Here is a 54,235-nt window from a genome sequence, read left to right on the forward strand (position 1 = left end):
TTGTTTTATTGATTGCATTAAATCGCTTTAAAGTTACCGCACTTTGTGCTTATATGGTGGTGGGGGCTATTTTATGGGCATCCGTATTAAAATCCGGTGTACACGCTACCCTCGCCGGGGTGATTATCGGTTTTTGTATTCCACTGAAAGGGGAAAAAGGTGAAACACCATTAGACGATTTTGAGCATTTACTTGCGCCTTGGACTTCATTCCTTATTTTACCTTTATTTGCCTTTGCTAATGCGGGAGTGAGTTTTGAAGGGTTAGATTTCTCTATGATAACATCACCATTATTACTTGCGATTGCTTTAGGCTTGATTATCGGCAAACCGGTCGGTGTATTTGGTTTCAGTTATCTTTCGGTGAAGTTAGGTATCGCCAAATTACCGGAGAACATTAATTTTAAACAAATTTTTGCCGTTGCTATTTTATGTGGTATCGGATTTACGATGTCTATGTTCCTCGCAAGCCTCGCCTTTGATGCGAATGCCGGTGAAAGTGTCAATAGCTTGTCTCGTTTAGGCATTTTACTCGGCTCGACATTTTCCGCCATTGTGGGGTATTTTTTCCTAAAACAAACTACAAAAACCTCGTCTTTCCTAAAAAAATAATCGGTACCTATTTGGTTTAAACAACATATAAATTAGCCTAAATATTGAGCCCTGTAGTGAACAGGGCTCAAATTTTTAATAATTGCACGATATATGATTATTCAGTGGCTCATACTTTAAATGAAATATCATTTAATTTTTAGATAGAATCTGAGTTGGTATCTATTTCCTAATACGAGTATCAGTAGCCGTTATAAAAATGCGATGCTATTGATTACCCATTCCAAAAGTAGCGAATAATATGAAAGAAAATAGGCGCTGAGAAACAAACAGAGTCCATTCTATCAAGCATTCCACCGTGTCCGTTTATCATCTTCCCCCAGTCTTTTACACCGTGGTCTCGTTTAATCGCAGACATCACCAAACCACCTAAAAAACCCATTACGCAAATCATAAAACCAATCAATCCGGCTTGCCAGTAGGTGAAGGGGGTGATAGGTGCCATAAGCGTTGCAATCACCGTGGCAGAAAGAACCCCGCCTAGGGTGCCTGAAATGGTTTTGGAAGGCGAAAGACCGGGCATAATTTTTGCCCCACCAATGAGTTTTCCCCAAATATATTGCAATACATCACTAGACTGCACTGTGGCAATCATAAAAATCACCAGCAAAATATTGTTTTCTTGATTGAAATCGTCCAAATTCAAAAAGAGCAAGGCTGGAACATGAGAAATGCAGAAAATACAAATCATCGTCATCCATTGGGTTTTGGCTGTACGAGCAAGAAATTGTTCGGTATTCCCACTCAAACTACTCACAATAGGCAACAATAAAAAGCCATAAACAGGAATAAAGATCGAAAACATCCCATACCATTGCATCAATACAAAGCAATATTGAATCGGCAATAGTAAGTAAAAACAAGCCACCATACTGTAATAGTCACAACGTTTGCGATAAATCACCGTCATAAATTCACGTAAGGCGACAAAAGAGATGAGGAAAAAAAGAAGGGTTGCACCGATATGCCCAAACAGAAAGGCGATAAACAGTATGCCGGTCATCACCCACCAGGCATTAATGCGTGCGACTAAATTGGTAATAGTGCTGTTTTCTTCACCATATTTTAGTGTGAGTAACCGTCCAATAGCACTTGCCACAATCAGCAAACCAAACACGATGGCAAAAATAACATTCGCTTGTGCTAACATCACTATTTCTCCTCTGTTTGATTTGGATTTAAGGCTAACAGAGCATTCGTTGTGCGTTCTAGAAAAGCCTGTTTCGATTCATTTTCAGATAACCTCAATGGTTTACCAATATACACATCACATAAAAGTGGAATCGGCAACCATTTACCTTTGGGTAATACACGACTAATGTTATCAATCCAAATCGGTACAAATTCTATATGTGGATTTTTTTGTGCGAGATAATAAATCCCCGATTTAAAGGACTGAAGTGGTTGGTTTTCATTCGTGTTTCTTGTTCCTTCCGGAAAAAGAATCAGAGAATGATGCTGCAAGGCTTCGCTCATTTGTATCATTGCCGCTTCCGGATGTTCGCTTTGACGATCAATCAATACCCCATTAAAAACTTGTTGAATAATAAAACGGCGTAAACGGTTTTTTTGCCAATACTCAGCCGCAGCAACAGGGCGGGTTTCCATTCTCCATGTCTGGGGTAGCGATACCCACACCAGCATAAAATCACCGTGACTGGTATGGTTGGCATAATAGACTTTTTGTTTAGGATTGAAGGTAAATTGCTTTTCCGATTGCGGACGAATACCTGTAACAAAGGAAACAAAATGACATAAACAGCTATCAATAAAACGCGCTAATAAATGAGAAAAAAATTGCATAATTCCTCCTAAATCAACCATAACACCAGTTGTGCCAATGTGAGTGATAACGCGGTATACCATAGTCGTATCGCCCCTTTGCCCCGCTGAAAAATATCTCTTGTAACCGTTTGTTTTACCAAACCTAACATAAATAAAGTGCGGTCAAAATCAGTGAAGTTTGTCGTGTGCATAAAAATACGTTGGTCAAATTCAAGGCGAATATGGAGATAGAGTAATCCTGCCGCTAATACCGTATTCAATCCAATATAATGTGTCGTGATGAAACTGATTGCCAATAACACGATATTGAGTACCGCCAAATAACGAGCGGTAATGAGAAAATGTGCGATGGTTTTAGCAACAGTGTCTCTTTGTTCATTTGTCATTTGATTTTCTCTTGATATAGTTTCGCAGCTTGTAGAATTGATTGGCGCAGTACGTTGGATATAACTATTTGTGGACGGGCTTGTTTTACAAGCATAATGGCTTGGTTCAAATTCGCGACTTTATGAGTCGCCACTAACCAAGTTAGCACGACGGCAACGCTGCGTCCATAACCCAAAGCACAGCAAACCAATACCGAAGAATGAATCTGTTGCAACGTCGCTAATTTTTCTGCGGCTTTGCAAAGTGTTGTTGAACTTGGCGGGATTAAATCCAACATTAACACCTGTCTGTAAGATTTGGGCGGATTATAGCAACTCAATTCAGCACAACAATCGAGCACGGCATCAAACCCTTTGGTTGCGGTGATTGAACCAACGGAAACATTCTCAAAAATGACCGCACTTTTCGCTTTTCCCCATAGCCAATAGAGAATGTTAAGGCGTGCGCCAAAGAAATAAGGGAGACCTAATACATAAGCAGCTGCGGAAAGTTTACCATTGGGTTGCTTTTGAAAAATAGCCTCCCCTCTCCCATAAGCAAGCACAACCAAACAAAGAGCAACCGCCCCCCATAACATCCATAACCACGCGCCACCTAAGTATGCTAATAGTATGCAAACTATTGCACCTAAACCATAATAGATCATTAAGCGATGGTGGGAAGCGGTCAAATTTTGAGAGGAGGTGAGAAAATTTAGATGGATATCATACTCAGGTAACAACCACAGTACCGAAAATCCGACCAATGCCCCTGTGGGCAAATCTAAAAAATGGTGCTGGTAGGTCGTGAGAATTGAGACGGCAATAAGTCCAAACCATAAGTACAAAGGGAGGCGCCATTTCGGGAATCGTCTCCAATAAAATGCACCAACCACGATAGTTAGAATAATATGCAAAGAGGGGGCTTGGTTATATGGCTGATCAAAGCCTGCCAAAGATTCAAATAAAAATCCGGAAATTCCTGTTGTTTCAGGTTTTTGCCAGCTAATCTGGAGTGGAAAAAGTAAAAAACCAAGAACAGCAATACCTTGGGCAAGTACTAAACGTGCCGCATAATGACGCAACTGCACATCATTTCGGCAGAGAAAAAATGCTAATGCATAAAGTAAATTGAGTGACCAATAAGGCACAATTGTCCACGCCAAAAAAGGGATGTGCTGTTCCCAACCAAATATGATTTCAGGTATATTTTCCCGCTGTGCCGTTAAAAAGTTAGTGAAACCATAGCTGACGTAGAAAATGACGCCTACGCCAAGCAAATAACCCAAGCGGGTTTTAAAATTAATCATTTGATCTTAATCGCAAGGCTTACCGTAAAAATGCCGTCTTCATCAATCCATTGATGAACTTTTTGAAAGCCTGCTTGTTCCACAAGTTGATCCATTTCTTGCTGGCTACGACGGCGCATTACCCAGTTTGGACGACCGTCTTTGTGGCTGGTTAAACAACGGGCAATCAGTTCTAATTGAGGATGCCAAGGTTGTCCGGTATAAATCAAGTAACCGCCTTGTTCAATGGCTTTACCAAAGCCATTGAGCGAGTGCATAATCAAATCATTATCGGCAAAAAGTTCATGTAAACCTGAAACGATACCCAAGGTTGGGGGCGGAGAAAGATCCTGATAATTCTCAGGATCAAAAGCATTGATTTCATTAAAAGTTGCAATATCTTGCAAACCTCGTTCAGCAATTAATTGGCGTCCTGCTTTCACATTAATTGGGCTGTAATCACGCAAACGTACAGAATCAGGGTGATTTTGTGCGGTTAATGCATCAAGTACGTAGCGTCCATGTCCGGAGGCAATATCTAACACGTGAACCGGTTTCCCTACTGTCCGTAATTTTTCTATAGCAAGGTTAATTGCCTTGGCAATATTGGCTTTGCGTTGGCGAATACCTCGCCAACCAATCGCATTCAAATAGTTTTTATCGATGAAACGTCCAAAAGTATTAGCACCTTGTGGCTGATTTTGATAAACATAATCTAAGGTGCTACCTGAGTCATAGCCCGTTTCTTTACCTATGCGTAAGCCTTCACTCCAACGAGCCCCTAATTTCATTAAAGTACGATAGCCCGCCCAAAATAAACCTCGAGGGGAATAAGGTGATAATGGCGTGGCAAGTTCATCGGATTCAATGCGACTTGCACCGGCAATATGGGCTTGTTTGCAATCCACCATTTGGAATGGTTCATCAAAACGGGCGCAAATAAAACGGCGTATAGGTGCGAAAACCAAGTGATTATTTTCCTCACCTAATGTGTCGTGATAGAACCCATCCATTACGTAACGTTCTTTAATATGGCTACCTAAATGATTGTAAAAATCGTGCTGTGGCTTGTGATGCACGACCCAATCGGCACCGGAAATAAAAAGCTGAATTGGCGTAGTAATAGCCTGCGCATCAGCCACTACACGCTCTGCCGCTTCATACAAACCAAGTAAAATACGGGCTGAAATAGCACGAGTAATCAGCGGATCTTGATTAAAACTATTTTGGCGGGCTTTATTATGGGTTAAATAATGGGCTTTCACGTAGCTATTCACAAAGAAATTACCCCGCAATTTTGACCACAATGCCAAGCCGGTGCGAGCAAATGGAACATAAAGTTTCACCTTAAATGCCGGTGATGTCAGCACGGCACAACGAATTTTAGGTGCGTAATCGTGTAGCCAAGTAGCAACTAATACCGCTCCAACACTTTGTGCAATAACACAAATATTTTCAGGCGCAATCTGATATTCCTGTTCAATATGTTGCATAAACGCTTGGATATCCGAAACTGAGGTTCCAAAACTTGGACTATCACCACGTTCACCAGGACTGTTACCGTGTCCACGCGCATCCCAGGCAAAATAGGCGAAATCATCAAAACCTAGTTCATCAGCGACAAACATCATTCTCCCGGAGTGTTCGTGCCCTCGGTGAAACAGTACAATTGCCTTATCTTTACTGCCATTTTTCGCAGGTCTATAACGATAAAATAATTCAGTATTGTCTGCTGTTTTGAAAAACTTTTCTTGTTCAATCATTGTTATTTCCCTTATTTAGAAAGATTTAATCCGTTTTTTACCCGACGATAACAGGTAAGCATCAGAAGTAAATTGGCAAACCAAAATAAACTACTCAAATAAGCGGGGATACTACCAAAATAAGCATAAGCTAAACCTAATGTTCCAATTAAGAAAGCACGATCGCTTTTACCTAAAGGACCATCATAATGTCGACCATTGCCATGAATATGCCCTAACACGCCACAAAATTCCGTCATTATGGCAAAGAAAATAAAACCCATCACGGATGTTGCTGAAAATGGCACAATAAAGGCAAAAGGTAAATAAAGCGCAGTATCAGAGACAACATCGGTGATTTCATTTAAATAACCACCTAAATGGGATTTCTGATTAAATTCCCGGGCTAACATTCCATCAATCGCATTTAATGCCATTCGTAGGAAAAGCCAAATCGGTAATAGATAAAATAGACCGGATACAGAGGGTAAAAGAGTGAGAAGCATCCCCAAAAACAGCGAAAGCACACAGGCGAATAGGGTTACTGAATTAGCCGTGACCCCCCATTGTGCAAGTTGTCTGACCAAGGGGCGTAATAAATTTTGAAATGCCGGTTTGAGTTGATAAATACTCATCGTTGTTCCAAGAATGAACGTTTTTCGTAATATACGCCAAGGATTTTAAGAAAGCAAATAGCTACGCTACGCTGTCCCAGACCACTCCTATTTTTCTTTAATTCACTTCTTTGATTCGTAATTCTTTAGGCACTTCAAAGAACATATTTTCTTCAAGTCCTTGAAGTTCTTCCAATTCACTCGCCCCCAATTCTTTTAAACGGGCAATAATGGATTGCACCAATTCTTCCGGTGCAGATGCGCCTGCGGTAATGCCAATGGTTTCGACTTCATCAAACCACTGATCTTGAATATCGGCAGGATCATCAAGGAGTTGTGATGGCACGCCCATACGGGAGGCTAATTCCGCTAAACGGTTAGAATTAGAGGAGTTTTTCGAACCTACGACTAAAACGAGATCTGACAACTTTGCTAATTCACGCACCGCTTCTTGGCGGTTTGTGGTGGCATAGCAAATGTCATTCTTGTGTGGGCCTTGGATTGAGGGGTATTTTTCTTTTAATGCTGAAATAGTTTCCGCAGTATCATCCAAAGAAAGGGTGGTTTGTGTCATAAAGGTCAGTTCATCATTTTCTTTTACCGGTAAACGGGCGATGTCTTCCACACTTTCAATGAGATAAATTCCGCCCTCTTCATTGCTATATTGCCCCATTGTGCCTTCTACTTCCGGGTGACCTTTATGTCCGATAAGAATGGCTTTTGTTCCCTTACGGCTTGCCCGTGCAACTTGCATATGCACTTTTGTCACTAACGGACAGGTGGCATCAAAGACCTTTAATTGACGATCTTTGGCTTCTTGGCGAACTGCTTGAGAAACGCCGTGGGCGGAGAAAATCACAATAGCACCGTCCGGCACTTCACTTAATTCTTCTACAAAAATCGCACCACGTTCACGCAATCCATTGACGACAAAACGATTATGCACCACCTCATGACGCACATAAATTGGCGCACCGTGAATTTCAAGGGCGAGTTCGACAATACTGATAGCTCGGTCAACACCGGCACAAAATCCCCGTGGGTTAGCTAAAATTATCTTCATTTTTGACCGCTCTTTTCTGCTTGTTTATCTTGGATTTTTTTCTTTTCGCTTTTAAAGGCATCGATCATCAGTAAACCAGCCCCAATACAAATCGCCACATCAGCGATATTAAACACGGGGTAATGATAAATATCCCAGTAAAAATCTAAAAAATCCACCACAAATCCGTGATAAGTGCGATCCACCATATTGGCTAATGCGCCACCAATGATGAGGGCATAGGCACTATTTTGGAGCTTTTGATCGGCGGTATTTTTCTTTAAGAAATACATCAACATCAAAGAAATACCGATAGCTAATACAATAAAAAAGTATTTTTGCCAGCCATCGTGATCCGCTAAAAAGCTAAATGCCGCACCGTAATTACGCACATAAGTGAGATTAAATATCGGCAAAATATTCACGCTCTCGTAGAGTTCAAATTTTTGAACTACAAGATATTTGGTGAATAGATCAAGGGCGAAAGCCAGCACACTGAGCCAAAGAAAGGAAAGTCCGGATTTTGTTTTAGCCATAAAAATTCCTAAATAAATGAAAAGTGCGGTCAAAATCAACCGCACTTTGAAGATGATAAATCACATTATGCGAAATGGCGAATTTCACCACTTCCTACTACATTTTCCACACAACGTGGGCATAATGCCGGATGTTGAGGATTAACGCCGATTTTGTCGGAATAATGCCAGCAACGTGGACATTTTTCACCGCTTGAACGTACCACGCTTACCGCAATGCCCTCAAGTTCGCCTTCTGCGACCTCAGCCGGTTTTTCCGCAAGTGGTTTGACGATGGTTTTTGAGGTGATTAACACAAAACGCAATTCATCCCCCAGTTGGCTGAGTAAGGTGCGGTATTCGTCATTGGCATAAAGGGTCACTTCCGCTTCTAATCCGCCACCAATGACTTTCTCATTACGGGCGATTTCTAGCACTCGGTTCACTTCAGAACGCACAGTGATGAGTTTTTGCCAATAGGCATCGTCTAATTTTTCGTTTTCACCTAATCCGAACAAGCCGGTGTAAAATTCTTCAGTGAAGACAAATTCCGCACGCTCATTTTCGGTTTTTGGTAAATATTGCCAAATTTCATCCGCGGTGAAAGATAAAATCGGTGCCATCCAACGTACTAAGGCTTCTGAAATATGCCATAAAGCGCTTTGACAACTACGACGGGCAAGGCTATCCGCTTTGGTAGTGTATTGGCGGTCTTTGATGATATCTAAATAGAATGATCCCATTTCTATGGAACAGAAACGCATTAAGCGTTGCACCACCGCATGGAATTGATAGTTATCATAAGCCTCAATAATTTCTTTTTGTGCTTCTAAGGCACAAGCCACCGCCCAACGGTCTAAGCTAATCATTTCTTCCGGTTTGACTAAATCACGTTTTGGATCAAAACCATTAAGGTTCGCCAACAGGAAGCGGGCAGTGTTGCGGATACGGCGATAACTGTCTGCCGCACGTTTTAGGATTTCGTCTGAAACCGTCATTTCGCCGGTGTAATCTGTTGATGCTACCCATAAGCGTAAAATATCGCCGCCGAATTTATCCATCACTTCTTGTGGTGTGACAATATTTCCGATGGATTTCGACATTTTGCGTCCTTGACCGTCCACCGTAAACCCATGGGTAAGCACTTGTTTATAAGGGGCTTTATTATCCGTTGCAGTGGAAAGCATTAAAGAGGACATAAACCAACCACGGTGTTGGTCTGAACCTTCCAAATACATATCCGCACTGTGTCCTGCAAATTCCGGGCGATTAGCCACTACAGAAGAATAGGTCGAGCCGGAATCAAACCACACATCTAAGGTATCCGGCACTTTGCGATAATGCTCTGCATCGGCACCGAGTAATTCTTTTTCGTCTAAATCCCACCAAGCCTGAATACCGGCTTTTTCTACCCGTTTTGCCACTTCTTCAAGTAATTCTAAGGTGCGAGGGTGTAATTCTTCCGTTTCTTTATGGACGAACATCGTCATCGGCACGCCCCAAGTACGTTGACGGGAAATACACCAATCCGGACGATTTTCCACCATTTTTTCAATGCGTGCTTGTCCCCAACTTGGGATCCAACGCACTTGTTTGATTTCTCCAAGGGCTTGTGGGCGTAATCCTTTCACTTCCATACCGATAAACCATTGCGGTGTGGCACGGAAGATAATCGGGGTTTTATGACGCCAACAATGGGGGTAACTGTGCGTAATTTTTTCTACTTTTAATAAATTACCGGTTTCTTGCAATTTTTCCACCACAAGCGGATTGGCTTCAAAGACGCCTTTGCCGGCAAAATATGGTGTTGTGGAAATAAATTTACCATCATTTGCCACAAGGCAAGCCATCGGCAAATCATATTTTTGCCCCACAATAAAGTCGTCTAAACCGTGATCCGGTGCAGTATGTACTAAACCGGTACCGCCATCAGTGGTGACGTGATCCCCTAAAACCACCGGTACACTGTAATCATTAAAAGGATGACGGAATTTAACCAATTCAAGGGCTTGACCTTTTACCGAACCCAATATTTCTACCTTTTCAACGCCTGCCGCTTTCGCTACCGATTCCACAAGATCCGCCGCTAAAATGACACGTTCATCGCCGAACTGAACGAGTTGATAGTCTAATTCTGCATTGAGCGCAATAGCACGGTTAGAAGGCAAGGTCCAAGGGGTAGTAGTCCAAATTACCGCAGAAAGTTTGCCATGGCCTTTGCCTTTGGCATTAAATTTCGATTCAATTTCATCCGCACTTTCTGCCGGAAAACGCACATAGATAGAAGGTGAGACTTTATCTTCATATTCCACTTCCGCTTCTGCTAAGGAAGAGGCACAATCCAAACACCAATGTACCGGTTTTGAACCTTTATAGAGATGACCGTTTTCAATGACTTTGCCGAGGGTTCGGATAATATTGGCTTCCGTATCGAAGTTCATAGTGAGATAAGGATTGTCCCAATCACCCAATACCCCTAAACGAATAAAATCTTTCTTCTGCTCTTCCACTTGCTCGGCGGCATATTCACGACATTTTTGACGAAATTCGGCAGCTGAAATTTTTTCGTTAGGTTTTCCTACTAACCCTTCTACTTTCAGCTCAATTGGTAAACCGTGACAGTCCCAACCCGGAATATAAGGGGAATCAAAACCCAATGCGGTTTTGGATTTAATAATCATATCTTTTAAGATTTTATTCACCGCATGACCGATATGAATGCTCCCGTTAGCATAAGGAGGGCCATCGTGCAAAATAAAGGATTTTTTCCCTTTTGAGGCCTCACGAATTTTTTGGTAAAGATTTTTCTCATACCAATTTTTCAACATCACAGGCTCACGCTTGGCTAAATCACCACGCATTGGAAAACCGGTTTCCGGTAAGTTAAGGGTGTTTTTGTAATCGACTGTCATTTTATCTTCCAATTTTTAGAGTAAATTTAAGCAACTTTTAAAGGGTGATGTGTTACATCACCACGTCCGGCAAGTAAGCCATCCACAGAAATATCTTCATCTAAACAATCCCAATGGATTCCCCGACGGCTTAATTCATAACTTTCTAATTCGCTTTTACTTGCATGTAATAATTTGGGGAAACCATGCTAAAGGTACACCTAAAATACGAGCATCATCCAGTTCAACCCACATCGTGTTTTCATCAAAGCGAATTGTTTTAGCTGAAATAGTCATATCTTTTTCCCAAAAAATTACTTTGCTCCCTCTTTTTACGGGGGATCCCCCCCTTCCGTCGCTTTGCGACACCTTCCCCCGCAAGCAGGGGAAGGCAAAAAATCATTTAAGAAAATACTTTTTTGCTGTTTCTGCATCCTGTTTAATCTGGGCTTTTAGTGCCTCGAAAGAGGGAAATTTCATTTCTTCTCTGATCTTATGGCAGAACTCTACTTCAACCAATTCGCCATAAATTGTTTTGGCAAAATCAAATAAATGCACTTCTAACAATTGCATTATGCCGTTAATTGTCGGGCGTTTTCCCATATTGGCGACACCGCTGAAAATCTCGCCGGATTTTAACCGCACTTTTACCGCATACACCCCTTTAATGGGATTCACTTGGCGATGTAAACGGATATTGGCGGTGGGAAATCCCAATGTTCTGCCCAACTTATTGCCGTGAATAACACGACCAAAAATGCGATAAGGTTTGCCTAATAAACTTTCTGCAAGGGATAATTCATCTTTTGCTAAGGCTTCCCGAATGGTGGTGCTGCTAATGCGTTGTTCATCTAAGCAGAAACTGCGATTATCTTCCACCGTAAAGCCAAAGCGCTCTCCCGCTTGTTTTAGCATCGCAAAATTGCCTTGACGGTTAGCACCGAATTGGAAATCATCGCCAATACTTAAAAAATTTACATAGAGCTGATTAACTAACGTCTGTTCAATGAACTGCTGTGCCGATTGTTCGGCAAAGGTGCGGTCAAATTTCGCCACAATTACCACATCCACGCGGGCTTGTTGTAAATAATAAAGCTTATCACGCAAACGCATCAAACGGGCCGGTGCATTTTCCCCCATAAAATATTCCCGTGGCTGGGGTTCGAATAACAATACCGCCATGGGTAAATGCAATTCATCCGCTTTTTGGCGAAGGTGGCGCAACACCGCTTGATGCCCTAAATGCACACCGTCAAAGTTGCCGATAGTGAGCGCACAATCTTGTAAAACCCGGCTTGCATGATGTAGCCCACGAATTAATTGCATGACCTTATCCACGAAAATTTCAGAATTTCGGCATTATAGCGGGTAGTTAGTTTTTTGTCAGCAAATGGTGCGGGCGAATGCCTAACAAAACCAACATCGCACCATAAACGAATGCCGCTAATGTGATTAACCAAGCCAACCAATGAACCCGTTTTATAAAACTCATCAGCGCCCATTCATTGATCGCAGGGGTGTAATACCACACCGCAACGCCCATAAAAAAGGCGGCTAATAAAACTTTCACAAAAAAGACCGCACTTTGGCGTGAGAAATGGTACACATCAGACTTCGCCAAACCACGATAAAGTAAGTAAGCATTAAGGGTTGCGGACATCGCCGAGGCCATGGCTAAGCCCACATAGCTAAAGGGAATGGCCAACAGATTAAATCCCATATTGCTTACCATTGCGATAATGCCGATTTTTACCGGCGTTTTGGTATCTTGCCGTGCGTAATAGCCATTAGCGAGAATTTTAATCAGCATAAAGCTTAACAAGCCGGCATTAAACGCCCATAAGGAATAAGAGGCGGCGTGCACATCGTTGAAGGTGAAACTTCCCCGCATAAAAAGGGTGAGGAGCATGGGTTGTGCTAGTACGGCAATCCCTATTGCCGCCGGTACGCCCAGTAATAAAATCATCCGTACGCCCCAATCCATGGTGTGGCGAAAATTGAGGGCACTTTGTTCGGAATTTTCTTCTCGATTGACGTGATGACGTGCGAGGGTAGGCAAAATCACCGTGGAAATGGCGATGCCGAATAATCCCAGAGGGAACTCCAACAATCGGTCGGAATAATAAAGCCAACTAATGGAACCGGTCATTAAAAAACTGGCGATGACGGTATCCAGTAATAAATTGATCTGGCTGACGGATACACCAAAGAGCGCCGGAATCATCAATTTACGAATTTTTACCACCCCTTCATCACGCCACGCCCATCTCGGTTTCACCAAAAGTCCGGCTTTTTTCATAAAAGGAATTTGGAATAAAAATTGCAATAACCCACCCAGAAAAATACCAATGGCAAGGGCAAGATCGGGATTATCTATTCTCGGCGCTAAGAAAAGGGCGGTGGCAATCATCGCAATATTTAATAATACCGGTGAAAAAGACATCACCCCAAATTTGCCTAGCGTATTTAACACTGCGCCTGAAAGCGCCACAAAGGTGACAAACCATAAATAGGGAAAGGTAATTTTTAATAATAAAGAGGCTTGTTCAAATTTATGGGCATCAGGGCCGTCATTCAGCCAATCGGTGAACCATCCCATACCAAATAATGCGGCAACAACAGGTGAACCGACCATCGCCAACAAGGTCACAATACTCACTAAACCGCCTAATGTGCCAGACACTTTTCCGATAAATTCTCGGGTTTTATCCAAATCACCGCTTTTACGATATTCGGCTAATACCGGCACGAAAGCTTGGGAAAATGCCCCTTCAGCAAATAAACGACGGAGAAAATTCGGAATACGGTTGGCAAATAAAAAAACATCCGCCGCCGCGCCTGCCCCAATCAAATGGGCGATGACAACATCACGCACCAAACCTAATATGCGCGATAATAGCGTCATACTGCTGACAATCACGCCTGATTTTAAAAGTCGTTTACTCAAAACATTGTTCTCTTGGCTAAAATTTTTGCTTAATTGTATAGAAATTTTGTTTTTACGCTATATTCCACGTAAAAAAACTGATAAAATCCGCCCACATCGTTTGTGTGAGCCCCTATTGAAAGCGCTTGTAAAAATAACGATGCTTACTTTCGGTTGTGTCTCACCGAAATCAACACAAATTTTCCATTGACAAAGGTATAAAATATCGTCATATTGACGCCCTTTATTTTGTCACACTAATTAACAGAAATTTTAGGAGTTTGACCTTGGCTAATATCAAGTCAGCAAAAAAACGTGCGGTACAATCTGAAAAACGCCGCCAACACAACGCAAGCCAACGCTCTATGATGCGTACTTATATCAAAAAAGTTTATGCTCAAGTAGCAGCGGGTGAGAAAGCAGCAGCTGAAGCCGCATTCGTTGAAATGCAAAAAGTTGTTGACCGTATGGCTTCAAAAGGCTTAATCCACGCTAACAAAGCAGCGAACCACAAATCTAAATTAGCTGCACAAATCAAAAAATTAGCGTAATGAAAAAAGCTTAAAAAAAACGCACTTTGATCTGCACCCCAAAAGTTGGAGAGATTGACCAACCGATTAAGGTGCAGATTTTTATGGGTAAACACTATTCGACCTCATTAAGTATCAAGTTATCCCACTTGTATTGAATGGCAATATGGAATTGAGAAATCGTAGAGCATTTTCCTATTCCCTACACTTTTCTGTAGTACCCTTGTTGAAGCATATTTGAAAAATACGGTATTAATGGCCCAATCAATATCCCAACCACAAAAAGACGATAAAAAAATTCAAAAAACACAAAAGGTATCAATGCATTATTGAAACCTATTGAATAGCTTGAAGCCGAGAATGCCTGTCTAAAAAACTCAAGGAATAGGACGAAAGAAAACACTGGTGGAAAAGAATATAGCCCATACATTGAAGTTAGCTCATAAACACCCTTTATTGCTAAACATAAGTAAGATTACCCCATTCGACCTTTTATTATTCACCAATAGCATAAACCTCAAGATGAAATTAGAAAGAGGATTTTGCTACTTTATCAAGATGTGGATATCAAATCATTCGAGTTAATTACAGTCCGAAGGGATTTTTACCAGAGGGAAAGCAGTGTTTTCACATAGGCAAACATTAAATATTCGCTCTTGTGTTAGGACAAAAGACCGTGAGAAATATGGTAAAACAAGCCATATTACGTTCATAGCTGATAGGCTCAAACAAAAACTTGTTACGAATGTCACCGAATTCCTAGGGGGAAATGAAAAACGGTATCTCTCATCCAGGATGGATTTAGCTAATTAGGATATTATCACCATCGCCTATCAAATTGGTTATGCCCGAATTTTGCGTTCGTTAAATGAGGTGTCAAAAAACTTTATCAGCTAAAACAAGATGGTTTTACCGATAATTCATCACGACCAAGATTGTCTATATGGGCTTTAGTGTGGGAGAAAAATGCTAACACGTTCAGATGGTTGACCTTACAGCAGAACAGAAGATTGAGCAAAATAATAGTGTGAAAAGTGCGGTGGGATTTTGAGAAGATTTTTCGAATTTCACAATTTTATAGTTAGCTATCCATAAAAACCTTGAGATCGATCTGTTTTCTTATGGGTATAACCATAAAAAATGCAAAAGAAAGAACCCTTTATTTAATAAAAGGGCTCTCTTGAATATTAAGACTGATATTTTTTACATATTATAAAATATATAGGCGCTAAAACGGAATATCATCATCAAAACCGTCCATTGGGGGTTCGGCCTGTGGTCTTGGTTGCTGTTGGGCCGGGCGGGATGATTGATAGCTGTTGTTAGCATTCGCTTGGTAGCTTGGTTGTGGGCTGCTTTGTGCCATATCCGAAGCGCCATATCCCCCTGCATTTGCGTTACGGCTACCTAACATTTGCATGACATCGCCTTGAATTTCTGTGGTGTAGCGATCTTGCCCATTTTGATCTTGCCATTTGCGGGTACGCAGGCGACCTTCTACATACACTTGCGAACCTTTGCGCAAATATTCGCCACAAATTTCTGCTTGACGGCGATAAAATACGATTCGGTGCCATTCTGTGATTTCACGGCGTTCACCGGTGTTACGATCATTCCAGCTTTCACTGGTTGCGACACTAATATTGGCAACGGCATCACCATTTGGCATGGTACGAACTTCAGGATCATTACCTAAATGACCCACAATAATTACCTTATTAACTCCTGCCATTGAAAAATCCTCATTTTTTATATTAAAAAAGTGCGGTTATTTTGCCTGAAATTTTGCAAAAGATCTATAAGATTTAACTGGATATTTGCACAGATATTGAAATATGCGATAATGCTCGCAATTTTGCAAAAATAATTACCAGTACGAATGATTTATGGAAAATATCGACATTCGTGGGGCAAGAACCCACAATCTTAAAAATATCAATTTAACCATTCCTCGCGATAAACTCATTGTTATCACCGGTCTTTCCGGTTCCGGCAAATCCTCATTAGCGTTTGACACCCTTTATGCGGAAGGGCAACGCCGCTATGTAGAATCCCTTTCTGCCTATGCCCGTCAATTTCTTTCTTTAATGGAAAAACCGGATGTGGATTCCATTGAAGGCTTGTCGCCTGCTATTTCTATCGAACAAAAATCCACCTCCCATAACCCTCGTTCTACGGTGGGGACGATCACGGAAATTTACGATTATCTCCGTCTTCTTTTTGCCCGTGTGGGAGAACCTCGCTGCCCAAATCACGATGTACCGCTAACAGCTCAAACCATCAGCCAAATGGTAGACAAAGTATTAAGTTTGCCTGAAGAATCGAAGATGATGTTGCTTGCGCCGGTGGTGAAAAACCGTAAAGGGGAGCACGTTAAAATCTTAGAAAATATTGCGGCGCAAGGCTATATTCGTGCAAGGATTGATGGCGAGATTTGTGATTTGTCTGATCCACCAAAACTGGAATTACAGAAAAAACATACCATTGAAGTGGTGGTGGATCGTTTCAAAGTGCGGTCAGATTTGAGCTCTCGTTTAGCGGAATCCTTTGAAACGGCATTAGAGCTTTCCGGTGGTACAGCCATTGTGGCGGAAATGGATAATCCAAAAGCGGAAGAACTGGTTTTTTCGGCAAATTTTGCTTGTCCGCACTGTGGGTACTCTGTGCCGGAATTAGAACCTCGTTTGTTTTCGTTTAACAACCCCGCAGGTGCTTGTCCGACCTGTGATGGCTTGGGCGTTCAGCAATATTTCGATGAAACACGCGTGGTGCAAAATCCAAGCATTTCCCTTTCCGGTGGTGCGGTGAAAGGCTGGGATCGCCGTAATTTTTATTATCATCAAATGCTCACTTCCCTTGCAAAACATTATGATTTTGATGTGGATGCACCTTATGAAAGCTTACCGAAAAAAATCCAACACATCATTATGCACGGTTCAGGTAAGGAAGAGATTGAATTTCAATATATGAATGATCGTGGTGATGTGGTTATTCGTAAACATCCTTTTGAAGGCATTTTGAATAATATGGCCCGCCGCTATAAAGAGACGGAGTCTATGTCAGTGCGTGAAGAATTAGCCAAAAACATCAGCAACCGTCCTTGTGCGGATTGTGGCGGTTCACGTTTACGCCCAGAAGCACGAAATGTGTATATCGGGCCGACTAATTTACCCATGATTTCAGAAAAAAGCATTGGTGAAACCCTCGAATTTTTCACCGCCCTTTCATTAACCGGGCAAAAGGCACAGATTGCTGAGAAAATTCTGAAAGAAATTCGAGAGCGTTTACAGTTCTTAGTTAATGTAGGGCTGAATTATCTTTCCCTTTCCCGCTCTGCCGAAACCCTTTCAGGCGGTGAGGCGCAACGAATTCGTCTAGCCAGCCAAATTGGGGCAGGTTTAGTGGGTGTGATGTATGTGTTAGATGAGCCGTCTATCGGGTTGCATCAGCGTGATAATGAACGGCTACTCAATACACTCATCCATTTACGCAATTTGGGTAACACCGTTATTGTGGTGGAACATGATGAAGATGCCATTCGTGCCGCTGATCATATTATTGATATCGGCCCGGGTGCTGGCGTGCACGGCGGACAAGTGATCGCCCAAGGCAATGCACAAGAAATTATGGAAAATACGAATTCTATCACCGGTAAATTCCTATCCGGTGTGGAACAAATTGAAATTCCGAAAAAACGAACCGCACTTGATAAGAAAAAATGGCTAAAACTAAAAGGTGCATCGGGGAATAATTTAAAAAATGTGAATTTAGATATTCCTGTCGGATTGTTCACTTGTATTACCGGCGTATCGGGTTCGGGCAAATCCACGTTGATTAACGACACCCTCTTCCCGCTTGCTCAAAATGCTTTGAACCGTGCCGACAAAACCGACTATGCCCCTTATAAATCCATTGAAGGGCTGGAGCATTTCGATAAAGTCATCGATATTAACCAAAGCCCAATTGGGCGTACGCCACGTTCAAACCCGGCGACCTATACGGGGTTATTCACCCCAATTCGTGAACTTTTTGCCGGTGTACCGGAAGCGCGGGCGAGAGGCTATAACCCAGGGCGTTTTAGTTTTAACGTGCGTGGCGGACGCTGTGAGGCATGCCAAGGCGATGGCGTTATTAAAGTGGAAATGCACTTTTTACCGGATGTGTATGTACCTTGCGATCAATGTAAAGGGAAACGTTATAACCGTGAAACCTTGGAAATTCGCTATAAAGGCAAAACCATCCATCAAGTCTTGGATATGACGGTGGAAGAGGCTCGAGCGTTTTTTGATGCCATTCCAATGATTGCCCGGAAACTGCAAACCCTTATGGATGTGGGGTTATCCTATATCCGTTTGGGGCAATCTTCGACTACTCTTTCCGGCGGGGAGGCGCAACGTGTTAAATTAGCAACCGAGCTTTCCAAACGGGATACGGGGAAAACCCTTTATATTTTAGATGAACCCACCACCGGTTTGCATTTTGCTGATATAAAACAATTGCTTGCCGTGCTTCACCGACTAAGAGATCAAGGCAATACCATTGTGGTGATTGAGCATAATTTAGATGTCATCAAAACCGCCGATTGGATTGTGGATCTCGGCCCTGAAGGGGGAAGCGGAGGCGGACAAATTATCGCCACCGGCACCCCTGAAGAAGTGGCAAAAGTAGAGGGTTCTCACACGGCAAGATTCTTAAAACCCATCTTAGAAAAACGTTAAAAAAACTGACCGCACTTTATTTGCCAAACATCGCTCATTCATTGCTTTTTCCGGCTAAAGTGCGGTTATTTTTATCTCTGTTTTTAATCAAACCATTTCCTCCTAACAAAATCAAACTTGCCCAAATAGGAATATAAGTCAAATAATCAGCCGGGGAAACGGCAGTATCAAGCCAAACTAGGGCGATCAAAAAAAGTAATGCCGGTTCAATATAACTGAGTACCGCAAATAAACTTACCGGAATTTGTTGGCTGGATTTTAAATTTGCAGATAAACCTATCGCACTCACCATACCTAATGCGGGGAGAAGATACCAATAGCGCCATTCATCAGCAATAAGCTGAAAACTATTTCCTTGGTAAATCAAATAGATAGCGCAAGGAATTGAAATCAAGAAAATATCTAAAGCAATACCTTGTAATGCAGGAATCTGCATTTTCTTACGACTGAGATAATAAAACGGATAGACTAAGCAAACCCAGAGGCTTGTCCAAGAAAAACTTTGCGTATGCCAAAGTTCATGAGCAACCCCACAGGCGGCCAGACAAAGGGCTAATTTTTGAATATGGCTCAATGGTTCTTTTAACCATATTCGTCCCAAAATCTCCATCACGAGTGGAAATAGAAAATATCCCATTGCGATATTTACTCCTTCATTATTCACCGGTGCCCACATAAATAACTAAAACTGACTGCCAGCATTGATAGTGCCCAGTAAAAATATCGCCCAACGAGAGAAATGATACCCTAAATTTTCTTTCATCAAACGCAAAATAGCACGATAGCCCACCGTAGGAAAAATGATTAAAGCAAGACAAAATAACATTGCCACCATTCGCCAAGCAAAAACATCTGTACCATTAAGGGGTTGTAGCCACAAACTGAATAAATAAAGCACACCAAATAAACATTGGGAAAGCAAGCAAAGCAGTACACCTTGAGTCATTAATTTCATAGTAAGGATATTCATAATATACGGTATTGAAATTATAGTCAGGTTGCGTGATAAAAATTCTCAATATATGTTGATTTTTGAAAATATTTCTCTTATAAGACTCTAAATGGAAATTTTTTATTATAGGTGAATGATGCCATTAGATAAACTTGATCGTGATTTACTCAATTTATTACAACAAGACTCAACCCTGCCGTTAAAAGAAATTGCGGATAAGGTGAACAGTTCGGTTGCCACTTGCCAACGCCGTATTCAGCTTTTAACCGAAAAAGGGATCATTGCTAAGCAAGTCGCTGTGGTGTCACCTAAAGCAGTAGGCAAAGCGATTTCTGTTTTTGTGATGGTGGAAATGGACAATCAGCACTCTTATTATCAAGAACAATTTGAACGAAAAATGCGTGAAGAATCCGATGTGATGAGTTGTTATGAAATTTCCGGTGACTATGATTTTATGCTGCTTATTCATACATCGGATATGGAAAGCTACCACGCTTTTACTCGTCGTGTACTGACCGGTGAATACCATGTTCGCACCTATAAAAGTTTATTTGTGATGAATTTTACCAAAGCGGAAAGTGGAATTTTATTGTAAAAAGTGCGGTAGTTTTTTCCTGTTTTTTATATGCTCAATTTTGCCTTTAATTCTTGCAAGGCACGGGCTCGGTGAGAGATTTTTTTCTTTTCGCTGGTTTCTAGTTCTGCAAAGGTACAGCCTTGTTCCGGGCTGAAAAATAAGCTGTCGTAACCAAAGCCATTTTCCCCTTTTTCCTCAAAACCAATCATACCTTGGCATTCGCCTTCTGCAATAATCGGGGAGGGATCGGTAGGGTGTTGTAATAACACAATGCAACTGACAAATTTTGCTTGGCGTTTTTCTTGGGGGATAGGAGCGAGTTCTGCCAACAATTTTTGGCGATTTTGGGCATCATTGCCTTCTTCACCGGCATAACGGGCGGAATATAAACCCGGGGCGCCATTTAGCGCATTGACGACTAAACCGGAATCGTCCGCAATGGCCGGTAAACCGGATTTTTCTGCCGCATAACGAGCCTTCAATAAAGCATTTTCTACAAAGGTCAGCCCGGTTTCTTCTGGGCTTTCAATGCCTAAATCTGTTTGGGCGATAACTTCAAATCCGAATGTCGCCAACACATCCGCCATTTCTTTTACTTTTCCTTGGTTGCCGGTGGCAAGTACAATTTTTTGCATTATGGTTTATCCTTTTGGTTGAAATGTTGATGATAACCGAACATAAGCTCTGTCCAGTTTTGTTCTGTAAATTGGATTTTCATTCTTTCGGTTTCTTTCATAAAAGAGCGGTGTAAACGGTTTAAGTTTTCCGCTTTCCAAAAATCGCCCGATTTTTCACCGCACTTATCAAAATCCAACAGCCAACATTTTTGTGCTTGTTCCGTATTTTGAACAAGAATGTTGTGAGCGTTAAGATCCGTATGGCAGATTTGTAGATCGTGTAGCTGGCGAATCAACCCACCGATTTGTTGCCAGGTTTTATCAGAAAGAGATTGGTTTTGTAGAAGTGCGGTTAAATCCTGCGCATTTTCAATTTTTTCGGTGAGGATATCGGCTTGATAGCAAACGCCGATTTTGCCTTTTTTTATGTGTGCTCCAATCGGTTTAGGCACCGGCAAGCCTGCTTCATACAAGCGTTGTAATAAGGAAAATTCTGCGAAACTGCGTGTTTGGGAAAGGGTTGAAAACGTGTAACGATCTTTATTAAATTTTCCCCATAATCCGCCCCGATAATAATGACGCAGTGCACAATTTACGCCAAACCAATCCTGTGTTGCCAAAAAATAAGTGGTTCCCCGCCCTTTTGCTGAACCAAGGATACGCTGCTGTGCTTGCCAAAATGAGGGATCAAAAAACTGATGTTGTTGCTTAAAAGTGCGGTCAAAATTAAAGATAAAAAATTGGTTATCTTGTTGGAACTCAAGCATTTTAGATGGATTGAATGATAGAAAATGCCCTCATTCTACTTTAAAATAACGGCAATTTAAACGAGAAAGGAACCGCTATGCCGCTTTTTACTGAAGCGCCAACCTCACTTTGTATTCTTCGTCTTTCAGCCGTGGGAGATGTGTGCCATGCCCTTGCCGTGGTGCAACATATTCAGGCGTACTATCCACAGACCAAAATCACTTGGATTGTGGGAAAAACAGAAGCAGCCTTGTTAGAAGGCATACCGAACGTGAAGTTGCTTCCTTATGATAAAAAAACGGGCTGGAGGGGCATTTTTTCCTTATGGAAACAGCTTAAACATACTCATTTTGATGCCCTTTTGAATATGCAAACCGCATTTCGTGCTTCTATGCTTTCTTTAGGGATTAAAGCCAAATATAAAATTGGGTTTGGGCAAAAACGTTCTCGTGAGGGGCAATGGCTTTTTGTCAATCGGCGAGTGAGGGATCCTAAATCACCTCATGTGTTAGATGGTTTTATGGCATTTGCTGAATATATTGGTGTGCCGCAATCCATCGCCTCTTGGCATTTGGCTATTTCACAGCAAGATCGACAATTTGCAGAGCAATTTATTGATCCGACCCGTAAGAATTTATTAATTTCCCCTTGTTCCAGTAAAGCAGAAAAAGATTGGTTAGTTGAACGTTATGCGGAAGTAGCCAATATCGCTAATCAACATAATGTGAATGTGATTTTTTGTAGTTCTCCAGCAAAAAGGGAGTTGGAAATGGTGGAAAAAATAACCGCACTTTGCGATTTTACGCCAGCCAATGCTGCAGGAAAAACGAACTTAAAACAACTGGCGGCATTGATTGCGAAAGTGGATCTTGTTCTTTCACCGGATTCCGGTCCTGCTCATATTGCCACCACACAAGGCACACCGGTGATAGGGTTGTATGCCTATCACAATCCATTGCGTACCGCTCCCTATAATAATAGGGAAAATGTGGTATCAGTCTATGAAGAAAATGTACAAAAAGAATTTGGCAAACCTTCTTCTGAATTGCCTTGGGCAACAAAATTGAAAGGGAAGAATTTGATGGCGGAAATTCAAGTGGAAGAGGTGATTACACAGATGGAAAAATTGCATTTGTGGTAATTAAAACTGGCGTTTAATGAACGCCAGTGGAGGAAAAGGGGAAAATTTATTCCCCTTTTTGTACATTGAAAGCTTCTAATGCGCGTAAAGAGTAGGTATAAGCCGCACCGGCATTGAGTGCAATAGACATGGCTAATGCAGCAGACACTTCTTCTTCCGTCGCACCGGCTTTTACCGCTTCTTCGGCATGAACGCTAATACAGCTTTCGCAGCGGGTTGTCACCGCCACAGCCAATGCAATGAGTTCACGGGTTTTGGCATCCAGTACATTTTCTTCAGCCGCTGCTGCACCTAATGCTTGATAGGCTTGCAACATTTTCGGGTGTTTTTTGCCAAGCTCGCCAAATGATTTTTTAACGTGTGAAGTGTGTTCTTTCCAATCGGTAAACATGATATTTTCTCCTAGAATATAAGGGGATGATGAATTGGGGAAAACCATTGTCTAATAATAGGCAGGCTGATATTTCCCATGGTTATAGCCAACGTATAATGGACGATTTAATGTCATTGTGCAATGTAAATTGCGTTTTTTTTACGCTATAATGTAACGGTTTTGAAGGCAACCTATGTTGCCTTTTGTTTTTAAGGAAATCTTATGTTCGATAAAATTTTTTCATGGTTTGAAAACCGTTTAAATCCTTATCCGGAAAGCAATCCGACAACACCGGAAAAAGGCTTATTCCGTTTTATTTGGTCGAGTATTGACGGGATGAAAGGCTGGATTTTCCTGCTGGCGATTTTAACGGTTGGTACCGGTATTATGGAAGCATTGCTCTTCCAATTTATGGGCTTGTTGGTCGATTGGCTTGGCGCTTATAGCCCGGCGACCTTATGGCAAGAAAAAGGGCATTTGCTGATCGGAATGGCGGCACTCCTGTTACTCAGCATTGTGTGGTCTTTTATTGGCGTGAATGTTCGACTGCAAACCTTGCAAGGGGTTTTCCCAATGCGATTGCGTTGGAATTTCCACCGTTTAATGCTTGGGCAAAGTTTGAGTTTCTATCAAGATGAGTTTGCCGGCCGGGTTTCTGCCAAAGTGATGCAAACCGCCCTGGCTGTGCGGGATACGGTGATGACAATTGCCGATATGTTGGTTTATGTGGCGGTATATTTTATTACCTCAGGGTTGGTTTTAGCGGCGTTAGATATTTGGTTCTTATTGCCTTTTGCGATTTGGATTGTTCTGTTTATCACGATCTTGAAATTGCTTATTCCTCGTTTGGCAAAAACCGCCGAGCGTCAAGCGGATGCCCGCTCTTTGATGACAGGGCGTGTCACCGATGCTTATTCTAATATTGCCACGGTAAAATTGTTCTCTCATGGCTCTCGTGAAGCGGCTTATGCGAAACGATCAATGGAAGAGTTTATGGTGACAGTGCATGCACAAATGCGTCTTGCCAGTTCTCTTGATACCTTAACTTATGCCAGCAACATTTTCTTAACCCTTAGCACGGCAATATTAGGGGTGATTTTATGGCAGAATGGGCAGGTAGGCGTAGGCGCTATTGCCACTGCTACCGCTATGGCATTGCGAGTGAATGGGCTATCCCGTTGGATTATGTGGGAATCGGCACGGCTATTTGAAAATATCGGTACAGTAAATGACGGCATGGCGACACTGACAAAACCACACACTATTGTGGATAAACCAAATTGTCCGCCACTGCAGGTTAAACAAGGGGAAATCAAATTTAATGATATTACCTTTGCTTATGATCCGACAAAACCGCTCTTAAATCATTTTAATCTCACCATTAAACCGGGAGAAAAAGTAGGGTTAATTGGGCGTTCCGGTGCGGGTAAATCCACCATTGTGAACCTCTTACTACGTTTTTATGAGGCTCAGCAAGGAACGATTACGATTGATGGACAAAATGTACTGGATGTGCAGCAAGAAAGTTTGCGTAGCCAGATTGGTTTGGTGACACAGGATACTTCGTTACTCCACCGTTCTGTGCGTGACAATATTATTTATGGTCGCCCAAATGCAACGGATGAAGAAATGAAATGGGCAGCAGAGCGTGCCGAAGCAGCGGATTTCATTCCATTTTTGACTGATGCTCAAGGCAGAACCGGCTATGATGCTCATGTGGGTGAACGTGGTGTTAAACTCTCCGGCGGTCAACGTCAGCGTATAGCCATTGCCCGAGTGATGTTGAAAGATGCCCCGATTTTGTTGCTTGATGAGGCGACCAGTGCATTGGATTCAGAAGTGGAAGTGGCAATCCAAGAAAGCCTTGATAAGATGATGGAAAATAAAACGGTGATTGCCATTGCCCATCGTTTATCTACCATTGCTGCAATGGACCGTCTCATTGTGTTAGACAAAGGGCAAATTGTGGAGCAAGGCACACACAGTGAATTGCTTGAACAAAATGGCTTGTATGCCAAACTTTGGAAACACCAAAGTGGTGGCTTTTTAAGTAGCCATGAACATTTGGATTAAGGGCTAAAACAAAAAGAAAAACGACCGCACTTGGAGCAAAGTGCGGTCGTTTTTTTATCGTGTTTTTTCTGGTTAGTTCAGCCAGAAGAAATAGCCGAATGTAGCAATCACAAAGACACAGATGACATTTAATACGAAACCGGCTCGTACCATCTCACTTTGTTTAACTTGACCGCTGCCAAATACAATTGCATTAGGTGGGGTTGCCACCGGCAACATAAATGCACAAGAAGCCCCTAAACCGATAATTAATGCAAGACCAATTTCAGGTATACCGAGGGATTGGGCGATAGAAATAAAGATCGGAACAAGCAAGGCTGCACTGGCGGTATTGGAAGTAAATTCCGTTAAGAAAATAATAAATGTGGCGACCAATAAACCAATTAAATAGTAATGTTGCCCTTGAACGAGGAAAACAATACCGTCTGCGAGAATTTTGCTGGCACCAGAATCTTTTAATACGGCACTTAATGTTAAACCACCACCAAAGAGCATTAATACGCCCCAATCGGTATTGTCTTGAATTTGTTTCCAACTCGCCACACCGGTTGCACAGATAACAATCGCAGCAAGTAAAGCGACAACACTGTCAAAACTGGCAATTTTTTTAGGCAGACCTAATAGTTCGGAAATGAGTGGATTAATTTTACCGCTAAATACCCAACATAAAGCGATAAATACGAAAATTACCAAGGTTAAAATCCGCTGTGAATTCATTTCAATTTTTTCAAAAGATTGTTCAAAACGGTAGTTAAGTTTCGGTTTGAATACAATGAAAAGCGTGCCGATCATTAAAGGTAGTGAGATCAACACTATGGGTAAGCCGTACCAAAGCCAATCTGAGAAAGTGAGATGTAAATTACTGGCGACAATCGCATTTGGCGGGCTACCTACCAGGGTTCCCATTCCACCAATACTCGCACTATAGGCAATCCCTAATAAAACGAAAACATAAGTATTATGTTCTTTTTCACGATCCATATTACTTAAAATACCCATTGCTAGCGGTAACATCATCGCAGCAGTTGCGGTATTACTCATCCACATTGAAAGGAAGGCGGTGATGAGAAAAAGGTAAATCACTGCAATAAAAAGATTTCCTTTCGCAAGCGCCATAATTTTATTGGCAATCATTCTATCCAGTTTTTGCATATGTAATGCTGTTGCCAATGCAAATCCACCAAAGAACAAGAATATTGTCGGGTCAGCAAAGGCAGACAACGCTTGTTTTGTCGTCACCAAGTCTAATGAAATTGCGAGCAACGGTACGAGTAATGCGGTAATGGTGACGTGTAATGCTTCGCTTAGCCAAAGCACTGCAATAAAGGCTAATAATGCAAGTCCTGCATTTTCCTTTGGTGCAAAAGGTAGGAATTTTAATAGAACAAAAAAGAGAAGAATGTCTGCGAGGAATATCATTCCGTTTTTATGATTTTTAAGTGAAGATGCTGCGTTCATAAAACCCTCTACGTTTTTTAATCAAATGAACAGAAGTTTATGTTAAATGAATGTTATTAACTTGCAATGAGTAAAATTCAAAAATGTGATCGAGTGCAAAGATTTTGATAAAAAAACTGTGGTTAAAGAGAACCGGATCAAAAATGTTATTGACGATTTAACTTTGGTACATCAAAAACACAGTGAAAATAGAATAAAAGTGGTATGGAATTCGGATTAGAAACCATATCTTTCTGTGTTTTGCAATTGATTGATGAATTATTCAAATTTAAAGTGCGGTCAAATTTGTCCCTATTTTTGTTTGCTATTTATTCTCCAATCCCTACCGGCGGATAGATGGTATAAAGAAGGTATTCCCCTTTACGATGCAAACAATAAATGGGCTAAATGTACTTATGATGTCGATATGAATAAAGTGGATGTTACAGAAAGAAATTCTCTTATCGTAAGCTGTATAAAAGGCTGACGGTTACTACTATCGTTCCAAGCCTGGAAAGAGAAAGTGAAAAACCTGCAAGATAAAGGATGATATATTAAACAATAGTTAAAGAACAAACCCCGATACATCAAGTATCGGGGTTTAGAGATTAAACCACTTGCGCTAATTTTAGCCGTAAATCTTCAGCGGTTTGACAGGTTTTAATTTTTTCAAAAATGACATTTGCCTCGTCGTATTCTTTATTCAAATAACGTAACCATTGTTTAATGCGTGCCACATGGTAAAAACCGGAATCGTGAAAGTTTTCCATTTCGGCGTATTTTTGTAATAATTTTTGAATATCTACCCAAGGCATTTTGGTGGTGTTTGATTTGAGTACATGGCTTAAATTTGGAATGTTTAATGCACCACGTCCCACCATTAAAGCTTGGCAGCCGGTGATGGCAAGGCAATGTTGTCCGTCTTGCCAATGCCAGATTTCTCCGTTTGCAATCACCGGAATGGAAAGATGTTTACGGATTTCTCCAATTTTTTCCCAATTGATGCGATCCGCACGATAGCCATCAGCTTTGGTGCGACCATGCACGGTGATCTCTGTTGCCCCGCCTTGTTGAACGGCATCGGCAATTTCCATTGCTTGGGAAACATCATCCCAGCCCAACCGCACTTTTACACTCACCGGAGAGGATAGGGGGATGGCTTTCCGTAAAGCCTGTGTTGCACGATAAATTAATTCCGGTTGTTTGAGTAAGGCAGCTCCGCCGTGGCTACCATTTACGGTTTTAGAAGGACAACCACAATTAAAATCAATACCGTGCGAACCTAGGTTAATAGCTCGGAGGGCATTTTCGGCTAAGTAATCGGGATGCTGCCCGAGTAATTGCACCCGAACCGCAGTTCCTGAGGGGGTGAAACCTCGATTTTTGAGTTCAGGGCATAAACGATGAAACACCTTTTCAGGCAGGCATTGATCAACCACACGGATAAATTCCGTAATACATAAATCGTAATCGTTAATTTCAGTGAGAAGCTGGCGTACGAACGGATCCAGTACGCCTTGCATAGGGGCGAGAATGACACGCACGTTTTATTTCCAGCCTTTTGATTTGCAAATCAAATCATAAGCGGCTTGGATTTGTTGTGCTTTTTCTTTTGCCATTTCCATCATTTCAGGCGGTAGCCCTTTCGCCACAAGTTTATCAGGGTGGTGTTCATTCATTAAGCGGCGATAGGCTCGTTTGACGGTATTACGATCATCGGATTCACTCACACCGAGTACGTTATAAGCATCGTTTAAAGTCGGACCGGAAGTGTGTTGGTGTGTCCCATGATTTTGTTGATATTCATAGTTGCCACGTTGTTGATAAGCACCTTGTTGATATTGCCGATAAAAACCGCCTTGAGTAAACGCTCGTGCAGCCATTTCCATCGCGATCATTTGCTCAAATTGCATACGTGAAAGTCCGAGTTCTTCCGCAATTACATAAAGCACTTCTTTTTCTCCTTCGTGTAATTGTGCATCTAAAAACGCGGCTTGCACCTGCACATGTAAGAACATCCGCAATAAATCGGTGCGTTGTCCGCAACCAATGCGGAATTCACGAATGACTTGGCGAATAGGGAAATCCGTTTCTTTACCTCGGCGGAAAGCATCTTGAGCAAGACGACGACCTTGATCGTCTAATTTCATCTGTGCCATTAATTGGTTAGCCAGTTGAATATCTTCTTCCGTTACTCGGCCTTTGGCTTTACTCAAATGCCCCAATACGGCAAAGGTGGTTTGCATAAAAAGGGCTTGGCGTGTGGTTTTTCGATTGAAAAAGCTCGAATTGACTGCCCCTAGCTCATAGAGTTTTTTATCTGCAATTGAGCCTAAAATCAGTCCGGCAATCGCCCCAAAGAATCCCCCGATTTTCCAGCCAATCAATACGCCTAAAATTTTTCCAATAAAATTCATACTTTCCCTCTAAAAAGTGCGGTTGTTTTTTGCCGTGTTTTTTTAAATAGCGACAAAGATCGATTTATCCAGTTTTATACGCCAAACTCTGCTCGGTAAGCGTGCATTGCGCTCAAATGAGAGCGATAGTTTGGATCTTGCTCAATAAACTGCATTAAATCGTCTAAATCAATAATGGATAAGACACGGCATTGGTAATCTCGTTCCACTTCTTGGATAGCGGAAAGTTCGCCTTTGCCACGTTCTTTACGATTTAAGGCAATGAATACGGCAGCAAGTTCGGCATAATTAGCGTTGATGAGTTCCATGGATTCACGAATCGCTGTGCCTGCGGTGATCACATCATCGACTAATAAAATTTTGCCTTGCAGTGGGCTACCGATTAAATTGCCACCTTCACCGTGATCTTTGGCTTCTTTGCGATTAAAGCAGACCGGTTTATCCAGGTTGTAACGGTTAAACAATGCCACAGAAACGGTGGTGCCAATAGGGATCCCTTTGTAAGCCGGGCCAAAAATGACATCAAAATCGACCGCACTTGCTTGAATCGCAGCCGCATAAAATTCGCCCAAACGGGCTAAATCTGCGCCGGTATTGAATAATCCGGCATTAAAGAAATACGGACTTTTACGTCCTGATTTCAAGGTGAACTCGCCAAATTTCAATACCTGACGGCTTAAGGCAAATTCAATAAAATCACGTTTATATTGTTCCATGTTTTATCCTTATAAGCCTAGGGCTTCACGTTGTGCGACAAAAATTTGTTGGCAACCTTGTTTGGCTAATGCTAATAAAATGAGTAATTCTTCATGGCTGAAAGGTTCACCCTCTGCCGTGCCTTGGACTTCGATCATTCTGCCGTCTTCCATCATCACCACATTCATATCTGTTTCGGCGGCTGAATCTTCAATATATTCTAAATCACACACTGCTTCTCCCTCCACAATTCCCACGGAAATGGCTGAAACCAAGGCTTTTATCGGATTGGTTTTTAAACTCCCGTTTTCCATTAATCCGTTAATAGCATCACATAAAGCGACTGCTGCACCGGTAATTGAAGCGGTGCGAGTGCCGCCATCGGCTTGAATGACATCACAGTCTAAGGTGATGGTGCGTTCACCCAGTGCGTTTAAATCGACCATGGCACGCAAAGAACGGGCGATTAAACGTTGAATCTCTAAGGTTCTCCCCCCTTGTTTGCCTTTTGCCGCCTCTCGTGGCATACGGCTGTGGGTAGAGCGTGGCAACATACCGTATTCAGCTGTTACCCAACCTTGATTTTGACCTTTCAGGAAACGGGGGACTGTTTCTTCCACACTGGCGGTGCAAAGCACTTTGGTTTCGCCAAATTCGACCAAAACCGAACCTTCCGCATGTTTCGTATAATGGCGGGTAATTTTAATTGGGCGGGGTTGATGATTCTCTCGATTATTCGGGCGCATTGAAAATTCCTTTGTTTGTTAATAAAAAAGCGCACTATTCTAGCACGCTTTTGTTTTTCATTATGAGTTAACACGCTGAAAATCACGAATTTTATTAAAAGTTTCTTTTAAATCCGTAGCAAAATTAATTTTTTGTATTTCCGGTGTGGTGTTTGATTTCACTAACATTCTCAAAGGTTGAAATTGCATATTGCATAAGTAAAGTTGCTGATGGGGCAGCATATGTTGCACAAAACGGGTGAGGGCGTGAATTCCGCCTGTATCTAACACGGTCACCGCATCGCACTGTAAGACAATATGCTTGATTTCGTGATCTGTATGCACGGTTTTATTATGTAAATCTGCAAATAATTTATCTGCGGCTGCAAAAAATAAAGGTCCACTGATGCGATAAACCAATACATCATTCAGATCTTCCGGTGCGTTATGCTCAATGGCTTTCGTCATTTCGGCTATGGTGCGGATAAAAAGTAGGCTGGCGAGCAATACACCCACACTGATTGCAATCACCATATCAAACAATACAGTCAAAATTAAACAGGTGAATAATACTGCGATTTCATTTTTGCTGGAGCGGCGGGCAAGGGTAATGATTTCCTGTACACTTGCCATATTCCATGCCACCACTAAAAGCAGGGCGGCCATTGATGAAAGCGGTAAATAAGAAAGGGCTTGAGCAAAAAGTAATAAGGCAAATAACACTAAAAGGGCGTGTACCACACTGGCAATGGGCGAAACCGCACCGGATTTAACATTGGCGGTGGAGCGGGCAATCGCTGCGGTTGCGGTAATACCACCAAAAAAGGGCGAAACGATATTGCCTAAACCTTGAGCCAATAATTCATTATTGGAATGGTGTTTGGTGTCTGTCATATTGTCTAGCACCACAGCACAAAGGAGGGATTCTATCGCCCCCAATACTGCCATCGAAAATGCCGCAGGCAACAAGGCCTGCAAGCTATCAAAATTCCATTGAACCACTTCCCCTTGTGCATTGGGCACATTCCACGGCAAGACAAAATCGGGCAATACATTGGGAATACCTTGTCCTATCGTGCCATCCGGTAAGGTATATTGGAAAGCAGAGCCGATGGTTTGAACATGAAAACCAAAATACTGTAAAACTAATGCAATAAGGGTTCCAATTATCACCGCAGGTAAATGCCCCGGTATGGCGAGGCGTAATTTATACCATTGGGTCAAAACCAACAACGTGGTGAGGCCTACCAACGTATCAGACCAATTTATTGTGGGAAGTGCGGTCAAAATCGCTTGAATTTTTTCCAAATAATGAGCCGGCATTTGTTCAATCGTCAAACCGAGAAAATCTTTAATTTGAAGTGTTCCAATTGTAATACCAATACCACAGGTAAAACCGAGGGTAACCGGCAGAGGGATATATTCAATGAGGCGACCGAGACGGAATAATGCCATTAAAATTAAGATCACACCGGAAAGTAGGGTTGCCATCAGCAAACCACTTAAACCAAATTGCTGGGTAACGGGATATAAAATCACCACAAAAGCCGCAGTGGGGCCGGAAACATTAAAACGTGAGCCACCGGTTAGGGCGATGATTATGCCTGCAATAATGGCGGTGTAAAGCCCATGTTGTGGTGGCACACCGCTGGCAATCGCTAATGCCATGGAAAGCGGAATCGCAATCACGCCCACGGTTAAACCCGCAATAATATCCCGAATCAATGATTTTTTCGTATAACCAAGGCGAAATGAATCCTTCAATGCGCTGAAAGGCTTGACAGCTAAAAACACATTTTTGGAAAACAATGATTTAATGTGCATAAAAAAACGACAGAAAGTGAATAAAATGTCACTATTTTAGCGAAAATTTAAGAAGATTTTTATGTTCTAGCTCAAAAAACTTGACTAAGGCGGTTCAAATCTTTATAGTTTGCCCACCTCAACACGGTGAGATGTCCGAGTGGTTGAAGGAGCACGCCTGGAAAGCGTGTATGTGCGAAAGTGCATCGGGGGTTCGAATCCCCCTCTCACCGCCAGAACCCAATTCATCAACGTTCACCAACGTTCATTTCAGATAAAAATTCATTAATATTTCAATGAGTTACTATTCATTAATGTTTATTTCTGCCTGATTGCTCATAGTCACTTGGATCCCTTACTGTTTAATGCTTTTTAGCTAGGAGCGAAAAATGCGACTCATTATTTGTTATGTGATTAGTTCTTAACTTTTAAAGAAGGCGTTATGTTCCCATGTGCTCATTTTTTGATTTCATTCGACTTGACCTAACTTAAAAATACACGATAGTTGTTGTGTATTTCCAATTCTAGAAATTCCTTAATTTATTGGAATAAAGCACTAAACAGAGTGCAATCACCATAATCAATATTGCACCGGCAAATAGAAGTGTATCTACTGCATTCTCATGACTGACGATAATTAAACGGAGCATCGCCGTTATACCGGCATAAATGAAATAACGTAGTGGAAAATGATAGCCGCTTTTAAAATATTGAACAATTAAGCCGATAAAGCCGAAATACAAGAAAAACATAACGGCTTGTTCTGCTAGTGCGTAAGGCACAACAGTAGAGGGGTTTATTACCATCAAGGCAAGAGAGTAGGTGATTTTGACCAAAGCAATAATCAAAACAATAGAAAGGGCAATAAGCGCTGTGCTTAATATGTATTTGAGTATGTTAATGACAAATGTCGGTAATTTTTCTAATTGATTCTCTTCCATTTTTTCCTTCATTTATTTTCAATAAAAAGTATGGATAGGCTAACCATTCATTGGGAAAAGTGCGGTCATTTTTTCTTGTCTTTTTTAGTCCGGGGAATAATAAAGTTTGCCGATTTCAATTTTCTGGCGTCCTGTTTCTTCACGCCATTTATTGCTATCTCTCAATGAATAAACGCAACCACAGTATTCTTGTTGGTAAAAACGTTCACGTTTGCTGATTTCAATCATTCGTTGAGAGCCGCCTTCTTTACGCCAGTTGTAATCCCAGTAAATGACATCGTCGTATTTTTCTGCCGCTCGGTGACCACAACCGTTAATTTGGTTCATATCCTTCCAACGGGAAATCCCCAAGCAGCTGGTGAATACCGGAAAACCGTGTTCGTGAGCATATTCTGCCGCTTTTTCAAAACGCATATCAAAACACATGGTGCAGCGAATGCCTCGCTCTGGTTCCCATTCCATTCCTTTGGCTCGGTCGAACCAGTTTTGTCGGTCGTAGTCGGCATCAATAAAGGGGATACCAAATTTTTTAGCAAAACGAATATTTTCTTCTTTTCGAATTAAATATTCTTTTAATGGATGAATATTGGGATTATAGAAATAAATCGTAAATTCAATTCCGGAGGCTAAAATGGCTTCCATCACTTCTCCGGAACAAGGTGCACAACAAGAGTGAAGTAGTAGTCTGTTATGTCCATTGGGGAGCTCCAGTTTTTTACGAATAAAAGGCGCATTGGGATCTTTACGCCCTTTTTTACTGTGAGAACGCGGTATCGGTTGGATATCCGCGAGAGATTGATCATTATTCATAAAGTGATTTCAAATTGTAAGTGGTTAGTAATTTCTATCAACAGATAAATAAGCTAAAGAAATTAATGCTTGTTTGTATTCACTTTCCGGCAGGACAGAAAGGGCATCAACGGCTTTTTGCGCCTCTTGTTTTGCCCTTGCCATGGCATAGTCTAGGGATTGATATTCCGCCATGATGGCTAATACATCATCAATAATTTCACGTTTTCCGCCTTGTTCAATGGCATCACGAATGAGGGCGGCTTGTTGCGCATTGCCGTGACGCATCGCATGTAATAAAGGCAATGTCGGTTTGCCTTCGGCTAAATCATCCCCCACATTTTTACCAAGGGCTTGGGCATTGGCACTGTAATCTAATACATCATCCACCAGTTGGAATGCGGTGCCAAGATAACGCCCGTAATCCTGTAAGGCCTTTTCTTGTGTTTCTGTCGCTCCGGCAACAATTGCAGCAGCTTGTCCTGCCACTTCAAATAAACGGGCGGTTTTGCTATAAATCACCCGCATATAATTCGCTTCGCTGGTTTCCGGATCGTTGACATTCATTAATTGTTGCACTTCCCCTTCCGCCAGCACATTTGTGGCATCTGCCATAATGCGGAGAATTTTCAACGATTCAAGTTGTGCAACAAGTTGGAAGGCACGGGTATAAATGAAATCTCCAACTAATACACTTGCTGCATTGCCAAATTCGGCATTCGCTGTGGCACGCCCTCGGCGCATATCGGATTCATCAACCACATCATCATGTAATAAAGAAGCGGTATGGATAAATTCAACAAAGGTTGCACAAGTGATCACTTGCGATCCTTCAAATCCCAAAGCACGGGCAGCAAGCACGGCAATCAACGGTCGGATCCTTTTTCCGCCACCTTGAACAATATAAAAACCAAGCTGATTAATTAACGCCACGTCAGAATTGAGTTGGGCAAGAATGTGCTGATTGACTTTTTGCATATCCGAATCGACTAATTGCTGAATGGTATGCATCGTCATGAGATCTTGTTTTTCCATTGCTTATCGTTGATTATCAAAGAGAGAATGCGGTGCATTCTACCTGAATTTTTGTACTTTCTAAAATTAATCAATCAGAAAAGGGAATTTTTTTGTTTTATTTTAAATAAATTCTTGCCAGGGGATCGTTTTTTCCGTAGAATTTGCGACCTATTTTATATGAATTTTGAAGTGTATACTGCCTAAAGGCAGAGAACACAGTTAAGCGGAGTATTTATGTACGCAGTTTTTCAAAGTGGCGGTAAACAACACCGTGTAAGCGAAGGTCAGGTGGTTCGTTTAGAGAAACTTGAGCTTGCAACCGGCGAAAAAGTTGAGTTCGATTCGGTGTTGATGGTCGTTAACGGTGAAGATGTTAAAATCGGTGCACCGGTTGTTGCGGGTGCGAAAGTTGTTGCCGAAGTGGTAGCGCAAGGTCGTGGCGAGAAAGTTAAAATTGTTAAATTCCGTCGTCGTAAACACAGTCGTAAACAACAAGGTCATCGCCAGTGGTTCACTGAAGTGAAAATCACTGGGATTCAAGCATAATTCAGAGGAGAGCAAGTAGATGGCAACTAAAAAAGCTGGTGGTTCAACTCGTAATGGTCGCGATTCTGAAGCTAAACGCCTTGGGGTTAAACGTTTCGGTGGTGAGTCTGTTTTAGCGGGTAGTATTATTGTTCGTCAACGTGGTACGAAATTCCACGCAGGTACGAACGTAGGTATGGGTAGAGATCACACTTTATTCGCAACCGCTGACGGTAAAGTTAAATTTGAAGTAAAAGGCGAAAAAAGCCGTAAATACGTTAGTATTGTTACTGAGTAATTTAAAAAACTAATTGAATCGAGCGCCCCACAATTTTGTGGGGCGTTTTGTCTTTTTTAACCTTAGAGAGCAAGAGATGAAACAACAACCTTTATTAGGTTTCATTTTTGCACTGATTACAGCAATGGCGTGGGGATCATTACCTATTGCTTTGAAGCAAGTGCTGGCAATAATGAATGCTCAAACTATCGTGTGGTATCGTTTTGTGGTGGCCGCTCTTGCTTTGTTGTTTTTGCTGGCTTATAAAAAGAAACTCCCCGAAGCAAGAAAAATCGGACAGTATGGTTGGTTGGCAATCATCGGTGTACTTGGGCTTGCCGGTAATTTTTTGCTATTTAGCTCCTCCCTTAATTATATTGAACCTTCAATCGCCCAGATTTTTATCCATCTTTCGTCTTTTGGCATGCTGATTTGCGGTGTGCTTATCTTCAAAGAAACGCTGGGATTGCATCAAAAAATAGGTATTTTGCTTTTGTTGATAGGCCTTGGATTATTTTTCAATGATCGCATTGGTACCTTTAGCGGGCTAAATCAATATTCAACCGGGGTGATATTAAGTGTCAGTGCAGCTTTGGTTTGGGTGACCTATGGTATGGTTCAAAAATTAATGCTAAGAAAATTTAGTTCTCAACAAATTCTTCTCATGATGTATTTCGGCTGTGCAATGGTGTTCACGCCAATGGCGGATTTTTCTCAAGTGAGTGCGCTCACTCCTTTTGCATTGGCTTGTTTTATTTACTGCTGTTTGAATACGTTAATTGGCTATGGGGCTTATGCTGAGGCATTAAACCGCTGGGATGTATCAAAAGTCAGTGTTGTGGTGACATTGGTCCCTCTTTTTACGATTTTCTTCTCACATATTGCACATGCTATTAGCCCAGAGCATTTTAATGCACCGGAATTAAATAGCATTAGCTATATCGGGGCGTTTATTGTAGTATGCGGTGCAATTTTATCGGCAATTGGACATAAATTATTACCCTCGCACAAGATAAAATAGCGGAAAAGTGCGGTTAAATTTTGGAGAGTTTTAATGAAATTTATTGATGAATCTTTAATTCGAGTCGAAGCTGGAGATGGGGGAAACGGCTGTGTGAGTTTCCGTCGAGAGAAGTTTATCCCCAAAGGTGGCCCTGATGGTGGCGACGGGGGGGATGGCGGGGATGTTTATCTTGTGGCAGATGAGAACCTCAATACCCTCATTGACTATCGTTTTAACAAGCGTTTTGCCGCAGAACGTGGTGAAAATGGACGAAGTTCCGATTGTACCGGTCGTCGTGGTAAAGATATTATTTTACCGGTTCCTGTCGGAACGAGAGCCATTGATAATGACACAAAAGAAACCCTGGGTGATCTAACCAAACACGGGCAAAAAATGTTGGTGGCAAAAGGTGGCTATCATGGGCTTGGAAACACCCGTTTTAAATCTTCCGTGAACCGTGCACCACGCCAAAAAACCATGGGAACGCCGGGTGAAAAGCGGGATTTATTGTTGGAGTTGATGTTGCTTGCCGATGTCGGTATGTTGGGTTTGCCAAATGCCGGTAAATCGACCTTTATTCGGGCTGTATCTGCGGCGAAACCCAAAGTTGCGGATTATCCTTTCACTACTTTAGTACCAAGCCTTGGTGTGGTGAAAATGGATGAGGCAAAAAGCTTTGTGGTGGCCGATATCCCGGGTTTAATTGAAGGGGCGGCAGAAGGGGCTGGTTTAGGGATCCGTTTTTTAAAACATTTAGAACGTTGTCGTGTGTTAATTCATCTTGTGGATATCAATCCGATTGACGGTTCAGATCCGGCGGATAATGTAGCGATTATTGAATCGGAGTTGTTCCAATATAGCGAAAAATTAGCGGAAAAACCCCGTTGGTTGGTTTTTAATAAAATTGATACGATGACCGATGAGGAATTACAAACCCGAGCAAAAGAGATCACGGAACGTTTAGGTTGGGATGAGGATTATTATTTAATTTCTGCCGCAACAGGTCAAAATGTCCCTGTACTTTGCCGCGATATTATGGATTTTATTGAGTCCCATCCTCGTGATATGGAAGAAGCAGAGGTTGCACCGGAAGAAGTTAAATTCAAATGGGAAGATTATCACCAAGAACAATTGGCGGAACATCAATTTGATGGTGAGGACGATTGGGATGATGATTGGACAGAAGAAGATGATGAGGGGATTGAATTTATCTATAAACCTTGACCTACTCTCAAAAAGTGCGGGTTTACATTGATCTGAGCCCTAAAAGTTGGGCTCCTAATTTGAGGTGCAGATTATGTCAACCCTTATCAATTTCGTCTAGAAATTATCAAACCGGTCACCGAGCAGGATTTTGCTATCCGTAAGGTGACTAAACTTCATTAAGTTCCTTATTCTCTTGTTATTTATTGGCTAAAAGCATTTTGTGAAAGAAGACTTGATGGCGTAAAATCGCCCTGTTCAAAATTTCACCAATTAAAAGAGTGAAGCCAAAGATGAAAAAAAGAAATTGAAGTTACTGAGTCAATAGGTCTTCAAAAAGTTACAACGAGAATTGACGCTGACTCGTGCGGAGATTGCTTTGCTTAAAAAAGTTGTAGGAACTCGACCGCTAGAAATGATTGCAGAAAAAAAGAAAAATCATTGAAATGTTAAAGCCGAAGATCGCTTTGAATGATTTACTTTATGTGGCTAAAATGTCACGTACTACCTTTTATTATCAACAAGTTAAGAGAGATTATACGCAGGTTAAAGAAGCAATTTTATCGCTGTATCATGAAAGTAAACAGCGTAATGGTTATCATCCTTTGAGGCTAAAATTACGTCAGATGAGCTTTCATCTGAATCATAAAACAGTGATGAAATTATTCATTTGTTCTATTTTACGTAGAAAAAGATGGAGAAAATTAGGGAAAACATCGCTTATTGCACCAAAGGTGTTGAATCGTGACTTTACGCTCATTGTGCTCAATCAAAAATGGGGTAACGGATGTGACAGAATTTTAGGTTGGACAAGAAAAGCGCTACTTTTCGCCATTGATAGACTTATCTAACCGGGAAATTATTTGCTATACGCCCAAAGTTCTCACTAGTAAAAATGATGCTAGAACAAGGGCTTAGCCAATTTAAGCCAACAGAATGCTCAATTACTCACAATGCTCAAGGCGTGTACGATGAATGGGGAAAATGTTGGAAGGTAATGTGGTACAAAGCATAATCCATTAAAGAAATTACTACGAGAATGCCGTGATTGAAAGCTTTTTGGCGATACTAAAATCTGAGTGTTTTTACTAATATGCCGATACTTCAGCTGTTGAACTGAAGGCAGAAATTGAAGAATATTTGGTATATCACAACCAAGATGGAGATGTAATAGACAAAATGGTTGATCAAAAGTGGGTTAAGTCCTTATAGTAAAAGGCTTTAACCCACTTTCTTGAAATATGAGTAAAAAAACTATATTTTCTGTCAAAGTCCAAATGTCTGTAAGTTTGACATTAGAAATAATATTCAGCATTATAGATGTAATGAATGTCATAAAATATTTTCTTTTAAAGAAAAATTAGATCCAATAAAAATTTGTCAAGATTATTCATAGGGAAAACAAACTTATAAACAGCTTGTTAATAAATATCAATGTTCGATTAGAACGATACAGCGATACGTTTTAAATTCATCTAAAACAGGACTAAACCCACCTAAAAATAATACAGAGCTTTTGGGGAAGGGAATTTGGTGTACTTGTCCTAATGGATTTGCTCTCTAAAAAAATGGTTTATCATCAAATTATCAAAAGCGAGAAAGATATTTATTACTTTATTGCTATCATCAAACTTAGAGAAAAAGGCTATAAAATTCAATCAATTACTTGTGATGGTAGATGGGAGTTATTGAAAAACGAGCTGAATATTTCCACTCAATTTTGTCAGTTTCATCAAGTTGCAATTGTGATTAGAAACCGAACAAGGAATCCAAAATCAGAGGTGGAGAAAACCCTAAAAATATTAACCAACCCCTTTAAAATAAGTAGTAAATCAGCGTTTTACGTTAATCTACATAAATGGTATCTTGAATATAAAACATATTTGGAAGAGCGTTCTGATAAGCCTAATGATAAAGGAAAATATTTCTATAAACATAGAAATTTAAGAGGTGCTTATTTAGGTTTAAAGAGAACCAAGATTATCTTTTTTTGCTTTGAAAAATACCCGAGAAAAGGCGAATAATCGACTAGAGGGGCTATTGGGAGAACTTAAGTAGAAATTATCGGTACATCAGGGTTTAACTAAATATCATAAGATATTATTTATTAAAGATTATTTTAAAGAAAAAGCGTTGATCGTAAATTCACGATCAACCACTTTGTCTATTAGGGCATAGGGAAACAAAAAAGATCAACCATTTTGTCTATTACACCAAAATGGATTAAATTTGATTTAAAAGGATTGAACTCGGAGCAATACAGAGCTCAATATTTAAATTAACTAACCTGCCTCAGCTTTTGAGGGATAGCAAAGTGCACTCTATTATTTTAAGTTTTAGAAAGATTGTAAATAATCCAGCACCACTTGGTGATGTTCGCCAGTTTTAAATTTGTCAAATACGTGCTGAATTTTTCCTTGTTCATCGATGAGAAACGTGATTCGATGAATACCGTCATAGGTTTTTCCCATAAATTTCTTTTGCCCCCACACTCCAAATTGTTCAGCTATTTGGTGATCTTCATCTGCAAGTAAAGGGAAATTTAAGTCTTTTTTCTCTGTAAATTGCGATAGTTTTTTCGGTGAGTCAGGGCTGATACCTAAAATGACTACACCTAATTGTTCCAACTCACTTTTTACATCACGCAATCCACAAGCCTGTGTTGTACAACCTGGTGTAAGCGCTTTAGGATAAAAATAAACCAGTACTTTTTTGCCTTTGAAATTTTCAAGCGAAACAGGATGATCGGCTTGATCTTTTAGGGTAAATAGAGGCGCCATATCGCCGGGTTTTAATGTTTTCATAGAAAATTCCTTAAAATAAAAAAATGATTTGCAAATCGCCGTTATTTTAGCGATCCTAACGAATATTTTTCAAATAATTAATCATCATCGATGACGGAGGTTTTATGTCCAAACAAAACGCCTTATTTTTTGGCAGTATTGTTGCATTAGTCACACCGATGGATAACCACGGTGAAATTGATTTTGGCATGCTGGAAAAATTAGTGGAATTTCATATCAATGCAGGTACAGATGCGATTGTTTCGGTAGGGACGACCGGTGAATCTGCGACACTCAGTATTGAAGAAAATGTGAAGGTTATTGAGAAGACTGTGGAACTGGCAAAAGGTCGTATTCCTGTTATTGCCGGAACAGGGGCAAATGCAACCAGTGAAGCGATTGTAATGACGAAATTATTACGCGATAGTGGCGTAGCAGGTTGTCTTTCCGTCGTTCCTTATTACAATAAACCGACCCAAGAAGGGATGTATCAACATTTTAAAGCCATAGCGGAATGTACTGATTTACCGCAAATTCTTTACAATGTACCGGGGCGTACCGGTAGCGATATGAAACCGGAAACCGTTGCACGTTTAGCCCAAATTGAAAATATTGTGGGGATAAAAGAGGCAACCGGTGAGGTGAATCGTGTAACCGAAATCAAAAAATTAGCCGGAAAAGATTTTATTGTGTTAAGTGGTGATGATGCAACCGGATTAGAGGCGATGAAATTAGGGGCAGAGGGGGTGATTTCCGTCACCAATAATCTTGCGGCAAAAGAAATGGCGGAAATGTGTCGCTTAGTCCGATCAGGAGAATTTGCTAAGGCAGATGAAATTAATCAACGCTTAATGGCATTACATCGTGATTTATTTGTGGAATCAAATCCAATTCCAGTGAAATGGGCGGCTTATCGTTTAGGGTTAATTAAAACACCATATCTTCGTTTACCGCTCACAATTCTCAGTGACGGTGCGCAAGCAAAAGTAGAAACCGCGCTAAAAACAGCCGGTTTAATTTAAATGAGTAAATGGCAATGGGGTTGATTTTTCAGCCCCAAACTTTAAAAAAATTAGCTGGCAGATTTTGTTGTCAAAAAGTGCGGTTAATTTTTTATTCATTTTTAAGGGTTTAACAATGAAAAAAATTCTCTTAGGATTAATCACAGTTAGTTTATTATCAGCCTGCTCATCCAATCCTGAAAAATTACAAGGTGCAAATGACACCTATCAGAAATCCGATATATCAATCCCAGGTTTTTCCCCGTTAGCAACTGGTGGAGTGAATCTACCAAAGCAAGATTCAACTTATGAGTTGCCAAATATCGATATTCAAAAGGGGGAAATAGTAGATATTCGCCCACCATCAACTCCTTTGGCGCTCATCAAAAATTCACTCACACAATTTGATGGTGAACGTGCCTTGATTGTTTATTCCAATGAGCAGGCCTCAGTTTATAACCTACAACAGATTCAACGCCTCTTAAAAGAGGAAAACATTGGTTCAACAATCAATGGCGCTATTCTCACCACGGATTGGCATAATACCGGACGGGTTGATGACAAAATCAATACTGAAATTCAATATCAAATTGAGCAGATTTCAGTGCGTGATGCAAGTGCTCTGACAGTTTCAATTAAACAAATGCGCCGTGACGGTATTATTTTCACCCCGAGTGTAGCTGAAAAACAACGCTATACATCAACCCGTTTAAATCATTTTATTTCCGTATTAACCAATGCTTATAACGAACAACAAAAAAATCTTAATAATGCCTCGGTGGGTGCATTCCAATCAGGCTTAATCACAGATACAAATGGGAGAGTGGCATTAAGTATGGAGGCGACCTTTGACCAAGCGTGGGAAAAATTAGGCTCAGTGCTATCCAAAGTGGGATTTACTATCAAGTCAGAAACAGTCGGTCGTGGACAACGTGAATTGAAATATTCACCTTTAGATCAAGAAGATTGGCTACGTTTAGGTATCAATGAACCAGAGCTCGAAAAAGGTACTTACTTTATGCAAATTTCTGCTATCGGAAAACAAAGCGCCCTTGTAATTACTGATGAGAAAAATAAAGCATTAAGTGGTGAGGTCGCTCAAGCAATTTATCAAGCTCTTAGTGCGTGGCTTGCGAATTAAATAAAAAGCGTAGTTGATTTTTTTATTGAATTTTGACCTACCTCCAAAAAGTTAGACTTATCTCATTTAAGGAGTGACTTCTGTATTGTGTATAGCTTAGTCCTTTTAGTTGAAATGGATATCACTATTATTGCCCAAGCTCCTAAAATGCGTTCTTATATTGATGAAATGCGAGCGGTGATTGCTACTGATTTATCCTGCGATGTTGAACAAGTCAACGTGAAAGCGACAACAACAGAAAAATTAGGTTTCACCGGAAGAGGCGAAGGGAGCGCTTGTGAAGCTGTGGCGTTGCTAATGAAATCAATCTTCTGAGAAAAATAAAGGCACAATTGATATTGTGCCTTTTTGTTTGATGGTTTTTGCATTCATATTCTAAGCAGAGAACTTAGCATGGTAGTTAGTCATCTGTTCAGAATAGATTTTGTATTTACTCTCCCGCATTTACTATGCTAGTAATTTTTTGACATTTCCTTATCAACCACTACAGGGTCAACATAATAAACTTCAGGAATCTCTTGTTTGTTAAGTTGTTTTAACGCACTTTCAATTGCTACAGCAACTTGTTTTTTCGGTAGCTGATCGATGGTATTTTGCATTTTTCCTTGTTTTACATATTCAATTGCAAGAGGGATTCCATCGTATCCAGTCACCAAAACTTTACCGAGTAAACCCGCATTCTCTACAGCTGTGACAGCTCCAATAGCCATATTATGTTTGCTGCAAAAATACCATTTATATCTGGATGGGCGGTGAGAATATTACTGGTTACATTCAATGCTTGCTCCGTTTCCCAGTTTGCTGATTGAGAGGCAACGATTTCGATCTCTGGAGATTCTTTAAATGCTTTTAAGGCTCCTGCTTTACGTTGTTCTCCGTTATCTACCCCCGGGATTCCTTCTAATATTGCTATTTTACCTTTACCACCAACTGCTTGTACTAAATTTTTAGCGGCTAAATATCCCCCTAAGAAATTGTCGACCCCTACATAATTGAATTTTAAATTTGCTTTTTTCGCAGCTGCAGCGTCTAAACGGACATCTAAATCAATGATTGGAATGCCCGCTTTTTCCGCTTTTTGGAAAGCAGGAATAAATGCGATGGAGTCATTAGGTGTGACGATAATTGCATCTACTTTTTTTGCAATCATATTTTCAACAAGACCAACTAACTGCTCTGTTGAGTCTTCTTTTTCTGCAACTTGAATTGTTAAGTCAACATTCATTTTCTTTGCAGTTTCTTCAGCACCTTGTTGCATAGAGATAAAATACTCATTACTAAGGGTTTTCATTAATAATGCAATTTGTGGTTTATTTGCTGAATAACTGTTATTCGATAAAGCAAACATAAGTAAACCAGTAGAAATCATATTGCGCAAGAAAGTTTTTTTCATAATTCATTCCCTCTGTATGTGGTTTAAACGATTTAGCTTACTAGAATTAACAACTTTACTAGTGTGATAAGTCTAACATTTTTAATCTATAAAATACTTTACCCTATATTCGAATTTTATAAGAGATGATAGGGAGAGAGCGATGGCTTTAAATTCAAAAGCAATCTTAGAACTCCATAACGTAAGAAAAAGCTTTTTCGGAGTTGATATTTTAAAAAATATTAATCTTACAATTAATGAAGGAGAGGTACATTGTTTGGTTGGGGAAAATGGTGCGGGTAAATCTACACTATGTAAAATAATTGCAGGAATCTATTCCAGAGATAGCGGAGAAATTACTTATAAAAACACTTATTACCTTCCTAAAACAGTGAAAGAAGCCCAAACATTGGGGATTGGCTTTATTCATCAAGAGCTAATGTTAGTTCCTCAATTGACTGTACTAGAAAATATTTTTTTAGGCTCAGAAAAAAAACGTGCCGGTATGCTTATGGACTGGCATGACATGCGAGAAAAAACTCAAAAAATCATTAATGAGTTGGAGCTAGATATTCATCCCGATGATTTAATTTCCAATCTATCAGTAGCTCAACAGCAAATGGTTGAGATTGCTAAAGCAATTTTGGGTCAATATAAAGTGATTATTTTTGATGAGCCAACTTCCTCAATATCAAGAAAAAATACTCAAACACTTTTTAAAATTATTAGGCAGCTAAAGGAAAAAAACGTTGCAATGATTTATATTTCTCACCGATTAGAAGAGTTTGAGTATATAGCAGATAAAGTTACCGTACTTAGAGATGGAGAGATTACGGGGACAATTCCATATCAAGAAACTTCTACAGAAGAAATTGTTAAATTAATGGTTGGTAGAGATATTGATTTTAGCAAATATCAAAGAGAAAACAGATTTCATGAGGAGAAATTAAGGGTAGAAAATATTAGTAATAAAAAGTTAAAGCAAATTTCATTCCAACTTAATAAAGGTGAAATTTTGGGGTTTGCAGGCTTGGTGGGGGCTGGAAGAACAGAACTATTACGGGCAATCTATGGGGCAGATGGAGCAACAGGTGATATTTTTATTGATAATAAAAAGGTGGATATCTTTTCTCCTGAAGATGCAGTTAAAAATAAAATTGGATTTATTACTGAGGATCGTAAGTCACAAGGTTTAATTTTAGGATTAAGTATTAGAGAAAATATCACACTACCAATATTAAAACGTTTTTGGAAAAAGATCTATTTAGATAAAAAAAGTGAAAGACAGCTTGTTGAGAAAAATAGGGAGCAATTAAAAATTGTTTCTAGAGATCAAGAACAAGAAACAAAAACGCTCTCTGGAGGAAATCAGCAGAAAGTTATTATTGCAAGGTGGTTAGAAAGTGGTGTGAATATTCTATTTTTTGATGAACCTACAAGAGGAATTGATATAGGCGCAAAATCTGAAATCTATGATTTAATGCGAAAATTTGTTGAACAAGATGGAAGTATTATTATGGTGTCATCGGATTTACCGGAATTAATTACGATGTCAGATCGGGTCATTGTTATGCGTAATGGTGAAAAAATAGAGGAAATTACTAAACGAGATGAAATTAATGAAGAGAATCTTATGCATTTAATGATCGGTGTTTAATAAAGTTGGAGGAATTATGAATAATCTAAGAAAAATATTTTCTAAATTAGGAATTGGAATCATCTTATTTATTATGATTGTTGGTATGTCCTTAGCACATGAGGTATTTTTATCTTCTAATAATATACTTAATATCTTATTACAAGTTTCTGTAATTTGTATTATTTCAGTTGGTATGACTTATGTCATTTTAACTGGTGGAATTGATTTATCCGTAGGATCGATTGTTGCACTAAGTGCAGTCTGTCTAGGGATATTTATTCATAGTGGATTAAGGTATTTAGGGGATAGTCCCTCTGATTTTTCTGTCGTAATACTTGTTTTATGTTCCATTATAGGATCGATTCTTGTTGGAGCAATTTGTGGTTATATTAATGGATTTCTTATTGTTTATTGTAAAGTTACTCCGTTTATTACAACGTTAGGTATGATGGGGATAGCTAGAGGGCTAGCCTTAACACTTTCTGATGGTAAAACAATCTATAATTTTCCTGATGCGCTACGGTTTTTTGGCAATGGTAAACTTGAGCTAACAGAGCAAATCCATATTCCTATTCCTGTCATTATCGCTATTATTGTTGTATTAGTGAGCTATTATGTATTAAGTCAAACCATTTTTGGTCGACAAATTTATGCTCTAGGGGGAAACCGTGAAGCAGTTCGTTTATCAGGGATTAATGTCAATCGCTTAGAAATAAAAGCTTATGTCATTAATGGTGCATTGGCTGCAATTGGGGCGGTTATTTTAGTTGGACGATTAAATGCTGCACAGCCTATTGCAGGTACGGGCTATGAGTTAGATGCGATTGCGGCTACCGTTATCGGAGGAACAAGTTTAATTGGTGGAATTGGTTCTGTCATCAGTACTTCTATTGGTGCCTTAATTATGGGGGTATTACAAAATGGATTGACATTACTGAATGTAACCTCTTATTTACAGCGATTGATTATTGGACTTGTTATTGTCCTTGCTGTATTTTTAGATCAAGTACGCCGTGGAGAAGTTTCAATGAGCAATTTTAAAGCTATTTTCTTTCGAAGAGATTAAGTCATTAGGAGGGAATAATGGAATACTATTTAGGTATTGATTGTGGTGGAACTTTTATTAAAGCAGCTATAGTGGATAGTGTTGGGAATATTCTTTCATCATCAAGGCAAAATTCTCCAATACTAAGTGAAAAAGAAGGCTATGCTGAAAGGGATATGACTAAATTATGGTTAGATTGTATTAAAGTCATAAAAGCGGTTATAGAACAAAGTAATATCAGTTCAAAACGAATAAAATCTATTGGAATATCTGCTCAGGGTAAAGGACTGTTTCTATTGGATAAGGGAAATAAACCTTTAGGGAAAGCTATTCTTTCTTCGGATCAAAGAGCTAACAATATTGTCAAAAATTGGGAGAAAGAACATATTCATCATTGGCTCTATCCAAGGACCTATCAACCACTTTGGGCAGGTCATCCAGTTTCAATTTTACGTTGGCTGAAGGAGAATGATAAAGAACGTTATGAAAGTATTGGTGCTATCTTAATGTCTCATGACTACCTTAGGTTTTGTTTAACAGGCAAATTATATTGTGAAGAAACGAATATTTCTGAATCTAATTTATATAATATGACAACAAAAACCTATGATGCTGAAATTATAGAAAAATTAGGCATCGCTGATGTATATGACAAACTTCCTCCTATAGTAAAATCAAATCAAGTGGTAGGCTATATTATGCGAGAAGCAGCCGAATTGTCAGGTTTAGAAGTGGGAACGCCTGTAGTTGGTGGTTTATTTGATGTAGTGGCTTCCACATTATGTGCTAATCTGACAGATGAGAATAAACTTTGTGCTATTTTGGGTACTTGGCACATTGTTAGTGGAATAACACGGAATTTTGCAAGTCAACAACAACGATTGGTTCATGGTTGTTATCCTGAAACAAATAAGTTGATTGTTCATGATGATAGCCCAACTTCTATTGCGAATTTAGAATGGTTCATTGAACAGTGGGCGCCCCTAACTTATGACGAAATCAATATTCTTGTAGATAGTGTAAAACCTCAGTTAGATTCGATTCTATTTATTCCATTTTTATATGGAACGAATGCAGGGGATGTGAAGGGAGGATTATATGGAATCCAATCCTACCATACCAAATCTCATTTATTACGTGCAATTTATGAAGGCGTTATTTTTAGCTTATTGACGCATATAGAAAAGATGAAGAAAAAATTTCCTAATGTAGAAAGATTACATGTAATGGGAGGAATAACGAAATCACAGGTATGGCTGCAAATTCTTGCTGATATTACTGGTATGTCGTTAGAAGTTTCTGCAATAGATGAACTGGGGTGTTTAGGGGCAGCGTTAGTTGCTATGCAAGGTATTGGCGCAGATACAAAATGTATGATTAATAAGTTAAAAAGCGTTGAATATATAGAACCCAATAAAGAAAATTATTTTATATATCAACAAAAATATAAGTATTATACGAAGTTAATCAATGCACTTAAAAGCTGATGAGTGGTCATATGGCAATAGATAATATTAAAGCTAATTCTAGGATAAAAAAATTAGAATTACTTTTAAAGCAGGTGGACAAAATCCATTTACGAGAGGCTTCTACTATCCTGAATGTCTCAGAAATGACTATTCGCCGAGATCTGGCATCTACCAATTCAATGAGTTTATTAGGTGGATATATAGTTAATGACGCAAAAAATAGCTATTTCCTTTTAGAACAACAAGATAAAAATGTAGTAGAAAAAATGGAAGTAGGAAAATTAGCTTCTTCTTTAATTGAGGATGGGGATGTCATATTTTTTGACTGTGGGACGACAATTGCCTCTTTGGCTTCACAAATATCTAATAAAGTAAAATTTACAGCAATATGTTGTTCTATTAACACTTTTATGATTTTACAAGAGAAAATAAATTGCAATATTATTTTATGCGGTGGTCACTATTCGAGAGATAATTCACTCGTCACATCTATTCAAAATTATTCCATATTGGATTTTGTATGCACCACGAAGGCTTTTATTGCTACTTCTGGTGTTGATAAACAACAGGGATTAACCTGTTTTAGATTTAGTGAAGCTCAAGTAAAACAGAAAGCGATGGCAAAAGCACAAAAGAAGATTCTTATCTTTGATCATACCAAGTTTAAACAAGTTCACCCCGCTTATATTGGTCGACTTGATGACTTTGATCTAATAGTTTGTAATAAACCAATTCCAGAAGAATTTGGAATACCAAGTGAAAGGATTTGGAAAAGATAATTAAACTAAAATACAACTATTTTTCTAGATTAATTTTAGGGGCTGTAAAAGTTTTGTTTCTAGTATATTACTTTAGTAAATACTAAAATTCATAGCCCCTATTCATTTCAACTAATGGGAAGTTGTTACTTATTTATAGCTTATAAGTTTTCCCCTTGTTTTTCCAAAAGTGCGGTGGGATTTTCTTTGGTTTTTTCTGTCTCTTCATGGTGGAGAGACATCGCATGGCGTAGGCTTTCTTGGCGGATTTGTTCTGCCGTTGCGTTATCGCCTGCTTGTTCAAAGATATAAATTGCCATCATGGTATCGTTAGATTCAAGCTGTTTTGGACAAGCGATGACTTTTTTAAATGCTTCAGCCGCTTTGGTAAATTCGTTATTGCGAACATACAAATAACCTAAGGCTCGGTTGATTCCGCATTGCTGATCTTCATCTGCACGTTTGACCCGTTTTTCGATCATTTTGATTAATTTGGTATTATCAACCGGTTGTAGGCGGGTTATTTGGGTGCAAAGTGTTGGGCTTAATGGGGTGTTTTCTCCCCATTTTTTCAATACTTCGAGGGTAAATTCATAAGCGGATTCATGATCATTACAATCAATTAAACGCTCAATCAATGCCACTTTTAAATCTAAGTCTTGGCGACGGCGACGAGGCTGTTCTTCCCACCAAGCAAGCAAACCATCCACCCCTTCTTCATTCATTTTTTCATCAAGTAGGCCATTTTCGGTTTTAACCTGTATCGCTTTAAATTCTTCTTCATTGTATATGCCGGCACGTTGAATTAAATCCAAAATGTTATCAAGAGCCTGATAGGCTTTGGATTGGGTATAAATTTCAACGGCAAGTTTTAATACTTCTTTATTGCGATCTGTCATTTCCAACAAGCTATCTACCGAGCTTCTGGCGGCCGGTAATTTGTTTTGTTGTAATAGAATGCGGGTGCGGGCAATCTCTACCAACAAATTGTCGGAACCGGCAAGCTCTGTGGCTTCAATTAAATAGCGGTTTGCACTAAATTCATCACCACGTTGTTGGGCGGCTTCTGCCGCAGTAATTAAATTCAAAATCGGTTCATCGGAATGTTTGGCATTTTTACCGATAAGTTTCTCTGCTTTGGCATAATCGCCCTCGTTCATTTTCATTAAACCTTTAAGGGTTTGTTTTTGTGCTTTCACCCGTTTACGGCGGGAAAACCAACTGTAGGTGTTATTACTTAAACGAAGAAAACGGCTGATCCCCCATTCAACAAAATAAATGATCGCAAGGGTAGCCACAAATAAGATCACGAGGGTCGTGATGGACATTTCATAAATATTGTTCGCCGTTTCAATACGCACATAACCTTGCTGACCGGAAAGATGGGGGCCTGCAATAAGTCCAGCGAGTAAAGCCAGCATTAAAAATAGTGTTCTAAACATAGTCTATCCTTATTGTTGTGGCTCAGTTGTTGGTTTGGCTTGCGGAGAAACGCTTTCCGGATGATTGGTTGGATTTTCCGATACCGCTTCCGATTTAGCCGGTTCATTGAGGGATTTTTCTGCCTCAATTTCGATTTTTTGCACCTCTGCCGGTATGCGGTTGAGATATTTATCCAACAAGTTCAAACTTTGTAATTGGGTTGGAACGTCTACATAAACGGATAATTCTGCTAATTCATCAATGGATTTTAAGAAATTTTGGGTGACTTCTGCATCAGTATCAAAATAGCTACGCACCCAAGTTGCCACGGCATCCAAAGATTGTTTATACAGATCATTTTGTTGGCGTGGTACTGCCATAATGGCTAATTGCAAACGCAGACGGATATTCTCACGTAAATAAATATCTTGATTCGGTGCAAGCAACTCTTTTTTATCTGCCCCCTGTTTTGGCGTGATACGAATAAAATGATTTAAAAAAGAGACCGCACTTTTTTCTGCATTTGCCTGCCAGTCATCTAACGAATCGGACAATTTTTCCGAATTAGGGTCATCGCCAAAATTCACATTAAGCACAGGCAATTCATCCACCGAATTGGCGAGCAGAGAAAGGCGTTGCATCACGGCATTTTGATCAATACTGTCAACGGAAAGGAGTTGTTTGAGATCTTGGTTGATGGCAGAACGAACGGCCATCGCCTCAGTATTATTGACTTTGGTTAGCGTTTCGTCAGCCAGTTTGAGTAAGGACACGCCGGTATCCACATCGTTGTCTAACACTAATTTACGCAAAGCATTGTTTAATAAGAAATCGGCTTCAGAAAATAACCAATCGTTAGGTTGTTGCGCAACCGCTTGTTTGCTGACATAGTCAAGCTGTTGGCGTAGGGTGCTAAAAGCTTGTTCTTTTGCTGCAAGTTGCTGTTCAAGTTGGGTGATTTTGCTTTGTGTTTCACTGTTGGCTTTTTCAAGCTGAACAAATTGTTCGGTTTGGTTTTGATTGGTTGGCACTGTCGCAGTTTGACCGATTTGTCCTTCAAGTGCGGTCAGTTTTTGTTGAATTTCGTTCACTTGTTGCTGACCGAAATAATAACCGACACCGCCTACACCCAAAGCGATTAAAATAGCCAACAGACTTAATCCTGTTCCACTTTTTTTCACGATAGTTTGAGGAGGGGGAGGAGGGATTTCTACTTGATTTTCAACCGCACTTTGTACGCTTTTATCAAGATTTTCCACGACTTCATTTGATTGATTTTTCGCCATATTCATTCCTTATTAGGTCATTGAGCTAAGTAATGTATTCAACAAACTTGGGTTGTCCGCCTTTGGAGACAAGGTGACGCTTTGCCAGCCTTGCTGTTGCGCTGCTTCTGCAATACGAGGGCTGACTGTCACTAAGCGGCAACCTTTCAGCCAATTTTGCTCATTTTCCGGTACAAATTCAATGAGTGCTTGCAGAATTTCGAGGCTGGTTACCACTAAAGTATCAACACCGGCACGTTTACAAATACTGGTTTGTTCTTCCTTATTATAGAGGATTGGCTCTCTACGGTAACATTCTAAAATATCAACAATGGCGCCTCGTTGTTTTGCCTGTTCTGCAAAATATTCACGTCCGCTGTTGCCACGTAAAATTAAAATTTGTTTTCCATCAAGCCGTTGCATTTGTGGAAGAGCAAGTAAGGCTTCACTATTTTCCTGTGAGATAGGATAACGGACGACTTGCTCGCTTTGACAAGAAAAATACTGAGCGGTTCTTTGCCCGACAGTAAAGTATTGTAAATCTTCACGCCAATAAAAACCGGTTTCTTTCAACGTTTTAACGGAAAAATCGACCGCACTTTGGGAGACGAGAAACACATAATCACCACAGTTAAGTTGAGTCAATTTTTTTGGAAATGCTTCCAAATCGCCACCGCTTTCAAAGGTGAATAAAGGGAGGTGCAATGCTACGATGCCCGATTGATTGAGTAAATCAACCAGTTGTTTTCCACGTTCATCTGGGCGGGTGACAAGCACAGCCATTATTGTTCTCCTTGGGCGTACAGGTTGGCAAGAATACGATCTGCACCTTGGGCAAGGAGTTGTTCTGCGATTCGAACGCCTAATTCTTCTGCATTTTCCACCGCACTTTTTCCTTCGGCTCGGATAACCGCAGAGCCGTCAAGTTCGCCCACGAGGGCTCGTAAATAAATCTGATTGTTTTCCAAAATGGCATAGCCGCCAATAGGCACTTGGCAACCACCTTGTAAACGAGCATTCATTGCCCGTTCTGCCAAAACGCAAGCGGTAGTTTCTTCATCGACAAGAGGTGTTAGCAAGGCTTGAACCATTGTATCATCGGTGCGACATTCTATTCCCACCGCACCTTGACCGGCTGCCGGTAAAGAGAGCTCGGTCTCAATAAATGAGGTGATGCGTTCTTTCATCCCTAAGCGGATTAACCCGGCAGCGGCAAGAATAATCGCATCGTATTCACCCTTATCTAATTTACTTAAACGGGTGCCAACATTGCCTCGTAACGAACGAATATCTAAATCCGGGCGTAATTGTTTTAGCTGACATTGACGGCGTAAACTTGAGGTGCCAACAATCGCCCCTTGGGGTAGGTCATCAAGCGAGGTATAGCGATTGGAAATAAAGGCATCACGAGGATCTTCCCGTTTACAGATCACACTTAATCCCAATCCTTCAGGGAATTGCATTGGTACATCCTTCATAGAATGGACAGCAATATCCGCCCGATTTTCTAACAAGGCATTTTCTAGCTCTTTGACAAATAGCCCTTTTCCACCAATTTTAGCCAAGGGGGTATCAAGAATCACATCCCCTTTAGTGACCATTGGAACAAGTTCTACAGTGAGAGTAGGATGAAACGCCTCTAAACGTGCTTTAACAAAATTTGCTTGCCATAGTGCAAGTGGACTTTGCCGGGTGGCAATTCTTAAAATGGTTGACATAGTTATCATTATATTAATGTCTTAGCAATGTTGCCTATCCTATCACTGTTAAGTTGAAAAGTCAGTTTTCATTTAATTTTTAGATTTCCATTTTATGTGATATTGCTATTTAATAAGCCTAATAATAAATCAACATTTGATTGTTAAAAACGTAGTTTTTTCTTGAGTTTTTACTAAAATTTAGTACCATTGCGCTGAATTTTGCCACGAGGTTAATTAAGTGCAAAATAACTATTGACTTAACGAACAAAGGATGCAGAATGAGCCAACAGCCAACAGCC

General features: G+C 40.4%; 49 protein-coding genes, 1 tRNA gene and 4 pseudogenes (1 of these 54 running past the window's edge). 21 read left to right on the forward strand and 33 right to left on the reverse strand.

Annotated features, from left to right (window positions below):
* Nucleotides 1-611: the 3' portion of a Na+/H+ antiporter NhaA gene (gene nhaA / locus BKK50_RS01335; RefSeq protein ID WP_077414684.1), read on the forward strand. It extends 571 nt beyond the left edge of the window; 611 of the gene's 1,182 nt are visible here — the last part of the coding sequence; its start codon lies beyond the left edge, outside the window; it ends in the stop codon at nt 609-611.
* A 214-nt stretch (nt 612-825) separates the two neighbouring features.
* On the opposite strand, the gene BKK50_RS01340 is transcribed toward nhaA, so the two are convergent.
* From BKK50_RS01340 to murJ, 13 genes and pseudogenes are all read right to left on the reverse strand, one after another.
* Nucleotides 826-1,761 carry a phosphatidate cytidylyltransferase gene (locus BKK50_RS01340; RefSeq protein WP_077414600.1) on the reverse strand — a complete coding sequence of 312 codons (936 nt, stop codon included), beginning with the start codon at nt 1,759-1,761 and terminating at the stop codon, nt 826-828.
* Nucleotides 1,762-1,763: 2 nt separating this feature from the next.
* Nucleotides 1,764-2,414 (reverse strand): lysophospholipid acyltransferase family protein, encoded by a 651-nt coding sequence (locus tag BKK50_RS01345; protein ID WP_077414602.1) that lies wholly within the window; start codon nt 2,412-2,414, stop codon nt 1,764-1,766.
* An 8-nt stretch (nt 2,415-2,422) separates the two neighbouring features.
* Nucleotides 2,423-2,782, reverse strand: a complete 360-nt coding sequence (locus BKK50_RS01350) for a hypothetical protein (RefSeq protein WP_077414604.1) — start codon at nt 2,780-2,782, stop codon at nt 2,423-2,425.
* Nucleotides 2,779-4,071: a phosphatase PAP2/dual specificity phosphatase family protein gene (locus BKK50_RS01355; protein WP_077414606.1), complete on the reverse strand. Its 1,293-nt coding sequence runs from the start codon at nt 4,069-4,071 to the stop codon at nt 2,779-2,781. The genes BKK50_RS01350 and BKK50_RS01355 overlap by 4 nt, the downstream gene beginning before the upstream one ends.
* The gene (locus BKK50_RS01360) at nt 4,068-5,813 is read right to left on the reverse strand and encodes a bifunctional alpha/beta hydrolase/class I SAM-dependent methyltransferase (RefSeq protein ID WP_077414608.1); all 1,746 of its coding nucleotides are present in this window, start codon (nt 5,811-5,813) and stop codon (nt 4,068-4,070) included. Before BKK50_RS01360 ends, BKK50_RS01355 begins: the two co-directional genes overlap by 4 nt.
* A gap of 11 nt (nt 5,814-5,824) precedes the next feature.
* Complete coding sequence (locus BKK50_RS01365) at nt 5,825-6,427, reverse strand: CDP-alcohol phosphatidyltransferase family protein (protein ID WP_077414610.1); 603 nt, start codon at nt 6,425-6,427, stop codon at nt 5,825-5,827.
* 97 nt (nt 6,428-6,524) lie between these two features.
* Entirely contained in the window at nt 6,525-7,469 is a 945-nt protein-coding gene (gene ispH / locus BKK50_RS01370) for a 4-hydroxy-3-methylbut-2-enyl diphosphate reductase (protein WP_077414612.1), read from the reverse strand.
* On the reverse strand, nt 7,466-7,984 hold the full coding sequence (gene lspA, locus BKK50_RS01375) for a signal peptidase II (RefSeq protein ID WP_077414614.1): 519 nt from the start codon (nt 7,982-7,984) through the stop codon (nt 7,466-7,468). Before lspA ends, ispH begins: the two co-directional genes overlap by 4 nt.
* Before the next feature lie 65 nt (nt 7,985-8,049).
* Nucleotides 8,050-10,875 carry an isoleucine--tRNA ligase gene (gene ileS, locus BKK50_RS01380; protein WP_077414616.1) on the reverse strand — a complete coding sequence of 942 codons (2,826 nt, stop codon included), beginning with the start codon at nt 10,873-10,875 and terminating at the stop codon, nt 8,050-8,052.
* Nucleotides 10,876-10,901: 26 nt separating this feature from the next.
* Nucleotides 10,902-11,000: pseudogene (locus BKK50_RS12745) on the reverse strand (DUF2442 domain-containing protein); the annotation flags it as partial.
* Between the two features lie 31 nt (nt 11,001-11,031).
* Nucleotides 11,032-11,151 (reverse strand): DUF2442 domain-containing protein, encoded by a 120-nt coding sequence (locus BKK50_RS12750; protein WP_244149400.1) that lies wholly within the window; start codon nt 11,149-11,151, stop codon nt 11,032-11,034.
* Nucleotides 11,152-11,253: 102 nt separating this feature from the next.
* Nucleotides 11,254-12,180, reverse strand: coding sequence for a bifunctional riboflavin kinase/FAD synthetase (gene ribF / locus BKK50_RS01390; RefSeq protein WP_077414618.1), 927 nt, complete (start codon nt 12,178-12,180; stop codon nt 11,254-11,256).
* Nucleotides 12,181-12,226: 46 nt separating this feature from the next.
* Nucleotides 12,227-13,801, reverse strand: a complete 1,575-nt coding sequence (murJ, locus tag BKK50_RS01395) for a murein biosynthesis integral membrane protein MurJ (protein WP_077414620.1) — start codon at nt 13,799-13,801, stop codon at nt 12,227-12,229.
* A 266-nt stretch (nt 13,802-14,067) separates the two neighbouring features.
* On the opposite strand from murJ, the gene rpsT reads away from it, so the two are divergent.
* The gene (gene rpsT, locus BKK50_RS01405; RefSeq protein ID WP_005548279.1) at nt 14,068-14,331 is read left to right on the forward strand and encodes a 30S ribosomal protein S20; all 264 of its coding nucleotides are present in this window, start codon (nt 14,068-14,070) and stop codon (nt 14,329-14,331) included.
* A 1,207-nt stretch (nt 14,332-15,538) separates the two neighbouring features.
* Here rpsT and BKK50_RS01410 read toward each other — a convergent pair.
* A complete protein-coding gene (locus tag BKK50_RS01410; RefSeq protein ID WP_077414622.1) occupies nt 15,539-16,042 on the reverse strand; it encodes a single-stranded DNA-binding protein in 504 nt (167 codons plus the stop codon).
* 154 nt (nt 16,043-16,196) lie between these two features.
* Here BKK50_RS01410 and uvrA point away from each other — a divergent pair, with 154 nt between their 5' ends.
* Nucleotides 16,197-19,028: an excinuclease ABC subunit UvrA gene (uvrA, locus tag BKK50_RS01415; protein ID WP_077414624.1), complete on the forward strand. Its 2,832-nt coding sequence runs from the start codon at nt 16,197-16,199 to the stop codon at nt 19,026-19,028.
* A 34-nt stretch (nt 19,029-19,062) separates the two neighbouring features.
* Here the strand turns inward: uvrA and rarD are convergent.
* Nucleotides 19,063-19,983: pseudogene (rarD, locus tag BKK50_RS01420) on the reverse strand (EamA family transporter RarD).
* A gap of 130 nt (nt 19,984-20,113) precedes the next feature.
* Here rarD and BKK50_RS01425 point away from each other — a divergent pair.
* Complete coding sequence (locus BKK50_RS01425) at nt 20,114-20,575, forward strand: Lrp/AsnC family transcriptional regulator (RefSeq protein ID WP_077414626.1); 462 nt, start codon at nt 20,114-20,116, stop codon at nt 20,573-20,575.
* Between the two features lie 26 nt (nt 20,576-20,601).
* Here BKK50_RS01425 and BKK50_RS01430 read toward each other — a convergent pair whose 3' ends face one another.
* Both BKK50_RS01430 and BKK50_RS01435 read right to left on the reverse strand, forming a co-directional pair.
* A complete protein-coding gene (locus tag BKK50_RS01430; protein ID WP_077414628.1) occupies nt 20,602-21,195 on the reverse strand; it encodes an XTP/dITP diphosphatase in 594 nt (197 codons plus the stop codon).
* The gene (locus tag BKK50_RS01435) at nt 21,192-21,941 is read right to left on the reverse strand and encodes a 3-deoxy-D-manno-octulosonic acid kinase (RefSeq protein ID WP_077414630.1); all 750 of its coding nucleotides are present in this window, start codon (nt 21,939-21,941) and stop codon (nt 21,192-21,194) included. The genes BKK50_RS01430 and BKK50_RS01435 overlap by 4 nt, the downstream gene beginning before the upstream one ends.
* A gap of 77 nt (nt 21,942-22,018) precedes the next feature.
* Here BKK50_RS01435 and BKK50_RS01440 point away from each other — a divergent pair, with 77 nt between their 5' ends.
* On the forward strand, nt 22,019-23,062 hold the full coding sequence (locus tag BKK50_RS01440) for a glycosyltransferase family 9 protein (RefSeq protein WP_077414632.1): 1,044 nt from the start codon (nt 22,019-22,021) through the stop codon (nt 23,060-23,062).
* A gap of 46 nt (nt 23,063-23,108) precedes the next feature.
* Here BKK50_RS01440 and BKK50_RS01445 read toward each other — a convergent pair whose 3' ends face one another.
* Nucleotides 23,109-23,453: a carboxymuconolactone decarboxylase family protein gene (locus tag BKK50_RS01445; protein ID WP_077414634.1), complete on the reverse strand. Its 345-nt coding sequence runs from the start codon at nt 23,451-23,453 to the stop codon at nt 23,109-23,111.
* 204 nt (nt 23,454-23,657) lie between these two features.
* Here BKK50_RS01445 and BKK50_RS01450 point away from each other — a divergent pair, with 204 nt between their 5' ends.
* On the forward strand, nt 23,658-25,508 hold the full coding sequence (locus tag BKK50_RS01450; RefSeq protein WP_077414636.1) for an ABC transporter ATP-binding protein: 1,851 nt from the start codon (nt 23,658-23,660) through the stop codon (nt 25,506-25,508).
* Between the two features lie 72 nt (nt 25,509-25,580).
* Here the strand turns inward: BKK50_RS01450 and BKK50_RS01455 are convergent, their stop codons facing one another.
* Nucleotides 25,581-26,966: a DASS family sodium-coupled anion symporter gene (locus tag BKK50_RS01455; RefSeq protein ID WP_077414638.1), complete on the reverse strand. Its 1,386-nt coding sequence runs from the start codon at nt 26,964-26,966 to the stop codon at nt 25,581-25,583.
* A gap of 253 nt (nt 26,967-27,219) precedes the next feature.
* Between BKK50_RS01455 and BKK50_RS12410 the strand changes: the two genes are divergently transcribed.
* Nucleotides 27,220-27,432 (forward strand): hypothetical protein, encoded by a 213-nt coding sequence (locus BKK50_RS12410; protein WP_143531239.1) that lies wholly within the window; start codon nt 27,220-27,222, stop codon nt 27,430-27,432.
* Nucleotides 27,433-27,553: 121 nt separating this feature from the next.
* On the opposite strand, the gene dusC is transcribed toward BKK50_RS12410, so the two are convergent.
* The 5 genes from dusC to dauA all read right to left on the reverse strand — a co-directional run bounded on the left by dusC (nt 27,554) and on the right by dauA (nt 32,607).
* Nucleotides 27,554-28,489: a tRNA dihydrouridine(16) synthase DusC gene (dusC, locus tag BKK50_RS01460; protein WP_077414640.1), complete on the reverse strand. Its 936-nt coding sequence runs from the start codon at nt 28,487-28,489 to the stop codon at nt 27,554-27,556.
* A gap of 3 nt (nt 28,490-28,492) precedes the next feature.
* Nucleotides 28,493-29,362, reverse strand: a complete 870-nt coding sequence (djlA, locus tag BKK50_RS01465; RefSeq protein ID WP_077414642.1) for a co-chaperone DjlA — start codon at nt 29,360-29,362, stop codon at nt 28,493-28,495.
* A 74-nt stretch (nt 29,363-29,436) separates the two neighbouring features.
* Nucleotides 29,437-30,078: an orotate phosphoribosyltransferase gene (pyrE, locus tag BKK50_RS01470; protein WP_077414644.1), complete on the reverse strand. Its 642-nt coding sequence runs from the start codon at nt 30,076-30,078 to the stop codon at nt 29,437-29,439.
* 9 nt (nt 30,079-30,087) lie between these two features.
* Entirely contained in the window at nt 30,088-30,804 is a 717-nt protein-coding gene (rph, locus tag BKK50_RS01475) for a ribonuclease PH (RefSeq protein WP_077414646.1), read from the reverse strand.
* A gap of 60 nt (nt 30,805-30,864) precedes the next feature.
* Nucleotides 30,865-32,607, reverse strand: a complete 1,743-nt coding sequence (dauA, locus tag BKK50_RS01480) for a C4-dicarboxylic acid transporter DauA (RefSeq protein ID WP_077414648.1) — start codon at nt 32,605-32,607, stop codon at nt 30,865-30,867.
* A 125-nt stretch (nt 32,608-32,732) separates the two neighbouring features.
* Here dauA and BKK50_RS01485 point away from each other — a divergent pair.
* A tRNA-Ser gene (locus BKK50_RS01485) sits at nt 32,733-32,822 on the forward strand.
* A gap of 288 nt (nt 32,823-33,110) precedes the next feature.
* Here BKK50_RS01485 and psiE read toward each other — a convergent pair.
* The 3 genes from psiE to ispB form a co-directional block, all read right to left on the reverse strand.
* On the reverse strand, nt 33,111-33,527 hold the full coding sequence (gene psiE, locus BKK50_RS01490) for a phosphate-starvation-inducible protein PsiE (protein ID WP_077414650.1): 417 nt from the start codon (nt 33,525-33,527) through the stop codon (nt 33,111-33,113).
* Between the two features lie 84 nt (nt 33,528-33,611).
* The gene (locus BKK50_RS01495) at nt 33,612-34,337 is read right to left on the reverse strand and encodes an epoxyqueuosine reductase QueH (protein WP_077414652.1); all 726 of its coding nucleotides are present in this window, start codon (nt 34,335-34,337) and stop codon (nt 33,612-33,614) included.
* 24 nt (nt 34,338-34,361) lie between these two features.
* Complete coding sequence (ispB, locus tag BKK50_RS01500) at nt 34,362-35,351, reverse strand: octaprenyl diphosphate synthase (protein WP_077414654.1); 990 nt, start codon at nt 35,349-35,351, stop codon at nt 34,362-34,364.
* A gap of 216 nt (nt 35,352-35,567) precedes the next feature.
* Between ispB and rplU the strand changes: the two genes are divergently transcribed.
* From rplU to BKK50_RS12760, 6 genes are all read left to right on the forward strand, one after another.
* Nucleotides 35,568-35,879, forward strand: coding sequence for a 50S ribosomal protein L21 (rplU, locus tag BKK50_RS01505; RefSeq protein WP_006251992.1), 312 nt, complete (start codon nt 35,568-35,570; stop codon nt 35,877-35,879).
* A gap of 19 nt (nt 35,880-35,898) precedes the next feature.
* Entirely contained in the window at nt 35,899-36,156 is a 258-nt protein-coding gene (gene rpmA / locus BKK50_RS01510; RefSeq protein WP_077414656.1) for a 50S ribosomal protein L27, read from the forward strand.
* Nucleotides 36,157-36,232: 76 nt separating this feature from the next.
* Nucleotides 36,233-37,156 carry a DMT family transporter gene (locus BKK50_RS01515; protein WP_077414658.1) on the forward strand — a complete coding sequence of 308 codons (924 nt, stop codon included), beginning with the start codon at nt 36,233-36,235 and terminating at the stop codon, nt 37,154-37,156.
* A 33-nt stretch (nt 37,157-37,189) separates the two neighbouring features.
* Nucleotides 37,190-38,362, forward strand: a complete 1,173-nt coding sequence (gene cgtA / locus BKK50_RS01520; RefSeq protein ID WP_077414660.1) for an Obg family GTPase CgtA — start codon at nt 37,190-37,192, stop codon at nt 38,360-38,362.
* Between the two features lie 425 nt (nt 38,363-38,787).
* A complete protein-coding gene (locus BKK50_RS12635; protein ID WP_208606188.1) occupies nt 38,788-39,192 on the forward strand; it encodes a hypothetical protein in 405 nt (134 codons plus the stop codon).
* Nucleotides 39,193-39,888: 696 nt separating this feature from the next.
* On the forward strand, nt 39,889-40,365 hold the full coding sequence (locus BKK50_RS12760; RefSeq protein WP_244149401.1) for a hypothetical protein: 477 nt from the start codon (nt 39,889-39,891) through the stop codon (nt 40,363-40,365).
* A 312-nt stretch (nt 40,366-40,677) separates the two neighbouring features.
* Here BKK50_RS12760 and bcp read toward each other — a convergent pair whose 3' ends face one another.
* Nucleotides 40,678-41,145 carry a thioredoxin-dependent thiol peroxidase gene (gene bcp, locus BKK50_RS01540; RefSeq protein WP_077414662.1) on the reverse strand — a complete coding sequence of 156 codons (468 nt, stop codon included), beginning with the start codon at nt 41,143-41,145 and terminating at the stop codon, nt 40,678-40,680.
* Between the two features lie 104 nt (nt 41,146-41,249).
* Between bcp and dapA the strand changes: the two genes are divergently transcribed.
* The 3 genes and pseudogenes from dapA to BKK50_RS01555 all read left to right on the forward strand — a co-directional run.
* Nucleotides 41,250-42,146 (forward strand): 4-hydroxy-tetrahydrodipicolinate synthase, encoded by an 897-nt coding sequence (dapA, locus tag BKK50_RS01545; RefSeq protein ID WP_077414664.1) that lies wholly within the window; start codon nt 41,250-41,252, stop codon nt 42,144-42,146.
* A gap of 115 nt (nt 42,147-42,261) precedes the next feature.
* Nucleotides 42,262-43,266 (forward strand): outer membrane protein assembly factor BamC, encoded by a 1,005-nt coding sequence (gene bamC, locus BKK50_RS01550; RefSeq protein WP_077414666.1) that lies wholly within the window; start codon nt 42,262-42,264, stop codon nt 43,264-43,266.
* A 114-nt stretch (nt 43,267-43,380) separates the two neighbouring features.
* A pseudogene (locus BKK50_RS01555) lies at nt 43,381-43,581 on the forward strand (2-C-methyl-D-erythritol 2,4-cyclodiphosphate synthase); the annotation flags it as partial.
* Between the two features lie 137 nt (nt 43,582-43,718).
* Here BKK50_RS01555 and BKK50_RS01560 read toward each other — a convergent pair.
* A pseudogene (locus BKK50_RS01560) lies at nt 43,719-44,659 on the reverse strand (substrate-binding domain-containing protein).
* A 142-nt stretch (nt 44,660-44,801) separates the two neighbouring features.
* On the opposite strand from BKK50_RS01560, the gene BKK50_RS01565 reads away from it, so the two are divergent.
* From BKK50_RS01565 to deoR, 4 genes are read left to right on the forward strand one after another with little or no spacing between them, the layout of a single operon-like run.
* Nucleotides 44,802-46,295: a sugar ABC transporter ATP-binding protein gene (locus BKK50_RS01565; protein ID WP_077414668.1), complete on the forward strand. Its 1,494-nt coding sequence runs from the start codon at nt 44,802-44,804 to the stop codon at nt 46,293-46,295.
* Between the two features lie 16 nt (nt 46,296-46,311).
* On the forward strand, nt 46,312-47,343 hold the full coding sequence (locus BKK50_RS01570; RefSeq protein WP_077414670.1) for an ABC transporter permease: 1,032 nt from the start codon (nt 46,312-46,314) through the stop codon (nt 47,341-47,343).
* 17 nt (nt 47,344-47,360) lie between these two features.
* Nucleotides 47,361-48,809, forward strand: coding sequence for an FGGY-family carbohydrate kinase (locus BKK50_RS01575; protein WP_077414672.1), 1,449 nt, complete (start codon nt 47,361-47,363; stop codon nt 48,807-48,809).
* 11 nt (nt 48,810-48,820) lie between these two features.
* Nucleotides 48,821-49,570 (forward strand): DNA-binding transcriptional repressor DeoR, encoded by a 750-nt coding sequence (deoR, locus tag BKK50_RS01580; RefSeq protein ID WP_077414674.1) that lies wholly within the window; start codon nt 48,821-48,823, stop codon nt 49,568-49,570.
* Between the two features lie 140 nt (nt 49,571-49,710).
* Here the strand turns inward: deoR and BKK50_RS01585 are convergent, their stop codons facing one another.
* From BKK50_RS01585 to hemC, 4 genes are read right to left on the reverse strand one after another with little or no spacing between them, the layout of a single operon-like run.
* Entirely contained in the window at nt 49,711-50,991 is a 1,281-nt protein-coding gene (locus BKK50_RS01585) for a heme biosynthesis protein HemY (RefSeq protein WP_077414676.1), read from the reverse strand.
* A 9-nt stretch (nt 50,992-51,000) separates the two neighbouring features.
* Nucleotides 51,001-52,257, reverse strand: a complete 1,257-nt coding sequence (locus BKK50_RS01590) for a uroporphyrinogen-III C-methyltransferase (protein WP_077414678.1) — start codon at nt 52,255-52,257, stop codon at nt 51,001-51,003.
* Nucleotides 52,258-52,269: 12 nt separating this feature from the next.
* On the reverse strand, nt 52,270-53,019 hold the full coding sequence (locus BKK50_RS01595; protein ID WP_077414680.1) for a uroporphyrinogen-III synthase: 750 nt from the start codon (nt 53,017-53,019) through the stop codon (nt 52,270-52,272).
* Nucleotides 53,019-53,954 (reverse strand): hydroxymethylbilane synthase, encoded by a 936-nt coding sequence (hemC, locus tag BKK50_RS01600; protein ID WP_179108385.1) that lies wholly within the window; start codon nt 53,952-53,954, stop codon nt 53,019-53,021. The genes BKK50_RS01595 and hemC overlap by 1 nt, the downstream gene beginning before the upstream one ends.
* Nucleotides 53,955-54,235 lie beyond the last annotated feature (281 nt).

The organism is Rodentibacter rarus (assembly GCF_001998965.1).
GTDB lineage: Bacteria > Pseudomonadota > Gammaproteobacteria > Enterobacterales > Pasteurellaceae > Rodentibacter > Rodentibacter rarus.

What these genes read in the sequence shown, in the direction of transcription:
- BKK50_RS01435 (WP_077414630.1), bottom strand. Translation starts at nt 21,941, where the DNA reads ATGCTTGAGTTCCAACAAGATAACCAATTTTTTATCTTTAATTTTGAC.
- BKK50_RS12410 (WP_143531239.1), top strand. Translation starts at nt 27,220, where the DNA reads ATGAATTATTCAAATTTAAAGTGCGGTCAAATTTGTCCCTATTTTTGT.
- uvrA (WP_077414624.1), top strand. Translation starts at nt 16,197, where the DNA reads ATGGAAAATATCGACATTCGTGGGGCAAGAACCCACAATCTTAAAAAT.
- psiE (WP_077414650.1), bottom strand. Translation starts at nt 33,527, where the DNA reads ATGGAAGAGAATCAATTAGAAAAATTACCGACATTTGTCATTAACATA.
- BKK50_RS01360 (WP_077414608.1), bottom strand. Translation starts at nt 5,813, where the DNA reads ATGATTGAACAAGAAAAGTTTTTCAAAACAGCAGACAATACTGAATTA.
- ispH (WP_077414612.1), bottom strand. Translation starts at nt 7,469, where the DNA reads ATGAAGATAATTTTAGCTAACCCACGGGGATTTTGTGCCGGTGTTGAC.
- BKK50_RS01590 (WP_077414678.1), bottom strand. Translation starts at nt 52,257, where the DNA reads ATGGCGAAAAATCAATCAAATGAAGTCGTGGAAAATCTTGATAAAAGC.
- cgtA (WP_077414660.1), top strand. Translation starts at nt 37,190, where the DNA reads ATGAAATTTATTGATGAATCTTTAATTCGAGTCGAAGCTGGAGATGGG.
- bcp (WP_077414662.1), bottom strand. Translation starts at nt 41,145, where the DNA reads ATGAAAACATTAAAACCCGGCGATATGGCGCCTCTATTTACCCTAAAA.
- BKK50_RS01515 (WP_077414658.1), top strand. Translation starts at nt 36,233, where the DNA reads ATGAAACAACAACCTTTATTAGGTTTCATTTTTGCACTGATTACAGCA.
- BKK50_RS01410 (WP_077414622.1), bottom strand. Translation starts at nt 16,042, where the DNA reads ATGGCAGGAGTTAATAAGGTAATTATTGTGGGTCATTTAGGTAATGAT.
- dauA (WP_077414648.1), bottom strand. Translation starts at nt 32,607, where the DNA reads ATGCACATTAAATCATTGTTTTCCAAAAATGTGTTTTTAGCTGTCAAG.
- pyrE (WP_077414644.1), bottom strand. Translation starts at nt 30,078, where the DNA reads ATGGAACAATATAAACGTGATTTTATTGAATTTGCCTTAAGCCGTCAG.
- rplU (WP_006251992.1), top strand. Translation starts at nt 35,568, where the DNA reads ATGTACGCAGTTTTTCAAAGTGGCGGTAAACAACACCGTGTAAGCGAA.
- BKK50_RS12760 (WP_244149401.1), top strand. Translation starts at nt 39,889, where the DNA reads ATGGATTTGCTCTCTAAAAAAATGGTTTATCATCAAATTATCAAAAGC.
- BKK50_RS01565 (WP_077414668.1), top strand. Translation starts at nt 44,802, where the DNA reads ATGGCTTTAAATTCAAAAGCAATCTTAGAACTCCATAACGTAAGAAAA.
- bamC (WP_077414666.1), top strand. Translation starts at nt 42,262, where the DNA reads ATGAAAAAAATTCTCTTAGGATTAATCACAGTTAGTTTATTATCAGCC.
- ileS (WP_077414616.1), bottom strand. Translation starts at nt 10,875, where the DNA reads ATGACAGTCGATTACAAAAACACCCTTAACTTACCGGAAACCGGTTTT.
- BKK50_RS12750 (WP_244149400.1), bottom strand. Translation starts at nt 11,151, where the DNA reads ATGACTATTTCAGCTAAAACAATTCGCTTTGATGAAAACACGATGTGG.
- BKK50_RS01365 (WP_077414610.1), bottom strand. Translation starts at nt 6,427, where the DNA reads ATGAGTATTTATCAACTCAAACCGGCATTTCAAAATTTATTACGCCCC.
- hemC (WP_179108385.1), bottom strand. Translation starts at nt 53,954, where the DNA reads ATGTCAACCATTTTAAGAATTGCCACCCGGCAAAGTCCACTTGCACTA.
- rpmA (WP_077414656.1), top strand. Translation starts at nt 35,899, where the DNA reads ATGGCAACTAAAAAAGCTGGTGGTTCAACTCGTAATGGTCGCGATTCT.
- lspA (WP_077414614.1), bottom strand. Translation starts at nt 7,984, where the DNA reads ATGGCTAAAACAAAATCCGGACTTTCCTTTCTTTGGCTCAGTGTGCTG.
- BKK50_RS01570 (WP_077414670.1), top strand. Translation starts at nt 46,312, where the DNA reads ATGAATAATCTAAGAAAAATATTTTCTAAATTAGGAATTGGAATCATC.
- BKK50_RS01345 (WP_077414602.1), bottom strand. Translation starts at nt 2,414, where the DNA reads ATGCAATTTTTTTCTCATTTATTAGCGCGTTTTATTGATAGCTGTTTA.
- BKK50_RS01455 (WP_077414638.1), bottom strand. Translation starts at nt 26,966, where the DNA reads ATGAACGCAGCATCTTCACTTAAAAATCATAAAAACGGAATGATATTC.
- BKK50_RS01495 (WP_077414652.1), bottom strand. Translation starts at nt 34,337, where the DNA reads ATGAATAATGATCAATCTCTCGCGGATATCCAACCGATACCGCGTTCT.
- BKK50_RS01450 (WP_077414636.1), top strand. Translation starts at nt 23,658, where the DNA reads ATGTTCGATAAAATTTTTTCATGGTTTGAAAACCGTTTAAATCCTTAT.
- BKK50_RS01575 (WP_077414672.1), top strand. Translation starts at nt 47,361, where the DNA reads ATGGAATACTATTTAGGTATTGATTGTGGTGGAACTTTTATTAAAGCA.
- BKK50_RS01350 (WP_077414604.1), bottom strand. Translation starts at nt 2,782, where the DNA reads ATGACAAATGAACAAAGAGACACTGTTGCTAAAACCATCGCACATTTT.
- dapA (WP_077414664.1), top strand. Translation starts at nt 41,250, where the DNA reads ATGTCCAAACAAAACGCCTTATTTTTTGGCAGTATTGTTGCATTAGTC.
- ispB (WP_077414654.1), bottom strand. Translation starts at nt 35,351, where the DNA reads ATGGAAAAACAAGATCTCATGACGATGCATACCATTCAGCAATTAGTC.
- BKK50_RS01355 (WP_077414606.1), bottom strand. Translation starts at nt 4,071, where the DNA reads ATGATTAATTTTAAAACCCGCTTGGGTTATTTGCTTGGCGTAGGCGTC.
- djlA (WP_077414642.1), bottom strand. Translation starts at nt 29,362, where the DNA reads ATGAATTTTATTGGAAAAATTTTAGGCGTATTGATTGGCTGGAAAATC.
- BKK50_RS01440 (WP_077414632.1), top strand. Translation starts at nt 22,019, where the DNA reads ATGCCGCTTTTTACTGAAGCGCCAACCTCACTTTGTATTCTTCGTCTT.
- deoR (WP_077414674.1), top strand. Translation starts at nt 48,821, where the DNA reads ATGGCAATAGATAATATTAAAGCTAATTCTAGGATAAAAAAATTAGAA.
- BKK50_RS01340 (WP_077414600.1), bottom strand. Translation starts at nt 1,761, where the DNA reads ATGTTAGCACAAGCGAATGTTATTTTTGCCATCGTGTTTGGTTTGCTG.
- BKK50_RS01595 (WP_077414680.1), bottom strand. Translation starts at nt 53,019, where the DNA reads ATGGCTGTGCTTGTCACCCGCCCAGATGAACGTGGAAAACAACTGGTT.
- BKK50_RS01425 (WP_077414626.1), top strand. Translation starts at nt 20,114, where the DNA reads ATGATGCCATTAGATAAACTTGATCGTGATTTACTCAATTTATTACAA.
- ribF (WP_077414618.1), bottom strand. Translation starts at nt 12,180, where the DNA reads ATGCAATTAATTCGTGGGCTACATCATGCAAGCCGGGTTTTACAAGAT.
- BKK50_RS01445 (WP_077414634.1), bottom strand. Translation starts at nt 23,453, where the DNA reads ATGTTTACCGATTGGAAAGAACACACTTCACACGTTAAAAAATCATTT.
- BKK50_RS01585 (WP_077414676.1), bottom strand. Translation starts at nt 50,991, where the DNA reads ATGTTTAGAACACTATTTTTAATGCTGGCTTTACTCGCTGGACTTATT.
- BKK50_RS12635 (WP_208606188.1), top strand. Translation starts at nt 38,788, where the DNA reads ATGTTAAAGCCGAAGATCGCTTTGAATGATTTACTTTATGTGGCTAAA.
- rph (WP_077414646.1), bottom strand. Translation starts at nt 30,804, where the DNA reads ATGCGCCCGAATAATCGAGAGAATCATCAACCCCGCCCAATTAAAATT.